Annotated in this window: 56 protein-coding genes and 1 pseudogene (1 of these 57 only partly in view); 23 read left to right on the forward strand and 34 right to left on the reverse strand. The window is 72.4% G+C overall.

Annotation, left to right across the window (positions count from 1 at the left end):
* The 3 genes in view from rbsK to ACIQUT_RS04950 are tightly spaced (each overlapping or abutting the next) and all read left to right on the forward strand, a layout consistent with a single transcriptional unit that may run on beyond the window.
* A protein-coding gene (gene rbsK, locus ACIQUT_RS04940; protein ID WP_403559478.1) for a ribokinase crosses the window boundary here: on the forward strand, positions 1-283 show its 3' portion. The gene continues 623 nt to the left of window position 1, outside the view; the window shows 283 of its 906 coding nt (coding positions 624-906); the start codon falls outside the window, past its left edge; the stop codon is at positions 281-283.
* Entirely contained in the window at positions 280-1500 is a 1221-nt protein-coding gene (locus ACIQUT_RS04945; RefSeq protein WP_403559481.1) for a CaiB/BaiF CoA transferase family protein, read from the forward strand. The genes rbsK and ACIQUT_RS04945 overlap by 4 nt, the downstream gene beginning before the upstream one ends.
* Positions 1497-2318, forward strand: coding sequence for an HpcH/HpaI aldolase/citrate lyase family protein (locus ACIQUT_RS04950; protein WP_403559484.1), 822 nt, complete (start codon positions 1497-1499; stop codon positions 2316-2318). Before ACIQUT_RS04945 ends, ACIQUT_RS04950 begins: the two co-directional genes overlap by 4 nt.
* 15 nt (positions 2319-2333) lie before the next feature.
* On the opposite strand, the gene ACIQUT_RS04955 is transcribed toward ACIQUT_RS04950, so the two are convergent.
* The 12 genes from ACIQUT_RS04955 to hisI all read right to left on the reverse strand — a co-directional run bounded on the left by ACIQUT_RS04955 (position 2334) and on the right by hisI (position 13095).
* The gene (locus tag ACIQUT_RS04955; RefSeq protein ID WP_403559487.1) at positions 2334-3683 is read right to left on the reverse strand and encodes a glycosyl hydrolase family 28-related protein; all 1350 of its coding nucleotides are present in this window, start codon (positions 3681-3683) and stop codon (positions 2334-2336) included.
* Between the two features lie 159 nt (positions 3684-3842).
* On the reverse strand, positions 3843-4832 hold the full coding sequence (gene lgt / locus ACIQUT_RS04960) for a prolipoprotein diacylglyceryl transferase (protein WP_403559490.1): 990 nt from the start codon (positions 4830-4832) through the stop codon (positions 3843-3845).
* 197 nt (positions 4833-5029) lie between these two features.
* Positions 5030-5950, reverse strand: coding sequence for a DsbA family protein (locus ACIQUT_RS04965; protein ID WP_403559493.1), 921 nt, complete (start codon positions 5948-5950; stop codon positions 5030-5032).
* Between the two features lie 104 nt (positions 5951-6054).
* Complete coding sequence (trpA, locus tag ACIQUT_RS04970) at positions 6055-6888, reverse strand: tryptophan synthase subunit alpha (protein WP_403559495.1); 834 nt, start codon at positions 6886-6888, stop codon at positions 6055-6057.
* Entirely contained in the window at positions 6885-8135 is a 1251-nt protein-coding gene (trpB, locus tag ACIQUT_RS04975) for a tryptophan synthase subunit beta (protein WP_403559498.1), read from the reverse strand. The genes trpA and trpB overlap by 4 nt, the downstream gene beginning before the upstream one ends.
* Before the next feature lie 215 nt (positions 8136-8350).
* Positions 8351-8563 carry a tryptophan biosynthesis modulator TrpM gene (trpM, locus tag ACIQUT_RS04980; RefSeq protein ID WP_256987859.1) on the reverse strand — a complete coding sequence of 71 codons (213 nt, stop codon included), beginning with the start codon at positions 8561-8563 and terminating at the stop codon, positions 8351-8353.
* A gap of 8 nt (positions 8564-8571) precedes the next feature.
* Complete coding sequence (gene trpC, locus ACIQUT_RS04985) at positions 8572-9381, reverse strand: indole-3-glycerol phosphate synthase TrpC (protein WP_361088113.1); 810 nt, start codon at positions 9379-9381, stop codon at positions 8572-8574.
* A gap of 161 nt (positions 9382-9542) precedes the next feature.
* On the reverse strand, positions 9543-10073 hold the full coding sequence (locus ACIQUT_RS04990) for a DUF2752 domain-containing protein (RefSeq protein WP_403559502.1): 531 nt from the start codon (positions 10071-10073) through the stop codon (positions 9543-9545).
* 129 nt (positions 10074-10202) lie between these two features.
* A complete protein-coding gene (locus ACIQUT_RS04995) occupies positions 10203-10442 on the reverse strand; it encodes an HGxxPAAW family protein (protein ID WP_403559505.1) in 240 nt (79 codons plus the stop codon).
* Between the two features lie 82 nt (positions 10443-10524).
* Positions 10525-11181 carry a TIGR02234 family membrane protein gene (locus ACIQUT_RS05000; protein WP_403559507.1) on the reverse strand — a complete coding sequence of 219 codons (657 nt, stop codon included), beginning with the start codon at positions 11179-11181 and terminating at the stop codon, positions 10525-10527.
* A 22-nt stretch (positions 11182-11203) separates the two neighbouring features.
* Positions 11204-12694: an anthranilate synthase component I gene (locus tag ACIQUT_RS05005; protein WP_403559509.1), complete on the reverse strand. Its 1491-nt coding sequence runs from the start codon at positions 12692-12694 to the stop codon at positions 11204-11206.
* An 8-nt stretch (positions 12695-12702) separates the two neighbouring features.
* Positions 12703-13095 (reverse strand): phosphoribosyl-AMP cyclohydrolase, encoded by a 393-nt coding sequence (gene hisI / locus ACIQUT_RS05010; RefSeq protein ID WP_403559512.1) that lies wholly within the window; start codon positions 13093-13095, stop codon positions 12703-12705.
* Positions 13096-13179: 84 nt separating this feature from the next.
* Here hisI and ACIQUT_RS05015 point away from each other — a divergent pair, with 84 nt between their 5' ends.
* The gene (locus tag ACIQUT_RS05015) at positions 13180-13812 is read left to right on the forward strand and encodes a TIGR03085 family metal-binding protein (protein ID WP_403559514.1); all 633 of its coding nucleotides are present in this window, start codon (positions 13180-13182) and stop codon (positions 13810-13812) included.
* A gap of 254 nt (positions 13813-14066) precedes the next feature.
* Here ACIQUT_RS05015 and ybaK read toward each other — a convergent pair whose 3' ends face one another.
* The 3 genes from ybaK to ACIQUT_RS05030 form a co-directional block, all read right to left on the reverse strand.
* The gene (ybaK, locus tag ACIQUT_RS05020) at positions 14067-14561 is read right to left on the reverse strand and encodes a Cys-tRNA(Pro) deacylase (RefSeq protein ID WP_403559517.1); all 495 of its coding nucleotides are present in this window, start codon (positions 14559-14561) and stop codon (positions 14067-14069) included.
* A gap of 32 nt (positions 14562-14593) precedes the next feature.
* Positions 14594-15334, reverse strand: a complete 741-nt coding sequence (locus ACIQUT_RS05025) for an LON peptidase substrate-binding domain-containing protein (protein WP_403559520.1) — start codon at positions 15332-15334, stop codon at positions 14594-14596.
* 102 nt (positions 15335-15436) lie between these two features.
* The gene (locus tag ACIQUT_RS05030) at positions 15437-17038 is read right to left on the reverse strand and encodes an oxidoreductase (RefSeq protein WP_403559523.1); all 1602 of its coding nucleotides are present in this window, start codon (positions 17036-17038) and stop codon (positions 15437-15439) included.
* 125 nt (positions 17039-17163) lie between these two features.
* Here ACIQUT_RS05030 and hisD point away from each other — a divergent pair, with 125 nt between their 5' ends.
* From hisD to hisF, 8 genes are read left to right on the forward strand one after another with little or no spacing between them, the layout of a single operon-like run.
* Complete coding sequence (gene hisD / locus ACIQUT_RS05035; RefSeq protein WP_403559526.1) at positions 17164-18486, forward strand: histidinol dehydrogenase; 1323 nt, start codon at positions 17164-17166, stop codon at positions 18484-18486.
* Positions 18483-19616 carry a histidinol-phosphate transaminase gene (locus ACIQUT_RS05040; protein WP_403559530.1) on the forward strand — a complete coding sequence of 378 codons (1134 nt, stop codon included), beginning with the start codon at positions 18483-18485 and terminating at the stop codon, positions 19614-19616. The genes hisD and ACIQUT_RS05040 overlap by 4 nt, the downstream gene beginning before the upstream one ends.
* On the forward strand, positions 19613-20212 hold the full coding sequence (gene hisB, locus ACIQUT_RS05045; RefSeq protein ID WP_403559533.1) for an imidazoleglycerol-phosphate dehydratase HisB: 600 nt from the start codon (positions 19613-19615) through the stop codon (positions 20210-20212). Before ACIQUT_RS05040 ends, hisB begins: the two co-directional genes overlap by 4 nt.
* Positions 20213-20214: 2 nt before the next feature.
* Complete coding sequence (locus ACIQUT_RS05050; RefSeq protein ID WP_403559536.1) at positions 20215-20382, forward strand: hypothetical protein; 168 nt, start codon at positions 20215-20217, stop codon at positions 20380-20382.
* Positions 20379-21029: an imidazole glycerol phosphate synthase subunit HisH gene (hisH, locus tag ACIQUT_RS05055; protein ID WP_403559539.1), complete on the forward strand. Its 651-nt coding sequence runs from the start codon at positions 20379-20381 to the stop codon at positions 21027-21029. The genes ACIQUT_RS05050 and hisH overlap by 4 nt, the downstream gene beginning before the upstream one ends.
* On the forward strand, positions 21029-21778 hold the full coding sequence (gene priA / locus ACIQUT_RS05060; RefSeq protein ID WP_403559541.1) for a bifunctional 1-(5-phosphoribosyl)-5-((5-phosphoribosylamino)methylideneamino)imidazole-4-carboxamide isomerase/phosphoribosylanthranilate isomerase PriA: 750 nt from the start codon (positions 21029-21031) through the stop codon (positions 21776-21778). Before hisH ends, priA begins: the two co-directional genes overlap by 1 nt.
* Positions 21775-22176 (forward strand): RidA family protein, encoded by a 402-nt coding sequence (locus tag ACIQUT_RS05065; RefSeq protein WP_403559544.1) that lies wholly within the window; start codon positions 21775-21777, stop codon positions 22174-22176. The genes priA and ACIQUT_RS05065 overlap by 4 nt, the downstream gene beginning before the upstream one ends.
* Positions 22176-22931, forward strand: a complete 756-nt coding sequence (hisF, locus tag ACIQUT_RS05070; RefSeq protein ID WP_403559547.1) for an imidazole glycerol phosphate synthase subunit HisF — start codon at positions 22176-22178, stop codon at positions 22929-22931. The genes ACIQUT_RS05065 and hisF overlap by 1 nt, the downstream gene beginning before the upstream one ends.
* A 68-nt stretch (positions 22932-22999) precedes the next feature.
* On the opposite strand, the gene ACIQUT_RS05075 is transcribed toward hisF, so the two are convergent.
* Both ACIQUT_RS05075 and ACIQUT_RS05080 read right to left on the reverse strand, forming a co-directional pair.
* Positions 23000-23209, reverse strand: coding sequence for a DUF397 domain-containing protein (locus tag ACIQUT_RS05075; protein WP_403559550.1), 210 nt, complete (start codon positions 23207-23209; stop codon positions 23000-23002).
* Between the two features lie 5 nt (positions 23210-23214).
* A complete protein-coding gene (locus tag ACIQUT_RS05080) occupies positions 23215-24081 on the reverse strand; it encodes a helix-turn-helix domain-containing protein (protein WP_403559553.1) in 867 nt (288 codons plus the stop codon).
* A 293-nt stretch (positions 24082-24374) separates the two neighbouring features.
* Between ACIQUT_RS05080 and ACIQUT_RS05085 the strand changes: the two genes are divergently transcribed.
* Genes ACIQUT_RS05085 through ACIQUT_RS05095 form a run of 3 tightly spaced genes read left to right on the forward strand, consistent with a single transcriptional unit; the run spans position 24375 to position 25711 of the window.
* Positions 24375-24842, forward strand: a complete 468-nt coding sequence (locus ACIQUT_RS05085; RefSeq protein ID WP_403559555.1) for a hypothetical protein — start codon at positions 24375-24377, stop codon at positions 24840-24842.
* A 30-nt stretch (positions 24843-24872) separates the two neighbouring features.
* Positions 24873-25070, forward strand: coding sequence for a hypothetical protein (locus ACIQUT_RS05090; RefSeq protein ID WP_403559558.1), 198 nt, complete (start codon positions 24873-24875; stop codon positions 25068-25070).
* Positions 25071-25090: 20 nt separating this feature from the next.
* Positions 25091-25711, forward strand: a complete 621-nt coding sequence (locus ACIQUT_RS05095; protein ID WP_403559561.1) for a class I SAM-dependent methyltransferase — start codon at positions 25091-25093, stop codon at positions 25709-25711.
* 208 nt (positions 25712-25919) lie between these two features.
* Here ACIQUT_RS05095 and ACIQUT_RS05100 read toward each other — a convergent pair whose 3' ends face one another.
* From ACIQUT_RS05100 to dnaE, 6 genes are all read right to left on the reverse strand, one after another.
* Positions 25920-26582: a hypothetical protein gene (locus ACIQUT_RS05100; protein ID WP_403559564.1), complete on the reverse strand. Its 663-nt coding sequence runs from the start codon at positions 26580-26582 to the stop codon at positions 25920-25922.
* Positions 26583-26625: 43 nt separating this feature from the next.
* Positions 26626-27411 (reverse strand): ABC transporter permease, encoded by a 786-nt coding sequence (locus ACIQUT_RS05105; protein WP_403559566.1) that lies wholly within the window; start codon positions 27409-27411, stop codon positions 26626-26628.
* The gene (locus ACIQUT_RS05110) at positions 27408-28373 is read right to left on the reverse strand and encodes an ABC transporter ATP-binding protein (RefSeq protein ID WP_403560575.1); all 966 of its coding nucleotides are present in this window, start codon (positions 28371-28373) and stop codon (positions 27408-27410) included. The genes ACIQUT_RS05105 and ACIQUT_RS05110 overlap by 4 nt, the downstream gene beginning before the upstream one ends.
* A gap of 121 nt (positions 28374-28494) precedes the next feature.
* On the reverse strand, positions 28495-29802 hold the full coding sequence (locus tag ACIQUT_RS05115; RefSeq protein ID WP_403559569.1) for an NYN domain-containing protein: 1308 nt from the start codon (positions 29800-29802) through the stop codon (positions 28495-28497).
* Positions 29803-29995: 193 nt separating this feature from the next.
* The gene (locus tag ACIQUT_RS05120; protein ID WP_403559572.1) at positions 29996-30151 is read right to left on the reverse strand and encodes a hypothetical protein; all 156 of its coding nucleotides are present in this window, start codon (positions 30149-30151) and stop codon (positions 29996-29998) included.
* A 191-nt stretch (positions 30152-30342) separates the two neighbouring features.
* Positions 30343-33882: a DNA polymerase III subunit alpha gene (dnaE, locus tag ACIQUT_RS05125; protein WP_403559575.1), complete on the reverse strand. Its 3540-nt coding sequence runs from the start codon at positions 33880-33882 to the stop codon at positions 30343-30345.
* Between the two features lie 170 nt (positions 33883-34052).
* On the opposite strand from dnaE, the gene ACIQUT_RS05130 reads away from it, so the two are divergent.
* The 5 genes from ACIQUT_RS05130 to ACIQUT_RS05150 all read left to right on the forward strand — a co-directional run bounded on the left by ACIQUT_RS05130 (position 34053) and on the right by ACIQUT_RS05150 (position 39962).
* Positions 34053-35381: a DUF2252 domain-containing protein gene (locus tag ACIQUT_RS05130; protein WP_403559578.1), complete on the forward strand. Its 1329-nt coding sequence runs from the start codon at positions 34053-34055 to the stop codon at positions 35379-35381.
* Between the two features lie 61 nt (positions 35382-35442).
* Positions 35443-36132, forward strand: coding sequence for a hypothetical protein (locus ACIQUT_RS05135; RefSeq protein ID WP_403559581.1), 690 nt, complete (start codon positions 35443-35445; stop codon positions 36130-36132).
* A 49-nt stretch (positions 36133-36181) separates the two neighbouring features.
* Positions 36182-36976 carry a DsbA family protein gene (locus ACIQUT_RS05140; RefSeq protein ID WP_403559584.1) on the forward strand — a complete coding sequence of 265 codons (795 nt, stop codon included), beginning with the start codon at positions 36182-36184 and terminating at the stop codon, positions 36974-36976.
* A gap of 117 nt (positions 36977-37093) precedes the next feature.
* A complete protein-coding gene (locus tag ACIQUT_RS05145) occupies positions 37094-38758 on the forward strand; it encodes an alkaline phosphatase D family protein (protein WP_403559586.1) in 1665 nt (554 codons plus the stop codon).
* 259 nt (positions 38759-39017) lie between these two features.
* Positions 39018-39962 (forward strand): zinc metalloprotease, encoded by a 945-nt coding sequence (locus tag ACIQUT_RS05150; protein ID WP_403560577.1) that lies wholly within the window; start codon positions 39018-39020, stop codon positions 39960-39962.
* Positions 39963-40085: 123 nt separating this feature from the next.
* On the opposite strand, the gene ACIQUT_RS05155 is transcribed toward ACIQUT_RS05150, so the two are convergent.
* Positions 40086-40655, reverse strand: coding sequence for a dienelactone hydrolase family protein (locus tag ACIQUT_RS05155; RefSeq protein WP_403559589.1), 570 nt, complete (start codon positions 40653-40655; stop codon positions 40086-40088).
* Positions 40656-40706: 51 nt separating this feature from the next.
* On the opposite strand from ACIQUT_RS05155, the gene ACIQUT_RS05160 reads away from it, so the two are divergent.
* Together ACIQUT_RS05160 and ACIQUT_RS05165 are read left to right on the forward strand one after the other, a co-directional pair.
* Entirely contained in the window at positions 40707-41840 is a 1134-nt protein-coding gene (locus tag ACIQUT_RS05160; RefSeq protein ID WP_403559591.1) for a mechanosensitive ion channel family protein, read from the forward strand.
* Positions 41841-42150: 310 nt separating this feature from the next.
* Positions 42151-42816 (forward strand): annotated as a pseudogene (locus tag ACIQUT_RS05165) (IS200/IS605 family accessory protein TnpB-related protein); the annotation flags it as partial.
* 250 nt (positions 42817-43066) lie between these two features.
* On the opposite strand, the gene ACIQUT_RS05170 reads toward ACIQUT_RS05165, so the two are convergent.
* From ACIQUT_RS05170 to ACIQUT_RS05185, 4 genes are all read right to left on the reverse strand, one after another.
* Positions 43067-43543, reverse strand: a complete 477-nt coding sequence (locus ACIQUT_RS05170) for a GNAT family N-acetyltransferase (RefSeq protein WP_403559594.1) — start codon at positions 43541-43543, stop codon at positions 43067-43069.
* Between the two features lie 11 nt (positions 43544-43554).
* Entirely contained in the window at positions 43555-44496 is a 942-nt protein-coding gene (locus ACIQUT_RS05175; RefSeq protein ID WP_403559596.1) for an RluA family pseudouridine synthase, read from the reverse strand.
* Between the two features lie 52 nt (positions 44497-44548).
* Positions 44549-45109 (reverse strand): signal peptidase II, encoded by a 561-nt coding sequence (gene lspA, locus ACIQUT_RS05180; RefSeq protein ID WP_403559599.1) that lies wholly within the window; start codon positions 45107-45109, stop codon positions 44549-44551.
* Positions 45110-45221: 112 nt separating this feature from the next.
* The gene (locus ACIQUT_RS05185) at positions 45222-46253 is read right to left on the reverse strand and encodes a TraR/DksA family transcriptional regulator (RefSeq protein WP_403559602.1); all 1032 of its coding nucleotides are present in this window, start codon (positions 46251-46253) and stop codon (positions 45222-45224) included.
* 592 nt (positions 46254-46845) lie between these two features.
* Here ACIQUT_RS05185 and ileS point away from each other — a divergent pair.
* The gene (ileS, locus tag ACIQUT_RS05190; RefSeq protein ID WP_403559605.1) at positions 46846-49992 is read left to right on the forward strand and encodes an isoleucine--tRNA ligase; all 3147 of its coding nucleotides are present in this window, start codon (positions 46846-46848) and stop codon (positions 49990-49992) included.
* A 469-nt stretch (positions 49993-50461) separates the two neighbouring features.
* Here ileS and ACIQUT_RS05195 read toward each other — a convergent pair whose 3' ends face one another.
* From ACIQUT_RS05195 to ftsZ, 6 genes are all read right to left on the reverse strand, one after another.
* Positions 50462-51667 carry a DivIVA domain-containing protein gene (locus tag ACIQUT_RS05195; protein WP_403559607.1) on the reverse strand — a complete coding sequence of 402 codons (1206 nt, stop codon included), beginning with the start codon at positions 51665-51667 and terminating at the stop codon, positions 50462-50464.
* An 82-nt stretch (positions 51668-51749) separates the two neighbouring features.
* A complete protein-coding gene (locus ACIQUT_RS05200; protein WP_030155988.1) occupies positions 51750-52046 on the reverse strand; it encodes a YggT family protein in 297 nt (98 codons plus the stop codon).
* Between the two features lie 59 nt (positions 52047-52105).
* Positions 52106-52717, reverse strand: a complete 612-nt coding sequence (locus ACIQUT_RS05205; protein WP_179176300.1) for a cell division protein SepF — start codon at positions 52715-52717, stop codon at positions 52106-52108.
* Between the two features lie 151 nt (positions 52718-52868).
* Positions 52869-53588 (reverse strand): YggS family pyridoxal phosphate-dependent enzyme, encoded by a 720-nt coding sequence (locus ACIQUT_RS05210; protein ID WP_403559610.1) that lies wholly within the window; start codon positions 53586-53588, stop codon positions 52869-52871.
* A 3-nt stretch (positions 53589-53591) separates the two neighbouring features.
* Complete coding sequence (pgeF, locus tag ACIQUT_RS05215) at positions 53592-54323, reverse strand: peptidoglycan editing factor PgeF (RefSeq protein ID WP_403559612.1); 732 nt, start codon at positions 54321-54323, stop codon at positions 53592-53594.
* Positions 54320-55528, reverse strand: coding sequence for a cell division protein FtsZ (ftsZ, locus tag ACIQUT_RS05220; protein WP_403559615.1), 1209 nt, complete (start codon positions 55526-55528; stop codon positions 54320-54322). The genes pgeF and ftsZ overlap by 4 nt, the downstream gene beginning before the upstream one ends.
* Positions 55529-55686 lie beyond the last annotated feature (158 nt).

Here is a 55686-nt window from a genome sequence, read left to right on the forward strand (position 1 = left end):
GGTGGTGGTCACGCTGGGCGCGGCGGGCGCGCTGTACGCGGCGCGGGGGCGGGAGCCGTACACGGTGCCCGCGCCGCGGGTGCGGGCGGTGGACTCCACGGCGGCCGGGGACACGTTCGCCGGGGCGCTGGCGGTGGCGCTGGGCGAGGGCCGGCCGGTACGGGAGGCGCTGGCGTGGGCGGCGACGGCGGCGTCCCTGTCGGTGCAGCGGCCCGGGGCCCAGGACTCGATGCCGGCACGGGCGGAGACCGACGCGGCCTTCGCCGCCGGCGCCGCCTCATGACCCCGCCGCCGGACGGGACGGCGGCCCCCGGGGGCGGGCCGCTGGCCGGGCTGCGGGTGCTCGATCTCGCCACGTTGTTCGCCGGGCCGCTCGCCGCCACGCTGCTCGGCGACTTCGGGGCCGAGGTGGTCAAGGTCGAGCATCCGGGCCGCCCCGACCCCTCCCGCGGGCACGGCCCCGCCAAGGACGGGATCGGCCTGTGGTGGAAGCTGCTGGGCCGGAACAAGCGGACGATGACCCTCGACCTGTCCACCCCCGGCGGCCGGGACACCCTGCTGCGGCTGGCCGCCACCGCGGACGTGGTCGTCGAGAACTTCCGCCCCGGCACCCTGGAGCGGTGGGGCCTGGGCTGGGACGAGCTGTCCGCCGCCAACCCGCGGCTGGTCCTGGCCCGCGTCACGGCCTTCGGCCAGCAGGGCCCGTACGCCCGCCGGCCCGGCTTCGGCACCCTCGCCGAGGCGATGAGCGGCTTCGCCGCGATCACCGGGGAGCCGGACGGCCCGCCGACCCTGCCGCCGTTCGGACTCGCCGATTCGATCGCGGCGCTGACCTGTGCGTACGCCGTGATGACGGCCCTCGCCGGACGCGACCGCACCGGCCGCGGGCAGGTCGTGGACCTGGCGATCATCGAGCCGATCCTGACCGTGCTGGGCCCGCACCCGCTCTGGTACGACCAGCTCGGCTACGTCCAGCCGCGCACCGGCAACCGCTCCGTCAACAACGCCCCCCGCAACACCTACCGCAGCGCCGACGGCCGCTGGCTGGCGGTGTCGACGTCGGCGCAGTCCGTGGCGGAGCGGGTGCTGCGGCTCGTCGGCCGGCCCGAGCTGGCGGCCGAGCCGTGGTTCGCGACCGGCTCGGGCCGGGCCGCGCACGCGCCCGTGCTCGACGAGGCCGTCGGCGACTGGATCGCCCGCCACAAGGCCGACGACGTCGTCACCGCCTTCGAGGAGGCCGAGGCGGCGATCGCCCGGGTGTACGACGTACGGGACGTCCTCGCCGATCCGCAGTTCGCGGCCCTGGACACGGTCACCGAGGTCGAGGATCCGGAGCTCGGCCCGCTCCGGATGCAGAACATCCTGTTCCGGCTGTCCGAGACCCCGGGCGCGATCCGCTGGGCGGGCCGCCCGCACGGCGCGGACACCGACGCCGTCCTCACCGAACTCGGCCTGACCGAGGCCGAGATCAGCGCACTCCGGCTGGAGGGGGCACTGTGATCCTGACCTGGCTCTACGTACCCGGTGACCGCCCGGAGGTGGTCGCCAAGGCCCTGCGCTCGGGGGCCGACGCCGTCATCGTCGACCTGGAGGACGCCGTGTCGGCGTCCCGCAAGGAGTACGCGCGGGCGGCCACCGCCGAGCTGCTCGCCGAGCGGCCCCCGGTCGCCGTCCACGTCCGCGTCAACGCCCTCGCCTCCCCCTGGGGCGGCGCCGACCTCGCCGCGCTGACGGGGAAGCGGGGGCTGGCCGGGCTGCGGCTGCCGAAGATCACCGCCCCGGAGCAGATCGTCCAGGCCGCCGACCGCACCGGCGGGGTGGCCCTGCACGCCCTGCTGGAGTCGGCGCTGGCCGTGGAGCGGGCGTACGAGATCGCCCGCGCGCACCCCGCCCTGCGCGGGCTGTCCCTCGGGGAGGCCGACCTCCGCGCCGACCTGGGCATCAGCGCGGAGGCGGGGCTGGACTGGCCGCGCTCGCGGGTGGTGGTCGCCGCCCGGGCCGCCGGGCTGCCCCCGCCCGCCCAGTCGGTGTTCCCCGACATCCGGGACATGGAGGCGCTCGCCGCCTCCTGCGCCCGGGGCCGGGCGCTGGGCTTCCTGGGCCGGGCGGCGATCCACCCGCGGCAGCTGCCGGTGATCGAGCGGGCCTACCTGCCGGCCCCGGAGGAGGTCAGCGCCGCCGAGGAGATCGTCGCCGCGGCGCGGCGCAGCCCGGGGGCGGTGGCCCTGCCCGACGGCCGGTTCGTCGACCCGGCGGTCCTGGCCGGCGCGGAGCGGGTCGTCGCCCTGTCCCGCCGGGAGTCGCCGGCCTTCTCCTGACGGCCCCGCCCGCGGTCAGGTGTTGAGGGGCGACCAGAGCCACTGGCCGCCGACGCGGACGTACAGCCGTTTGTTCGCCGAGTCGACGGCCATCGTGCCGTCCACCGGCTGCCGGGTGAAGGAGGCGTCGGTGACCGGGCCGGGGACCAGGCGCAGCGGCGGGTTGGCGGCGTTCCTGACGGGGACGGTGCCGCCGGACTGGCCGCCCTTGGTTCCGTAGCTGTTCTCGACCCGGAAGTCGCCGCTGCTCGACTGCTCGTAGTAAATGTGCGGGCCGGCGGGTGCGGTCTCGTAGTGGCCGACGACGTTGCGGAGCACGGCGGTGGAGCCGGGACCGGAGTAGAGGGCGACACCGGCGTTGACGGTGGGCTTGCCGCCGTTGGCGATGACCACGTTCTCCAGGGCGCTCGCGGCGGCCGCCCAGGCGATGATGTTCTGCGCGGTGGCGGGGGCTCCGGCCGCGAAGTCGCCGGCGTAGCAGTAGATGTTCGTGGCGTAGACGTGCCGGCAGCCGGCATCGGTCTTCAGGTGGGGGCCGCCCTGCATGCGGGAGGTCTCGAACTTGCAGTCCGTGAGGTAGATCCCGTTGGGGTTGTTGGTGGTGACGGCGCCCTGGCCGATCCACAGCGCGCCGGTGCCGAAGGCCTCCAGGCGGCAGCCGATGAAGTGGATCTGGTTGACGTTGTCCTCGCTGTGGCCCCAGGAGCCCTGGGTGGCGGAGGAGGCGTTGCGCAGCCAGATGTTGGGCTGCTTGGTGCTGCCGGCCGGGCCGGTGCACTCCTCGATGACGAGGTTGTAGAAGCGGGAGTCCCAGAATTCCACGGCGTCGATGCACATGTCGTTGTTGGCCGACATGAAGACGTCGCGGAAGTACGAGTTGTTGTTGTAGTAGAGCTCCAGCAGCAGGCCGGTCTTGCGGTTGCCGTTGAAGCCGAGGTTCTCGATCGAGCAGTAGCGGCGGTGGGTGGCGCCCGTGGAGTAGGCGGGGCCGGTGCCGGACATCTTCAGCAGGGTGCAGTCGGCGCCCTTGACCAGGGTGGAGGTCTTGGCGCCGGAGCCGGTCAGGCGGATCCCGTCGCCGTCGACGCTGAGGGCCGCGGTCTTCCCGGCGGCGGGCCGGACGAGATAGCTGCCGGCCGGGAAGTGGACCGTACCGCCGCCGGCGGCGCGGGCGGCGTCCAGGGCCCGCTGGACGGCGGGCGCGTCGTCGGTGGCGCCGTCGCCGACGGCGCCGTACGCCTTGACGTCGAACCAGTCCGGAACCGATGCCGCGGCGGCCGGTGCGGCGGCGGATATGGAGGCCGCCCCGGCCAGTCCGGCGACGGCTGCGGCCCCGGTCAGCAGCACCTTGCGGCGCTCGGTCATGTCGTCCCGCCCCTCACGATGTGGATCTTCGGGGGTGATCATGCCAAACGGGGGAACGGCGAGAGGGGCGCCACGCTGCGGCGTGGCGCCCCTCTCGGCGGTGTGCTGCCCGGCGGGGTCCGGTGGCGGGCAGGGCCCGGACCGGACCGGCCGACCGGGTCAGAGCTTCTTGGCCTCCGCGTCGGCGGGCTTCGCGTCCGCCCCCTTCGCCTGGGCGGGCTTCGCGCCGCCCGCCTTGGCCTCGGCGGCCTTGGCCTCGGCGGCCTTCGCATCCCCGGCCTTGAGGACCCCGGCCTTGGTGTCCCCGGCCTTCGCCGCGGCGTCCCCGGAGGGGCCGCGGTCGGGCTCGACGACCGCCTCGCGACCCGGGCGCAGCTTCGCGGAGAACACGAAGTAGATCACGGCCAGCAGGAAGACGACGATCGAGGTCCAGACGTTGAGGCGCAGGCCGAGGACGAGGTGGGCCTCGTCGACCCGCAGGTACTCGGTCCAGACGCGGCCCAGGCAGTACGCGGCCACGTACAGAGCGAAGGCGCGGCCGTGGCCGAGCTTGAACCGCTTGTCGGCCCACAGCACCAGCCCGGCGACGCCGAGGCACCACAGCGACTCGTACAGGAAGGTCGGGTGGTAGGTGCCGGCGACGCGGTTGGCGCCGTCGCTGATCTTCAGCGCCCACGGGAGGTCGGTGGCGCGCCCGTAGAGCTCCTGGTTGAACCAGTTGCCCCACCGGCCGATGGCCTGGGCCAGGGCGATGCCGGGGGCCAGGGCGTCGGCCCAGGCGGGCAGCGGGATGCCGCGGAGGCGGCAGCCGATCCAGGCGCCGAGCGCGCCCAGCGCGATCGCGCCCCAGATGCCGAGGCCGCCCTCCCAGATCTTGAAGGCGTCGACCCAGTTGCGGCCTTCGCCGAAGTACAGCTGGTAGTCGGTGATCACGTGGTAGAGGCGGCCGCCGACCAGGCCGAACGGGACCGCCCACACGGCGATGTCCGCGACCGTGCCCGGCTTTCCGCCGCGTGCGATCCAGCGCTTGTTGCCGAGCCAGACGGCGACGAAGACACCGATGATGATGCAGAACGCGTAGCCGCGCAGCGGGATCGGTCCGAGGTGGACCACGCCGGTCGACGGGCTGGGGATGTAGGCAAGTTCCATGGCAGGACCGACGCTACCCTGCCGGGCGGTGCGGATCGCAACCCGCCCGGCAAGCTGCCATCAAATCGACACCTGGCGTGCACGGCGCTCCCGGACCGGACCGTCTCGTTCCGCCGGGCCGTGCGCCGGCCGCGCCCGGCCGGGCGTCAGCCCTGCCCGGCCGCCCCTGTCGCCTCCGCGGACGAGCCCCCGGTCCGCTAGCCGCCGGTACCGGAGCCGGAGCCGGTGCCGGAGCCGGAGCCCTTCGCCCGCGACCCCGGCGAGGCCGAAGCGGAAGCCCCGGAGGAGGCCGATGCCGACGGGGACGCCGAGGCCTTTCCGCCGCCGGTGGTGGCGGTGCCCTTCGCCGCGGCCTCCACCTGCTCCTTCAGCTTCTGCGGGGTGATCGGGTTGGCCTGGTCGGCGAAGAGGTCCTTGCCGTTCAGCTGGATGGTCGGGGTGCCGCGGAAGTCCCCGGCCCGGAACGCCTCGTGCGACTTGGCCACCCAGCTGTTGTGCGTCCCCTTCTCGACGCACTCGCGGAAGGCGGGGGTGTCCAGCCCCTCCACCTTGCCGGCCAGCTCGATCAGCTTCGCGTTGCTGCCGTAGGCGTCGTCGGTCTCCTCCGGCTGGTTCTGGAACAGCACGTCGTGGTACTCGGTGAACTTCCCGGCGTCCTGCGCGCACGCGGCGGCGTTGGCGGCCTTGAGGGAGCCGCTGCCGCCCATGTTCCCGTCGATCAGGGTGACCAGGTGGTACTCGCCCTTGAGCAGGCCCTTGGCCTCCAGCTCGTGGATCGTGTCCTTGTAGTTGACCTCGAAGGACTTGCAGGCAGGGCAGCGGAAGTCCTCCCACACGGTCAGGGTGGACTTGGCCTCGCTGCTGCCGGTCGGGATGGCGAGGGCGTCCTTGCCGGCGGCCCCGGAGGGGACGGCCACCGGGCCCGCCGTGTCCTTGCCGCCCTTGCCGGCGTTGGCCGCGATCAGGCCGACGACGGCCGCCAGGGCCAGTACGCCGACGACCGCCGTCGCCACGACGAGCGTCCGCCGGCGCTTGTCCTTCTTCCTCTCCCGCTCGCGCTCCGCTTGGAGCCGCTCCCGGGCCGATCGCTTCGCTTGGCGGTTCGCACCGTCGTTCATCTCGCTCACGGTCGGCCAAACGAAGCAGGGAGGCACTCCCGTGCCTCCCTGCCCCCAGATCCACCCGATCGGGCTACAGAACCTCCGCGGGGCCCGCGCCCGGGTCAGCTCCTGCGTACGCCTTCCGCAAGTTCGCCCGCCAGCGCCCGTACGGCCGCCAGCCCGGCCGGCAGGTCCGGCGCGTCCAGCAGCAGCTTCACGAACGCCGAGCCGACGATCACCCCGTCGGCGAAGCCGGCGACCTCCTTGGCCTGGACGGCGTTGGAGACGCCGAGGCCCACGCACACCGGGAGCCCACGGCCACCGGCGGTGGTGCGGGTGCGGCGGACCAGCTCCTGGGCCTCGTGGCCGACCGACTCGCGGGTGCCGGTGACGCCCATCAGGGAGGCGGCGTAGACGAAACCGGAACCGGCTGCCGTGATGGTCGCCAGGCGCTCGTCCTTGCTGCTGGGGGCGACGACGAAGACGGTGGCCAGACCGAGCCTGTCGGCGTGCTCGCGCCACAGCGCGGACTCCTGGACCGGCAGGTCCGGCAGGATGCAGCCGGCGCCGCCGGCCGCGGCGAGCTCGGTGGCGAACCGCTCCACGCCGTACCGGTCGATCGGGTTCCAGTACGTCATCACCAGGACCGGGGCCCCGGTCGCCTCGTGGGCCTCGCGGACGGTGCGCAGCACGTCGGCGATCTTGACGCCGCCGCGGAGGGCGATGTCGTCGGCGGTCTGGATGACGGCGCCGTCGAGGACGGGGTCGCTGTGCGGGAGGCCGACCTCGACGATGTCGGCGCCGCCCGCGATGACGGCCTTGACGGCCTCGATGCCGCCGTCGACGGTCGGGAAGCCCGCCGGGAGGTAGGCGACGAGGGCGGCGCGGTCCTCGGCCTTCGCCTTGGCGAGGGTGTCGCTCAGCAGCTGGATGCGGCCGGTCTTCTCGTTGCTCACTTCGACTCCCCCTCGGCGTTGTCGTACAGCCCGAAGTAGCGGGCGGCCGTGTCCATGTCCTTGTCCCCGCGGCCGGAGAGGTTGACCACGATCAGGCCGTCCTCGCCCAGCTCGCGGCCGAGGTCCAGGGCGCCGGCGAGGGCGTGGGCCGACTCGATGGCCGGGATGATGCCCTCGGTGCGCGAGAGCAGGCGCAGGGCCTGCATGGCGGCGTCGTCGGTGACCGCGCGGTACTCGCCGCGGCCGGTGTCCTTGAGGTAGGAGTGCTCCGGGCCGATGCCGGGGTAGTCCAGGCCGGCCGAGATGGAGTACGGCTCGGTGATCTGGCCCTCCTCGTCCTGGAGGACGTACGAGCGGGAGCCGTGCAGGATGCCGGGCTCGCCGGCGGTGAGGGTGGCCGCGTGCTCGCCGGTCTCGACGCCGTGCCCGGCGGGCTCGAAGCCGACGAGGCGGACCTCGGTGTCGGGGATGAAGGCGTGGAAGAGGCCGATGGCGTTGGAGCCGCCGCCGACGCAGGCGGCGACGGCGTCGGGCAGGCGGCCGGTGCGCTCCAGGATCTGGCGGCGGGCCTCGACGCCGATGACGCGGTGGAAGTCGCGGACCATGGCCGGGAAGGGGTGCGGGCCGGCGACGGTGCCGAAGAGGTAGTGGGTGCGGTCGACGTTGGCGACCCAGTCGCGGAAGGCCTCGTTGATGGCGTCCTTGAGGGTGCGCGAGCCGGACTTCACGGCGATGACCTCGGCGCCGAGCATGCGCATGCGGGCCACGTTCAGGGCCTGGCGCTGGGTGTCGACCTCGCCCATGTAGATGGTGCAGTCGAGGCCGAAGAGGGCGCAGGCGGTGGCGGTGGCCACGCCGTGCTGGCCGGCGCCGGTCTCGGCGATGACGCGGGTCTTGCCCATGCGCTTGGTGAGCAGCGCCTGCCCCAGCACGTTGTTGATCTTGTGCGAGCCGGTGTGGTTGAGGTCCTCGCGCTTGAGGAAGATCCGGGCGCCGCCGGCCTGCTCGGCGAAGCGCGGCACCTCGGTCAGGGCGCTGGGGCGGCCGGTGTAGTTGACCATGAGGTCGTTCAGTTCGGCCGCGAAGGCCGGGTCGTCCTTGGCCTTGCGGTACTCGACGGCCACTTCGTCCACGGCGGCGACGAGCGCCTCCGGGATGAACTTGCCGCCGAAGTCGCCGAAGTAGCCCTCGGCGTCGGGGACGTGACCCTCCGGGTCCGGGATGAAGAACTCGCTGGCGCTGGACATGCCCAGTCACTCCTACGGGATGCGTGGTGCGGCGGGTGGTGGTCACCGTAGTGCGCCGCCCGCCCGTGACACGCACACCACACCCCGCGCGGGGGTGTGGGTGGGTACGGTGCGGGGGCCCGCGCCCCGGGGCGGCCGGACGGGCCGGCCTGCACGGGGCTGGGGGCGTGCGGAGGGGCCCGCGGCAGGGTGTGCCTGCCGGGCGGGGCGGTCCGCTACAGCGCGTCTCCGCGACGCCATCGCATGCCGTTGACCTGGCCGGGTTCGGAGCCGATCACGTACCGCACCCGCCGCCCGTGGACGCGCCGGGCCGGGGCGCGGCAGCCGCGGGGGCGGCAGCCGCGCGCCAGGGGCGCGTGGGCCGTCGGCACGCCGGCGGCCGGGCCGTGGCCCGGGCGGGTGCGGACGGAGGGGCGGCGGGTGGGCATGGGTCGGGTCAGCTCCGGCCGTGGCGCAGGGCGGGGTGGGCGCCGGCGGCGACGAGGTCGGCCACGGCCGCCTTCGGGTCGCGTCCGGTCACCAGGGACTCGCCGACGAGGACAGCGTCCGCGCCCTCGTTGGCGTAGGCGATCAGGTCGTGCGGGCCGCGGATGCCGGACTCGGCGACCTTGACGATGTGGGCCGGGATCTCGCCGACGACGCGCTCGAAGGTGGAGCGGTCGACGGTGAGGTCCTTGAGGTTGCGGGCGTTCACGCCGATGATCTTCGCGCCGGCGGCGACCGCGCGCTCGATCTCCTCCTCGTCGTGGACCTCGACGAGCGGGGTGAGGCCGATGGACTCCGCCCGCTCGATGAGGGAGACGAGGGCCTCCTGCTCCAGGGCCGCGACGATCAGCAGCACGAGGTCGGCGCCGTAGGCGCGGGCCTCCCACAGCTGGTACGCCGTGACGATGAAGTCCTTGCGGAGGATCGGGATGTCCACGCGTGCGCGGACGGCCTCCAGGTCGGCCAGCGAGCCGCCGAACCGGCGCTGCTCGGTGAGGACGGAGATGACCGCCGCACCGCCCGCCTCGTAGTCGGCGGCAAGTCCGGCAGGGTCGGCGATCGCGGCCAGCGCACCCTTGGAGGGGCTGGAGCGCTTGACCTCGCAGATCACCTTGACGCCGTCACCGCGCAGGGCTGCGACGCCGTCCTTGGCCTGGGGCGCCTTGGCGGCACGCTCCTTGAGCTCGTCGAGGCTCACGCGGGCCTGCCGTTCGGCAAGGTCTTCGCGGACCCCTTCGATGATCTCGTCGAGCACACTCACGCGAGCGGCCCCCTTCCGGGTCGATGACGGTCGGCCGCCTTGCAGACACGTACAACTGCAAGGTCAGCAATCAAATGGTATCCGCCCTGGGCGTTGCTCTCCGCACGTGGTTGACGGCGTCCCATTAAATGGACATTCGGAATCTCGGCTTCATATAGGACTCAGGGGGCCAGTGCGGAACCGAACGGCAGGTTCCGGACGACCGAGAAGACCAGCGCCACCCCGCCCAGGGCCCACCAATACGGTGCGGGCAGGGCGAAACGCCGGGTGGGCGTGCCACGCCAGGCCCCAAACAGCCAGACGGCCATGACACCGGCGAAGGCGAAGTAGCCGATCACGGCCACGGCATTCGCCCCGAAAGCCGTGATCAGATCGCCGTGGGCGAACGCATGGGCGCTGCGCAGTCCGCCACATCCGGGGCACAGGATTCCGGTGACGCGGAAAAGCGGGCAGACCGGATAGTGGCCGGGTTCATTGGGATCCACGGCGCCTACGTACGCAAATGCCGCGGCGGCGGAGAACAGCCAGAGCGCCGGCCCGGCCAGCCTGCGGACCCGGGAGACGGGCACGGCCGGTGCCGGGGCCACGGGACCGTCCGGGGGTTCGGGACCGGCCGGGGCCACGGGACCGGCCGGGGCCGGCGGCACGGGCCCGGTGAAGGCCGGCGCGGGGGAGGTGCGGGGGGCTTCCACGCGCTGATTCTCCTCGGTGACGGCGAAAGGCGCAGCCCGACCGGGCCGCGCCTTTGCGTGTCCGCTGCGGGACTCGGGCCTGGGGAGGCCGGGCCCGGCGGGTCAGGCCCGGGAGGTCAGGCCCGGAGATCAGGCCTTGGAGGCGGCGATGACCTTGGCGAGGTCGTCGTGGGCGGGCTTCGGAGCACCCATGCCCGCGGCCCGCATGGCCATGCCCACGACACCGCCCAGCACGACGACGGCCATACCGGCCCAGAACCCGACCGGGTTCGCCAGCACCATGAAGGCGCCGGCGACGCAGAAACCGATGAAGGCGATGACGACACCGGTCCAGGCGGCCGGGGTGTGTCCGTGGTTGCTGCCCGCCATGAGTTGCTCCTCGTTTTGCTCTGTCGCACGTGCTGTGTCGCACGCTCGGTGCTCATTGTCCCGCACCGGGTGCGGTGGGTGGTCAGCGGGTGGGGTCCTCGCCGCGGTCCAGGGCCTTCCACAGGTCCTCGGGCCGGTCCGGGTCCACCGCCGCGGGCCGGCGGCCGCGGGCGCCGCCGTCGCGCTCGTACCGGCCGCCCATCGCGGGCCAGGCGCGGCCGTGGCGCAGGGCCAGCAGCCCGGCGGCCAGGATCAGGACGCCGCCGGCGGCGGTGACGTACGGCCACACGGTGTGCGCGAGCATGCCCACCTGGGCCGCGGTGTCGGCGGTGGCCTTGGCGGCCTGCGCGTCCAGCGCCTGCCGGTCGTCGGCGGCCAGGACGGCGGCGAGGGCCGCGCCGAGGCCGCTCAGCGCCAGCAGGGCGGAGACCAGCAGCCGGCCCGTGCCGCGTACGGCGAACACCGCGACCAGGGCGGCGAGGCCCACGATGGCCAGGGCGGCGGGCAGACCGGTGACGGCCTGCCCGTCGGCGCTCACCGGGAGCGAGCCGCCGCCGACGGCGGCGGCGCCCCGGGCCCACACCCGGCCGGAGCCGAGCAGGACGACGGTGGCGCCGAGCGCGCCGAGCAGCAGGGCGGCGGCCACGCTGCGGCGGCCGCCGCGGCCCGCGGGGGCCGCGGAGGGCCCGGAGGCCCCGGGCGCGCCGGTGTCGTTTCGGGGTGGGGGTACGGCACTCACGTACCCACTATCCCCTACCGGCTCAGGAGCCGTGGAGGCGGTTCGCCGCAGCCACCGCGCGCAGCACGGCGGACGCCTTGTTGCGGCACTCGTCGTCCTCCAGCTCCGGCACCGAGTCGGCGACGACCCCCGCGCCGGCCTGCACGTACGCGGTGCCGTCGCGCAGCAGGGCGGTGCGGATGGCGATGGCGGTGTCGGAGTCCCCGGCGAAGTCGAGGTAGCCGACGCAGCCGCCGTACAGGCCGCGCCGCGAGGGCTCCAGCTCCTCGATGATCTGCATGGCGCGCGGCTTGGGCGCGCCGGACAGGGTGCCGGCCGGGAAGCAGGCGGTGAGCACGTCGAAGGCGGTCCGGCCCTCGGCGACGCGCCCGGTGACCGTGGACACGATGTGCATGACGTGCGAGTACCGCTCGATGCCCATGAAGTCGACGACCTCGACGGAGCCCGGCTCGCAGACCCGGCCGAGGTCGTTGCGGCCCAGGTCGACGAGCATCAGGTGCTCGGCCCGCTCCTTGGGGTCGGCCAGCAGCTCCTCGGCGAGGGCCTGGTCCTCCTGCGGGGTCGCCCCGCGGTGGCGGGTGCCCGCGATCGGGTGCACCATGGCCCGGCCGTCCACGACCTTGACCAGGGCCTCGGGGCTGGAGCCGACGACGTCGAAGCCGTTCTCGAAGCGGAACAGGTACATGTACGGGGACGGGTTGGTGGCCCGCAGGATCCGGTACACGTCGAGCGCGGAGGCGTGGCAGGGGGTCTCGAACCGCTGCGAGGGCACCACCTGGAAGGCCTCGCCGGCCCGGATCCGCTCCTTGATGTCCTCGACGGCGGCCTGGTACTTCGCACCGCCCCACAGGGCGGAGAACTCGGGCAGCTCGGAGGCCGGCAGCGGGGCGGGCGTGTACGGGGCGGGCCGGGCGAGATCGGCCTCCATGGCGTCGAGGCGGGCGACGGCGTCCGCGTACGCCTCGTCCACACCCGTGTCGAGGTCGTTGTGGTTGATCGCGTTGGCGATGAGCAGGACGGTGCCGTCCCAGTGGTCGAGGACCGCCAGGTCGGAGGTGAGCAGCATGGTCAGCTCGGGCAGCTTCAGGTCGTCGGCCCCGTGGTCGCCGATGCGCTCCAGGCGGCGCACGACGTCGTAGCCGAGGTAGCCGACCATGCCTCCGGTGAACGGCGGCATCCCGGCGGCCAGGTCACGCGGGGTGTGCAGCGCCTGGACGGTGGCGCGCAGGGCCTCCAGCGGATCCCCGCCGGTCGGGACGCCGACGGGCGGGGTGCCGATCCAGTGGGCCTGCCCGTCGCGGACGGTGAGCGTGGCGTCGCTGCGGACGCCGACGAAGGAGTAGCGCGACCAGGAGCGGCCGTTCTCGGCGGACTCCAGCAGGAAGGTGCCCGGGCGTTCGGCGGCCAGCTTGCGGTACAGGCCGACCGGGGTGTCGCCGTCGGCCAGCAGCTTCCGGCTCACGGGGATGACCCGGCGGTCGGCGGCGAGCTTGCGGAACTGTTCGAGATCCATGGGATGCGTTACCTGTCTGCCTGGCCGGCGTCTGCCTGGTCGGCGGCCAGCGGAAGGACATCGGCGTCGAAGCACGTGCGGGCGCCGGTGTGGCAGGCGGCACCGACCTGGTCGACCTTGACGAGCACGGTGTCGGCGTCGCAGTCGAGGGCGACGGACTTCACGTGCTGGACATGGCCGGATGTGTCCCCCTTGACCCAGTACTCCTGCCGGCTGCGCGACCAGTAGGTGCAGCGGCCCGTCGTCAGGGTGCGGTGCAGCGCCTCGTCGTCCATCCACCCGAGCATCAGCACCTCACCGGTGTCGTACTGCTGGGCGATGGCCGGAACCAGGCCGTCGGCGGAACGCTTGAGCCGGGCGGCGATGGCAGGGTCGAGGGAGGAGGTACTCATGCGGGCCATTGTGCCGCGCCGGACGGGCGGTCATGGATCACCGTCCGCCTGATGGGCGGGCAAACGGCGCGCTCCGGCCGTAGGCTTGCCCGCATGTCTACCCATGCGAAGCGTGAACGCCTGCTGCTGGCGGACCTGTTGGAGGCGGCGGGGCCGACGGCGCCCACGCTGTGCGAGGGCTGGCTGACCCGGGACCTCGCGGCGCACGTGGTGGTACGGGAACGGCGCCCGGACGCGGCGGGCGGACTGCTGCTGGACGTGCTGAAGGACCGGCTGGACAAGGCGATGGCCGAGTACACGGCCAAGCCGTACGAGGAGCTGATCCAGCTGATCCGCACCGGCCCGCCGAAACTCTCCGTGTACGCGCTGAAGCAGATCGACGAGGCGGCGAACGCGGTGGAGTTCTACGTGCACGCCGAGGACGTCCGGCGGGCCCAGCCCGACTGGACACCGCGCGAGCTGGACCCCGTCTTCTCGGACGCGCTGTGGTCCCGGCTGGAGAAGCTGGCCCGGCTGACCGGACGCCGGTCGCCGGTGGGGCTGGTGCTGCGCCGGCCGAACGGCCAGACGGCCGTGGCGCACAAGGGCACCCCGGTGGTGACGGTGACGGGCGAGCCGGGGGAGCTGACGCTGTTCTGCTTCGGCCGGCAGTCCGCCGCCGCGGTGGAACTGGACGGCGAGAAGGAGGCCGTCGCCCGCCTGACCACCGCCAAGCTGGGCATCTAGCCCTGCCCGGCCGCCGCCGTCTGCCGCTGCGCGGAGCCGTATCCCCACCCCGCCCCTTCCCGCCGTACCGGATATGCGGCTCCGCCGCGTGGTGTGGGCTCCGCCCCCAGACCCCAGCGCCTCAAACGCCGGCGAGGCTGGAACATCCAGCCCGCGCGGCGTTTGAGCGCAACGGGTCCGGGCAGCGCCCGGTTTCGGGAAGGGGCGGGGTGGGGAATCGGCTCCGCGCAGCGGAAGGGGCCGCGGCCGGAGCGCTACGCGCGGGCGATCGGTGCCAGGACGGCCGTCGTCAGCGCGGCCAGGGTGTCGGGCGCCAGCTCGACCTCCAGCCCGCGCCGGCCCGCCGACACGCAGATGGTCGGGTGCCCCTGCGCGGAGGAGTCCACGACGGTCCGCAGCCGCTTGCGCTGCCCCAGCGGCGAGATGCCGCCCACCACGTAGCCGGTGGTGCGCTCGGCCAGCGACGGGTCCGCCATCACGGCCTTCTTCGCGCCGACGGCGGAGGCCAGGGCCTTCAGGTCGAGGCTGCCGGAGACGGGGACGACCGCCACGGTGAGCACCCCGTCCGCGTCCGTCACGAGCGTCTTGAAGACCTGGTCCGGGCTCACGCCCATGGCCTCGGCCGCCTCCTGCCCGTACGAGGGGTGTGCGGGGTCGTGTTCGTAGGAGTGCGTGGTGAAATCCGCTCCGGCCGCGGTGAGTGCGGCGATCGCCGGGGTCGCCGCGGACGCGGCCTTCTTCTTCGCCATCAGGCAGGGCTCCCGATCGGTGGGTCCGGTGGTCAGTTCGGGCTGGTCGGCATCCGGGTCAGGTCGACCGCGGGCAGCGACGGCAGGTGCCGGATCAGCGCCGTCTCCGCGCGCAGCAGTTTCAGCTCTTCCGCCAGCCGCGTCGCCGTGTCCGGGGCCTGCAGCAGCCGCTGCTTGGCGGGGGTGTCCAGCACCGCGGCCGCCGCCACCAGGTACGACACCACCGACGGCTCGTCCGGCAGTTCCGACGCCGAGGCGAGGGACCGCTCCCGGGCCCCGGCGAGCCGCTTCTGGTAGGTACGGAACGCCCGCAGCACCCCCTCGGCCAGCGCGCCCGCGCCCTCGCCCGCCTCCTCCGGCAGCTCCTCCAGCTCCGCCACGAGGAACGGGCCCGAGGCGTCCACCGACAGCAGGCGCACCCGCGTCGTGCCCGTCGTCAGGACCTCGAAGCTGCCGTCCTGCCGCTCCCGGATCGTGGCCGCGTCGGCGATGCAGCCCACCCGGTGGAACGCCTGGACCGGGTCCGGGCCGAAGCCCGCGGCCGGGCCCCGCTCGGGCAGGGCCGTCGGGTCCGGCATGCCGGGGGCGGTCTGCGCGACCTCCCGGCCGTCGCGGATCGCGACGACCGCGAAGCGGCGCGGCTCGTCCTCGCCCGTCTTCAGCAGCTCCCGCATCATGGCGCGATAACGCTCCTCGAAGACGTTCAGGGGCAGCACCAGTCCGGGGAAAAGCACCGAGTTCAGCGGGAAGAGAGGCAGGCGAACGGTGGTCACGAGGCACAGGGTAGTAGCCGTGGGGAGGGCCCTGTCACCTCGGTTCTTCCTGGTCCGTCCGGTTCTTCCCGGTCCGTCGGCCCGGTCCGGCGGCCCGGTCCGTCAGCCGCGGCGCAGCAGGCGGGAGGCCCCCGCCGCCACGGTCGTCGCCAGGATCCAGCCCAGCAGGACCAGCACCGCGGTGCCCCACTGCCAGTAGCCCTTCATCATCCACTGGCCCTGCTGGCCGAGGTCGATGACCGGAAGCAGCAGGTCCAGGGCGTAGAGCAGCGGATTCCACTCCGGGTGCTCGTCCGGCTTGATGGCCGCCGGGGTGATCTGCGCGAACAGCAGTGCGCCCGCCGCCCACAGCAGCACCATCCACAGCGCCGCCCGCCCCGGCCGGTACCCGTACGCCACCGTCCAGTCCTGCAGGTACCCCCACGCCTTCGCCGCCGGCGGCAGCGTCGCCCGCCGCCGCCGCTGCTTGGCCAGCAGCACCTGCCGCGCGTCGGCGTCCTCGCCGCTGGCGCGCAGCACGGACGCCAGCCGCTCGTACGGCTCCGGCGAGAACTCCGGGGTGGCCGCGGCCACCCACTCCAGCCTTCGCACCAGCGGGAAATGGCCGCGGGGCGCGATGTTCTCGTACACGAAGCCCTCGATCGACACGCCGCCCGGCCCGGGCCAGCTCGTGGAGGTGTCGACCAGCTTGACCACCTTGGCCCCCGACAGCACCACGCGGCCCCGCTCCGGCTGCTCGCCCACGAACCGCAGCTCCGGGGTCTGGATCCGGCGCAGCGACACCTCCTGCTCGTCGGCGAGGGCGAACCGGGACCCGTACAGGTCGACCGCGTCGCCGAAGCGGCCGTCGTCCAGGCGCAGCCCGCCCCGGCACTCGAAGCGCCGGGCCCGCTGCCCGCGCACCGGGGTCTGGCCCAGGCCGTAGGGGGGAGTGGCGGAACCGGAGTCGCCGGGCACGTAGCCGAGCGCGATCGACGTCAGGTACAGGGTCCGCTCCACGGTCAGCTGCGGGGCGTTCAGCGCCCGCCGCCCGTGCGGGTTGCGCAGCCGGGCCCCGCGCAGGTTCATCGACCCGCCGACCTTCGCGCCGCGCAGGCTCACCTCCCCGTACGCCTCCAGCAGGTCGCCCTGGAAGTCCTGCGCGACCGCCATGCCGTCCGCGGCGATGGCCCGGCCCCGGCTGTCGCGCTGCACCACGGCCTGGCTGATCAGCAGGTCCGTGCCGATCTGCGCGTCGGTCAGCCGTATGCCCCGCGCCACCCGGCAGCGCGGCAGGTGCAGGTCGCCCTCGGTGTGCAGGCGGGACGCGTCCAGCCGGGGTAGCGCGCAGTTGACCAGCCGCAGCGTGCCGAACCGGGTCTCGGACAGCTGGACCTCGCTGTCGAAGCGGCAGGACTGGAGTTCGACGTACGGCTCCACGGTGCCGCCCGACAGGTCCAGCCGGCCGGTGATCCGCACCCCGCGCAGCTTCAGCGACGCCACCCGCCCCGGCACCGGCGGCGGCCCGTGGAGCAGCAGCAGCGACACCACGTCGGCGCGGACGCTGCGCCCGGCGTCCCAGGCCCGGTCGCCGTGCGGGTCGTCCACCTCGGCCGCCCGCGCGCTCAGGTCGCACACGCTGCCCGTGCGGAACGCCCGCCACATCAGCCGCTCGGCCTCGCCGAGGTCCGCCGGCTCCTCGTCCGCGCGCGGCGCCTCGGCCATGCGGTCCCCCCTCCGCCGTACATCCGTGTAGCAGGAACGTTAAGGGGAGGCGGTGACGGCCGGGGCGTGTATCAGCCAGTGATACGGGCGGACGGTGGTGGGAGCCGGTCTGAGAGAATTGGGAGGTGATCTCTCGTATCGATCTGCGCGGCAACGCCCTCCCCGAGGGTGCGGCCCTGCGCCACCTGCTTCCCCGTGCCGAGTTCGACGTGGAAGCCGCCCTGGAAAAGGTGCGGCCCATCTGCGAGGACGTCCATCATCGTGGCACGGCGGCGCTGATCGAGTACGCGCAGAAGTTCGACGGTGTGGAGCTGGAGCAGGTCAGGGTGCCCGTCGAGGCCCTCGCCAAGGCCCTCGACGAGCTCGACCCGGCCGTCCGCGCCGCCCTGGAGGAGTCGATCCGCCGCGCCCGGACCGTGCACCGGGAGCAGCGCCGCACCGCGCACACCACCCAGGTGGTCCCCGGCGGCACCGTGACCGAGAAGTGGGTTCCGGTCGAGCGCGTCGGCCTGTACGCGCCCGGCGGCCGCTCCGTGTACCCGTCCTCCGTCGTCATGAACGTCGTGCCGGCCCAGGAGGCGGGGGTCGAGTCCATCGCGCTGGCCTCCCCGCCGCAGGCCGACTTCGGCGGCCTGCCGCACCCGACGATCCTCGCCGCCTGCGCCCTGCTCGGCGTGGACGAGGTGTACGCGGTGGGCGGCGCCGTCGCCGTCGCGATGTTCGCGTACGGCACCGAGGACTGCCTGCCGGTCAACATGGTCACCGGCCCCGGCAACATCTGGGTCGCCGCCGCCAAGCGCTACTTCACCGGGAGGATCGGCATCGACACCGAGGCCGGCCCGACCGAGATCGCCGTCCTCGCGGACTCCACCGCCGACCCGGTGCACGTCGCCGCCGACCTGATCAGCCAGGCCGAGCACGACCCGCTGGCCGCCGCCGTCCTCGTCACCGACTCCGAGGACCTCGCGGCCGCCGTCGAGAGGGAGCTCGAACCGCAGGTCGCCGCCACCAAGCACGTCGAGGACCGGATCCGCCCGGCGCTCGCCGGCAAGCAGTCCGCGATCGTGCTGGTCGACTCCCTGGAGGACGGCCTGAAGGTCGTCGACGCGTACGGCGCCGAGCACCTGGAGATCCAGACCGCCGACGCCGCGGCCTGGGCCGCCCGCGTCCGCAACGCCGGCGCGATCTTCGTCGGCCCCTGGGCCCCCGTCTCGCTCGGCGACTACTGCGCCGGGTCGAACCACGTCCTGCCCACCGGCGGCTGCGCCTGCCACTCCTCCGGACTGTCCGTGCAGTCCTTCCTGCGCGGCATCCACATCGTCGACTACACGCGCGACGCGCTCGCCGAGGTCACCCACCACGTGGTGACGCTGGCCGAGGCCGAGGACCTGCCCGCGCACGGCGCCGCCCTGAAGGCGCGCTTCGGCTGGAAGGTCCCCGGGCAGTGACCGCGTACGACAGCGCCGACAGAACCATCGGCATCGACGACCTCCCGATCCGCGACGAGCTGCGCGGCAAGAGCCCGTACGGCGCCCCGCAGCTCGACGTGCCCGTCCAGCTGAACACCAACGAGAACCCGTACGAGCTCCCCGAGGAGCTGGTGCGGCGGATCGCCGAGCGCGTCGCCGACGCGGCCCGCACCCTCAACCGCTACCCCGACCGGGACGCCGTCGAGCTGCGGACCGCGCTGGCCGCCTACCTCACGCGCACCGGCAAGCACCCGGTCGCCCGGGAGAACGTGTGGGCCGCCAACGGCTCCAACGAGGTCATCCAGCAGCTGCTGCAGACCTTCGGCGGGCCCGGCCGCACCGCGATCGGCTTCGAGCCCTCGTACTCGATGCACGCGCTGATCGCCCGCGGCACCGGGACGGGCTGGATCTCCGGCCCGCGCCGGGACGACTTCACCATCGACATGGCGGCTGCCGAGCAGGCCATCTCCGAGAACGCGCCCGACGTCGTCTTCATCACCTCGCCCAACAACCCCACGGGCACCGCGGTCGAGGCGGAGACCGTCCTCGCCCTCTACGAGGCCGCGCAGGCGGCGAAGCCGTCCCTGGTGATCGTGGACGAGGCGTACGTCGAGTTCAGCCACCGGGACTCCCTGCTGCCCCTCATCGAGGGCCGCCCGAACCTGGTGGTCTCCCGGACCATGTCCAAGGCCTTCGGCGCCGCCGGACTGCGCCTGGGCTACCTCGCCGCACACCCGGCCGTCGTCGACGCCGTCCAGCTGGTGCGCCTGCCGTACCACCTGTCGGCCGTCACCCAGGCGACCGCCCTCGCGGCCCTGGAGCACACCGACACCCTGCTCGGCTACGTCGAGCAGCTCAAGGCCGAGCGGGACCGCCTCGTCGCCGAACTCCGGGCGATCGGCTACGAGGTCACCGAGTCCGACGCGAACTTCATCCAGTTCGGCCGGTTCGGGGACTCCCACACCGCCTGGCAGCAGATCCTCGACCGGGGCGTCCTGGTCCGGGACAACGGCGTACCGGGATGGCTGCGGGTCACCGCGGGCACCCCGGCCGAGAACGACGCGTTCCTGGAAGCGGTTCGCGCACTGAAGAAGGAGCAGCAGGCATGAGCCGCATCGGACGGGTCGAACGGACCACGAAGGAGACGTCCGTCCTCGTCGAGATAAACCTCGACGGCACCGGGCAGGTCGACGTCTCCACCGGCGTCGGCTTCTACGACCACATGCTCGACCAGCTCGGCCGCCACGGCCTGTTCGACCTCACGGTCAAGACCGACGGCGACCTGCACATCGACAGCCACCACACCATCGAGGACACCGCCCTCGCGCTCGGCGCCGCCTTCAAGCAGGCCCTCGGCGACAAGGTGGGCATCTACCGCTTCGGCAACTGCACCGTCCCCCTGGACGAGTCCCTCGCCCAGGTGACCGTGGACCTGTCGGGCCGCCCCTACCTCGTGCACACCGAGCCCGAGAACATGGCCCCGATGATCGGCGCGTACGACACGACGATGACCCGGCACATCCTGGAGTCCTTCGTCGCCCAGGCCCAGATCGCCCTCCACGTCCACGTCCCGTACGGCCGCAACGCCCACCACATCGTGGAGTGCCAGTTCAAGGCGCTGGCCCGGGCCCTGCGCTACGCCGCCGAGCTGGACCCGCGCGCGGCAGCGGCAGGCATCCTTCCCTCCACGAAGGGCGCTCTCTGACCGTGAACGGCCTCAACACCATCCTCATCGTCGTCGGCCTGTTCCTGGCCGGCGGCGTCTACTCCTTCCAGAAGCAGCAGATGCCCAAGTCGGTCGTCCTGCTGCTCGCCATCGGCTCCGCGATGTGTCTCGCCGCCGGAGTCCTGCGGATCCAAGGAATCTGGGCATGAGCGCATCCCGCCCCACCAAAACGGTCGTTGTCCTCGACTACGGCTTCGGCAACGTCCGGTCCGCCGAGCGCGCCCTCGCGCGGGTCGGCGCGGACGTCGAGATCACCCGCGACTACGACAAGGCCATGGACGCCGACGGCCTCCTCGTGCCCGGCGTCGGCGCCTTCTCCGCCTGCATGGAGGGCCTGAAGTCGGTCCGCGGCGACTGGATCATCGGCCGCCGCCTGTCCGGCGGCCGGCCCGTCATGGGCATCTGCGTCGGCATGCAGATCCTCTTCGAGCGCGGCATCGAGCACGGCGTCGAGACCGAGGGCCTCGACGAGTGGCCCGGCACCGTCGGCCCGCTCAAGGCCCCCGTCGTCCCGCACATGGGCTGGAACACCGTCGACGCCCCCGCCGACAGCCAGGCCTTCGCCGGCCTGGACGCCGACGCCCGGTTCTACTTCGTGCACTCCTACGCGGCGCACGACTGGAGCCTGGAGGTCACCAACCCGGCGATCCGCGCCCCCAAGGTCACCTGGGCCACCCACGGCGAGCGCTTCGTCGCGGCGGTGGAGAACGGGGCCCTGTGGGGCACCCAGTTCCACCCCGAGAAGTCCGGCGACGCCGGAGCCCAGCTCCTCACCAACTGGATCGAGACCCTGTGATGACCGAGCCCGAGCCCGCAGCGAAGCAGCTGGAACTCCTCCCCGCGGTCGACGTCCGCGACGGCCAGGCCGTCCGCCTCGTCCACGGCGTGTCCGGCAGCGAGACCTCGTACGGCTCCCCGCTGGAGGCGGCCCTCGCCTGGCAGCGCGCCGGCGCCGAGTGGCTGCACCTGGTCGACCTCGACGCCGCCTTCGGCACCGGCGACAACCGGGCCCTGGTCTCCGAGATCACCCGCGCCATGGACATCAAGGTCGAGCTCTCCGGCGGCATCCGCGACGACGCCACCCTGGAGGCGGCCCTCGCCACCGGCTGCACCCGCGTCAACCTCGGCACCGCCGCCCTGGAGACCCCCGAGTGGGCCGCCAAGGCCATCGCCGAGCACGGCGACCGGATCGCGATCGGCCTCGACGTCCGCGGCACCACCCTCAAGGGCCGCGGCTGGACCAGCGAAGGCGGCGACCTGTACGAGACGCTCGCCCGCCTCGACTCCGAGGGCTGCGCCCGCTACGTCCTCACCGACATCGGCCGCGACGGCACCCTCACCGGCCCCAACCTGGAACTCCTGCGCAACGTGTGCGCCGCCACCGACCGGCCCGTCGTGGCCTCCGGCGGGATCTCCTCGCTGGACGACCTGCGGGCGCTGGCCGGGCTGGTGCCGCTGGGCGTCGAGGGCGCCATCGTCGGCAAGGCCCTGTACGCGAAGGCCTTCACCCTCCAGGAGGCGCTGCAGGCGGTGGCCGGCGCATGAGCGGAGCCGACGCAGTCCGCCGGTACTCCTCCGGCGGCCCCTGGGAGGACGCCGTGGGCTACTCCCGTGCGGTCGAACTGCCGAACGGGCTGGTGCTCGTCTCCGGCTGCACCTCCGTCGTCGACGGCAAGATCGTCGCCGGCGGGCCGTACGAGCAGGCGGTCAACGCCTTCCGCGTCGCGATCGACGCGCTGGAGCAGGCGGGCCTGGGCGCCGGGCACGTCGTCCGCACCCGCATGTACCTCACCCACGCGCGGGACGTCGACGAGGTCGGCCGGGCCCACAAGGAGCTCTTCGGCGAGGTCCGCCCCGCCGCATCCATGATCATCGTGTCCGGCTTCATCGACCCCAGCCTGGTCGTCGAAGTCGAGGTCGAAGCCTTCCGAGGGGAGTCCTGATGTCACTCGCCGTACGGGTGATCCCCTGCCTTGACGTGGACAACGGCCGCGTCGTCAAGGGCGTCAACTTCCAGAACCTGCGCGACGCCGGCGACCCGGTGGAGATGGCCCGCCTCTACGACGCCGAAGGCGCCGACGAGCTGACCTTCCTCGACATCACCGCCTCGTCCGGGAACCGCGAGACCACCTACGACGTGGTGCGGCGCACCGCCGAGCAGGTCTTCATCCCGCTGACCGTGGGCGGCGGCGTCCGCACCGCCGACGACGTGGACAAGCTGCTGCGGGCCGGCGCCGACAAGGTCGGCGTCAACACCGCCGCCATCGCACGGCCCGAGCTGATCCGGGAGATCGCCGAACGCTTCGGCCGACAGGTCCTCGTCCTGTCCGTCGACGCCCGGCGCACCGAGTCCGGCTCCTTCGAGGTCACCACGCACGGCGGCCGCCGGGGCACCGGCCTCGACGCCGTCGAGTGGGCCCACCGGGCCGCCGAACTCGGCGCCGGCGAGATCCTGCTCAACTCCATGGACGCCGACGGCACCAAGGACGGCTACGACACCGAGATGATCGCCGCCGTCCGCAAGCACGTCACCGTCCCGGTGATCGCCTCGGGCGGCGCCGGCCGACTGGAGCACTTCCCGCCCGCCGTCGACGCCGGAGCCGACGCGGTCCTCGCCGCCTCGGTGTTCCACTTCGGCGACCTCCGCATCAGCGAGGTCAAGGCCACCCTCCGAGCCGCCGGCCACCCGGTCCGCTGAGATCCTGCCGCGGGGGCACCCGGGCCTCGGCCACGGGTGCCCCCGCCGATCGCCGTACGGCGAGCCGGTCAGCGGTCGAGGCCGACATGCACGGCGAACGCCGACCACGCCGCCGCGGTGAACCCGAGAACCGGCGCCCCGGGCTCCTCGTTGCGCTTCGAGTCCCGGACGAAGACCACGCCCGGCTGCGGGCACGCCTCCAGGCAGTTGCCGTCGGGGTCGCCGCTGTAGGAAGACTTGAACCACTCGCCGTACGGGCGCCCGGTGCTGGTGCTCATGGTGATCAAACCTCTCGTGCCAGTCGTGCCAGGAAGTCGGGCGTCTCGTGGATGGGCAGAGCGCCCTGTGCGAGGTGCTCGAAGCGCCGCTCGTATTGCTTGACGATGCGCTCCTTGGACATGAACTGAACGGTGCCGGTCATGCTGTTGCAGACGACCGGGAGAGGAAGCTCCTTCCGATCGAAGTGGAGGATGTGGAAGCTGCCGCCCAGCACCCGGTACGCCGGCACCCGGGCCGGAATGATCCGCACCGCCACGTTGGGCAGTTCGGTGAGCTCCGCCAACTCCAGGTACTGGGCTCGCATCACTTCTCGGTTTCCGACCCAGTTGGTGAGGGCGGACTCGTCCATGATGCAGACGAGTTCCATGCCTTCCTCGGTGATCCGCTTCTTCCGCTCCATGCGGACCGCCACGGCGTTCTCCACGAACTCCGTGGTGCGCTCGTCGGCGGCCTGCGCTGACCGCATCAGATGGAGGACGTAGTCCTCGGTCTGGAGCAGGCCGAGCACGACTCCGAGGCACCATGCCCGCACGCGTTTCGCGCCGGACTCATGCGCGAGGTACAGGTTCATACCGGACGGCAAGGTGGAGGACTTGGGACTCCACCAGTCATGGCCCTTCGCGTTCCGGTACCAGTCGGTGAGCATCTCCGTGCCGTCGAGATCCACTCCGTAGGCTTCGAGGAGCTTGTTGAGCTGCTCTATGCGCTCGAACCCGCTCTGCCCGGACTCGACCTTGCTGATCATCGATGCCGAACGGAGCCCGATCGCCTTTGCGGCCTGGTCTCCCGTCAACCCGGCTTGGTCACGTAGGCGGGTGAGTTCGGCTCCAAGCATGATGCGTAAGAACGTCGACCCTACGTGTGCCGCCATGGGTGTCCTCCCCTCCGATTCGGGCCGCCTCCTCTGATGGTGACAGCCGCTGCGCGATTTCTCACGGGCCCTACTCGTCTCACCGCGCCTGCTGTTGACCTCATGCGGGCCCCTGTGCGTCTCCCGTCATATACCAATTCACTTCCCTGAGCAATCGACTCGTCACAGTCGGTTGCACATGAACTCCAGTTGGTAGGACGGTAGTCGGGCCGCCCGGGAAGCCGGTGTCCATCCGCCGTATGCATCCCGGTTCCTGGCGGCTGCCATCTCCCCTGCCTGCTGAGGAGCGCGCCGTGACGGCCATGACCGAGCTGCAGCCCGACGACTGGACGGAGCCCGGGCAGGAACCGGTCCGGCAGGCCGATCCGCTGTCGCGGCTGTGGGGAGTTCGCACGGACGGGGTACGGGCCGCCGCCGCCCTCGCCCGGCAGAACGGGCGGGTGCTGCGCGTCGTCCGCTACGTGCAGGCACCGCAGCACGAGGCGGACGCCCGGTTCGAGGCGCTGGAGCTCGTCGCCCGCTCCCGGCACTACCTGGTGCGGGACGAGACGTGCCTGGACGTGGGCGGGCCCGCGCTCCTGGAGTACCGGCCGGGTCTGTCGGCGGCGCGGCGGCTGCTGCGCTCCGGCTTCGCGGACGGGCTGTTGGCGCCGGCGTACGAGCACATCAGCCCGCATCTCGCCGAGTACGAGCGACTCCTGAAGGACATGGCCGCCCGCGGCCACTTCCTTGCGCTGGCGCTGTCGGAGACCGGCCGGTGAACGGATCGACCGAAGGGGATGGGGACGAACGTGGAGCACACCAGAGCGGCGGAGCCGACCGCCCTCCCGGTACGCACGCCGCAGCAGGAGCTGCGGCACCGAAGGCTCTTGGAGGAGCTGGAACCGGTGACCGAGAACGTGTTCGCCGCTGCGGCCCGCGAGTACCTCGCGGCGATCGCCTCGGGCCGCAACCGGATCCGGAACACGGGCCAGGGCGGCGAACGGTGATGCCGGCCGCGGAGCCGGACATGGCCCACCGGGTGCCGGCCGACCCGCTTGATGCGCTGGCCAAGCGCATGGCCTGGGACCGCTTCTACAGCAACCCGGACCCGCACGAGAACCTGCCGTTCACGAAGGTGGAGCTGGCGGGCATCCGGCGGCACGTCCTGGGCGCGGGGATGAACACGGCCGTGGACGTGGGCAGCGGCTGGGGGGTGCTGACGACGGCGCTGGCCCGCGAAGGCCTGCACACGACCGGCTACGACTGGTCGCCGGTCGCGGTGGAGCGGGCCCGCGCGGCCTGGGCCGGCGAGGAGCGGCTGGGCTTCGAGGTCCACGACTTCCTCACCGACACCCCGCCGCGGGCTCTGGTGCCGGGCAGCGTGGACGTGCTGGCGTGCCGGCTGGTGCTGCCGTACCTGGACCTGCGCCGCTTCATGACCGGCGCCCGCCGCTGGGTGAAGCCGCGCACCGGCGTGGTGTACGTGGTGGTGCAGGTGTGGGAGCGGCAGCCGGACGGCTGCCACCGCGGCTATCCCGACGAGGTCGTCGAGGGCCTGCGGGACGGTTGGCGGCACACGCGGCGCTGGGACCTGGACTGGTCGCCCGAGTTCACGGCGCTGGCACTGACCGGCCCGGAGGACCGCTGACCGGCACCCGCCCCGGCCGTCTTGGCCCCCGGCGGCGTACCGCAGAGCCGGCCGCCTGTTGAGAAGGGGAGCTTCGTCAGTGCCGCGATGGGCGAGCGAAGCGAGGTGGGGGTCCCCCCGGCCGGAGGCTGGGGGAGACCGTCTGCGGGCCGGTGGTGGCTGGTCGCGCGGTTCCCCGCGCCCCTGACGGGGCGCCGTACCGCGGCCTTCAGGTCCGCGGGGGCTGCTCCTGGGGCGCCGGGTCGGCGTGGACGTGCGGCGGCGGGTAGACGGCGGCGGGGCCCGGCGTCCCGGCGGCCGGGTCGTGGCCGGGCTCCGGGTCGTACGGGGTCCACAGGGCCGTCAGACCGAGGTGGACGAGGAGCGCGGTCATCGGCAGGGCCAGCAGCACCCCGTACGCGAGGAGCTCCAGCGGCGCGTCGAAGGGGACGCCCTTGCCCACGGCGGCCGCGGCGGCGGCCACGTCGCCGGAGCCGCCCAGCCACTCGCCGGTGCGCCATGCCAGCCCGGCGGCGGCACAGGAGCCGATGCCCAGCCCGATCACCTGGGGGACGCCGCCGCGGCGGCGCCACAGGAAGACGGCGGCGGCGGCGAGCAGGCCCATCCCGATCGAGAGCAGCAGGAACATGCCGTCGGCCCCTATCCGGGCCTCGCTCTCGGTGTTGCGCAGGAAGACGGCCTGCCCGTTGGACACGTACTGGGCCCGCGGTGCCAGCCACGCCCACAGCAGGCCGAGGAGTGCCCCGGACGCCCCGACGGCGAGGGTGACGGCGGCCCCGTCACGGACGTCCCCGGCGGTGACGCCGGGTGCGGCCGGTCTGCCGGGCGGCGGCGGTTCGACGGGGGGCGGCGGGGTAACGGGTTCGGTCACCCCCACATCGTGCCAGGTGTGCCGGACCGGGGCGGAACCGGAGTCAGCGGACGGCGGCCCGCCGGTACGCCCAGGTGGCGACGGACAGCGACAGCACGCCGACGGCCCCGCAGACGGCGAGGTCGGCGGCGACGACCGCCCAGTCGGGGTGGGGTGCGAAGGTCCGGGCGAAGGCCTCGACCCCGTACGTGGACGGCAGCAGGTCCCGCGCCCAGACGATCGGGGCGGGCATCCGCTCGGGCGGCAGCACGCCCAGCAGCAGCGCCGCCGACATGCCCAGCTGCCCGGCCAGGGTGGCCAGCTCCTGCCGTGGCGCGAGCAGGCCGAGGGTGGCGCCCAGCCCGGCCAGCGCCGCCCCGGCGAGCGGCACGACGGCGGCCAGGATCCACAGCCCGGTCATCGGCAGCCCGAACAGCAGGCAGCCGAAGACGGCGGTGACGAAGGTGCCCGGCAGGGTGAAGGAGGCGTACGCGGCGGCGGCGCCGAGCACCACCGAGGCGGGCGGGACGGGCAGCGTGGCGTAGTGGTCCAGGCCTCCGCCGGCCCGCAGCTGGCCGAAGTACTGGGCGAGCAGGTTCAGCGCGACGAACGCGACGACCAGCACCGAGGAGCCGGCCACGACGGCCTGCGCCTCCGTGCCGCCGTCCACCACGCCCCGCATCAGGACCATGATCCCGACGGACTGGAAGGTGGCGACGAACAGCAGCGGGATCCGCGCCACCCGGGCCCGGGACAGCTGGGCCCGGTACACGGCGGCCAGCGAGGGCAGGAAGCGGGCCCGGGGGGCCAGTGCCCCCACCTCGGCGGCAGGAGTGGTAGCGGTGCTCACGACTTCACCAGGCCCTTCGTGATGCGCCCGCCCAGCGCGAGGTAGACGTCCTCCAGGCTCGGGGTCGCCAGTGTGAAGTCGTCGAGGGCGGCGAAGGCCGGCCCGCCGGTCACGGCGGCCACCGCGGCCCGTGCCTCGTCCGGCGGCAGCCGCAGCACCCACCGGCGGCCGGACTCGGCGGCCGCCGCGGCGAGCGCGGCGACCTCGGGCACGTCCAGCGGCGGCGCGGTCCGCCACACGAGTTCGAGGCGGACCTCGTCGGAGACGCGGGCCTTCAGCGCGGCGGGCGTGTCGCAGGCGATGACCCTGCCCTGGTCGATGACGGCGACCCGGTCGAGGACGGTCTCGGCCTCGATGACGTTGTGGGTGACGAGCAGGACGGTGGTGCCGTGCCGGGCGCGCCGCCGGTCCACGGCCGACCACACCGCCCGCCGGGCGACGGGGTCCATGCCGGTGGTGGGCTCGTCGAGGACCAGTACCTGCCGCTCCCCCACCAGGGCGGCGGCAAAGCAGGCCAGCCGCCGCTGTCCGCCGGACAGCTTCTTCAGGGGCCGCCCGGCGATCGCGGTGAGCCCGAGCTCCTCCAGGACGGCGTCCCGGGTGTCGCGGGCGTCGCGGGCGGTGAGGCCGCGCAGCCGCCCGGTGGTCTCGGCGGCGAGGGCGACGGTGAGCTCGTCGAGGGCGGTGGACTCCTGGCCGAGGTAGGCGAGGAGCCGGGCCGCCCGCTCGGGGTGGCGTACGAGGTCGTGGCCGAGCAGGGTCACGGAGCCGGAGTCGGGCCGCAGCAGCCCGGTCAGCTGCCGGACGAGGGTGGATTTGCCGGCGCCGTTGGGGCCGAGGAGACCGAAGACCTCGCCGCGCCGGACGTCCAGGGAGATCCCGTCGTTGGCGCGGGTCGCGGGCAGGGCGGGGGCGCCGCGCCGGCCGCGGACGGCGGGGTAGGTCTTGACCAGGTCACGCACCGCGCAGACGACGCCGTCGGCCGCGGGCGGCGCCGCGGCCGCCGTCGTGCTGCGGCTGCCCTGCGGTCTCGCTGGTGCTGTGCCCGTACTCACGAGGGAGCAGCCTACGCGGCCCCGGGCCCTACTCGGGCGTCGGGGTCGCCGGGACGCCCGGCGCGGCGGCCGGTGCGCCGGGCACGCGCTCGGCCGCGGCGCGGACGTCGATCTCCCGCCAGAACCCGGCGCGGATGGCGTAGCGGTCGTGTTCGTCGATCTGGTCGTCCTTGTGGGCGAGCAGGCCGAACCGGGCCGCGTAGCGCAGCAGCTCGCCGTCGATGCGGTGCGGGATCCGCGGGTACATGGTGGCGAGTTTCTGCAGGTGGACGGCTTCCGGGAGGCGTTCCATCCAGCGCCGGGCGAAGACCTGGCCGACCTCGAACGGGTCGCCGCCGACGGTGGTGATGTCCTCCTCGCGGTCGGCCCAGCGCTGCTCGGCGCTGGTGAGCTGGGCGAGGGTGGGCAGGGAGGCGGTCTCGGCGGGTTCGCCGAGCGGGCCGGGCCGGTCGATCCAGCCCCGGTCGGAGGACCAGCGCAGGGCGCTGGCCGGGGAGGGGGTGACGCCGTTGCCGGAGTGCGGGCCGGGCTGGTGGCCGGGGGCGCGCAGGGAGCCGGCGAGGTCCTTGGGGGTGGGTACGGTCCTGCCGCCGACGGCGGGGGCGGGCACGGGGGCCGCGCCGGTCTCGGGGACGGGCGGGTCGGCGGCCGGGGCCGGGGCGCCGGCGGCGGCGCTGCGGGCGGCCGCCTCGGCGAGGGCCGCCTCGGGCAGGGGTGCGGAGAGGATGGCGGCGATCTCGGGGCGGGGCGCGGGCGGGGGCGAGTAGAGGCCGGTGAGGTCCTTGGCGCGGACGGCGCGGGTGATCCAGGCCCGGTCCAGGACGCGGCGCTCGTCGGCCTCGGCGACGAGGTCCTCGGACTGGTTGTAGTCGCCGTCGGCGGCCTGGACGGCCCACAGGTGGACGGCGACGCCGTGCTCCTTGGCGGACATCAGGCCGGGCAGGAGGTCCCCGTCGCCCGTGACGAGGACGACGTCGGAGCAGGCGCGGTTGCGGGCCAGCTCGGTGAGCTCGGCGTGCATGGCGGCGTCGACGCCCTTCTGCGCCCAGCGGCCGTCGCTGCGGGTCAGGGCGCCGAGCCGGACGGTGACCCGGGGCATGACGCGCAGCCGGCGGTGTTCGGGCTGGGGCACCCGGTCGGGTGCACCGTCGAACCAGTAGATGCGCAGCAGGGGCTGCTGGGTGTCGGCCTCGGCCCGTTCGCGCAGGCCGTGGATGAGGGCGGCGTGGTCGACGGTGATGCGGGAGCGGGAGGGTTCACCCGCGAGAAGGCTTGCGGCGGCGCCCAGCAGATAGCCGGCGTCCACCAGGACGACGCAGCGGTCCACGCGTTCCACCTCTTCCGTGGGGGTCCTCTGGTTTTCCCCGAGTCTGCCCGACCATGCGGGTGTTGACGGCCGGAACTGGATCATCGGCGTGGCGTATCTCACTGTTTTCGGGGCGCGCGCGGGCCGCGACACCCGGGAAAGATCCACAATGCGCGGTTTGTGGTGCTGTGTGAGTGTGAAGGCGGTCCTGGCCCCTAGACCCTCACGGAGGCTCCACCATGGCCAAGAACAAGAACCAGAAGCAGCCGAAGCAGCAGGCCCGCTCCTCGTCGCAGGAGCCGTCGAAGAGCTCGCAGGAGACCTCGTCCGAGTCGTCGTCCTCGTCGTCGTCCCCGAGTCCGATGGATATGGCGCGCAAGGGCAAGCAGAAGCGCTTCGGCCACAACTGACGCCGCCGCCGGCGCCGCGGGCGCCGGGGGCAGACGCGCGAGGGCGCGCCCGGAGGAGTTCCGGGCGCGCCCTCTGTGCTGCGGTGCGCCGGTGGGCGCGGGGCCGGGCCGGCGGCCGACGGCCGACGGCCGTCAATCGGCGGCCGTCAATCGGCGGCCGTCAGCCGGCCAGGCAGGACGGTCCGAGGAGCACCTTGAGGTCGCCGAAGAGGGCCGGGTCGGGCTGGACCCGGTGCCGGTCGAGGCGCAGCACGGTGGTGGACCGGGGGCCCTGGAGCTTGATCCGGACCTCGGTGTTGCCCTTGTGGTGGCGGAGGATCTCGCCCAGACGGGTGACCATCGGAGGGGTGACCTTGACGGTGGGGATGGTGAGGACGACCGGGGCGTTGGTCCCGGCCGAGGACAGGTCGGGGACCATCAGCTCCATGGCGACCAGCCGCGGCACGTCCTCGCGCTTGTCGAGGCGGCCCTTGACGAAGACGACGGCGTCCTCGACCAGCTGGGTGGAGACGAGCTGGTAGGTGGCCGGGAAGAACATGCACTCGATGGAGCCGGCGAGGTCCTCGACGGTGGCGATGGCCCAGGCGTTGCCCTGCTTGGTCATCTTCCGCTGGAGGCCCGAGATGATGCCGCCGATGGTGACGACGGCGCCGTCGGCGTGCTCGCCGCCGGTGAGCTGGGAGATGCCCGCGTCCGTCTTGTCGGACAGGACGTGCTCCAGGCCGAAGAGCGGGTGGTCGGAGACGTACAGGCCGAGCATCTCGCGCTCCTGGGCGAGCAGGTAGGACTTCTCCCACTCGACGTCGGAGAACTCGACGTCGAGGCCGAAGCCGGGCTCGTCGCCGCCCTCGTCGCCCATGGCGCCGAAGAGGTCGAACTGGCCCTCGGCCTCCTTGCGCTTGACCGCGACCACGGTGTCGATCATCGGCTCGTGCTGGGCGACGAGGCCCTTGCGGGTGTGGCCCATCTCGTCGAAGGCGCCGGCCTTGATCAGCGATTCGACGGTGCGCTTGTTGCAGACCACGGCCTCGACCTTGTCGAGGAAGTCCGGGAAGGAGGAGTACTTCCCCTTGGCCTTGCGGGTCTTGATGATCGAGTCCACGACGTTCTGGCCGACGTTGCGGACGGCGGTGAGGCCGAAGAGGATCACGTCGTCGCCCTGGGCGGCGAAGTTCGACTCGGACTCGTTCACGTTCGGCGGGAGCACCTTGATGCCCATGCGGCGGCACTCGTTCAGGTAGATCGCGGACTTGTCCTTGTCGTCCTTGACCGAGGTGAGCAGGCCGGCCATGTACTCGGCCGGGTGGTTGGCCTTGAGGTAGGCGGTCCAGTAGGAGACCAGGCCGTACGCGGCGGAGTGGGCCTTGTTGAAGGCGTAGCCGGCGAAGGGGACCAGCACGTCCCACAGGGCCTGGATGGCGGTGTCGGTGTAGCCGTTCTTCCGGGCGCCTTCCTGGAAGATCGTGAAGTTCTTCGCGAGCTCCTCGGGCTTCTTCTTGCCCATGACGCGGCGGAGGATGTCGGCCTCGCCGAGCGAGTAGCCGGCGATGATCTGGGCGGCCTTCTGCACCTGCTCCTGGTAGACGATCAGGCCGTAGGTGACCGCGAGCACCTCTTCGAGCGGCTTCTCCAGCTCGGGGTGGATCGGGGTGATCTCCTGCTGCTTGTTCTTGCGCAGGGCGTAGTTCGTGTGCGAGTTCATGCCCATCGGGCCCGGCCGGTAGAGCGCGGACACGGCGGAGATGTCTTCGAAGTTGTCGGGCTTCATCAGGCGCAGCAGCGAGCGCATGGGGCCGCCGTCGAACTGGAAGACGCCGAGGGTGTCGCCGCGCTGGAGCAGCTCGAAGGTCTTGGGGTCGTCGAGCGGCAGGGCCAGGAGGTCGATGTCGATCCCCTTGTTGGCCTTCACCATCTTGACGGCGTCGTCCATGATCGTGAGGTTGCGCAGGCCGAGGAAGTCCATCTTCAGCAGGCCGAGCGACTCGCAGCTCGGGTAGTCCCACTGGGTGATGGTGACGCCGTCGGTGTGCCGCACCCAGACGGGCACGTGGTCGGTGATCCGCTCGCTGGACATGATCACGCCGGCGGCGTGCACGCCCATCTGGCGGACCAGGCCCTCCACGCCGCGCGCGGTGTCGATGACCTTCTTCACGTCCGGCTCGTTCTCGTACATCCCGCGGATCTCGCCGGCCTCGCCGTAGCGGGGGTGCGAGGGGTCGAGGATGCCGGAGAGCGGGATGCCCTTGCCGAGGACGTCGGCGGGCATGGCCTTGGTGAGCCGGTCGCCCATGGCGTACGGGTAGCCCAGCACGCGCGCGGAGTCCTTGATCGCGTTCTTGGCCTTGATGGTGCCGTACGTGCCGATCATGGCGACCTTGTCGGCGCCGTACTTCTCGGTCACGTACCGGATCACCTCGACGCGCCGACGCTCGTCGAAGTCGATGTCGACATCGGGCATGGAGATGCGCTCGGGGTTCAGGAACCGCTCGAAGATCAGGCCGTGCGGGATCGGGTCGAGGTCGGTGATGCCCATGGCGTACGCGACGATCGAGCCTGCCGCGGAGCCTCGGCCGGGGCCCACGGCGATGCCCTGGTTCTTGGCCCACATGATGAAGTCGGCGACCACGAGGAAGTAGCCGGGGAAGCCCATCGAGATGATCGTGTCCATCTCGTACTCGACCTGCTTCATGCGGTCCTCGGGGATGCCGCCCGGGAAGCGGCGGTGCATCCCCTTCATGGTCTCCTCGCGGAACCAGGTGACCTCGGTGTAGCCCTCCGGGATGTCGAACTTCGGCATCAGGTTCCGGAACGTGAACATGCCCTCGGTGTCGACCTGCTCGGCGACGAGGCGGGTGTTGGCGCAGCCCTCCTGCCAGGCGTCCGAGGAGTCGATGGCGTACATCTCCTCCGTCGACTTCAGGTAGTAGCCGGAGCCGTCGAACCGGAAGCGGTCCGGGTCGGAGAGGTTCTTGCCGGTCTGGATGCAGAGCAGGGCGTCGTGCGCGCCGGCCTCGTGCGCGTACGTGTAGTGCGAGTCGTTGGTGACCAGCGGCGGGATGCCGAGCTTCTTGCCGATCTCCAGCAGGCCGTCGCGGACCCGGCGCTCGATCTCGATGCCGTGGTCCATCAGCTCCAGGAAGTAGCGCCCCTCGCCGAAGATGTCCTTGTAGTCGGAGGCCGCCTTGAGCGCCTCGTCGAACTGTCCGAGGCGCAGTCGGGTCTGCACCTCGCCGGAGGGGCAGCCGGTGGAGGCGATCAGGCCCTCCGACCACTGGGCGATGGTCTCCTTGTCCATGCGGGGCCACTTCGTGAGCCAGCCCTCGGCGTAGGCGTCGGAGGACAGCCGGAAGAGGTTGTGCAGGCCGGTGGCGTTCGCCGCCCAGATCGTCTTGTGGGTGTAGCCGCCGGAGCCGGAGACGTCGTCCCGCTTCTGGTGCGGCTGGCCCCACTGGATCCTCCGCTTGTTGCGGCGGGACTCGGGTGCGACGTACGCCTCGATGCCGATGATCGGGGTGATCCCGGCCTTCTGCGCAGAGTGAAAGAAGTCATACGCGCCGTGCAGGTTTCCGTGGTCGGACATGGCGATGTGCGACATGCCCATCTCGTTGCACGCCGCGAACATGTCCTTCAGCCGCGCGGCACCGTCCAGCAGCGAGTACTGGGTGTGGACGTGCAGGTGCGTGAACGGCGTCTTGGCCACGGCGCGGGACCTCCGGGGGCGGGGGTAGGGGGCAGCTTTGAATCCTACGTCCCACGGGTGACAGATTCCGGGCACCTGACGGTACGGTCAGGCGTTGCAGAACCAGGTGGTCCCGCACGGCGTCCAGTCGATCGGAACCAGTCCAGCCCGTGCACCAGGAGGAACCCGCCATGGCGGTCCCCGAAATGGCGAACGAACAGCGCGCCGAACAGATACTGGATGTCTTCGACACCGCCTTCGGTGAGCTGCTCGCCGCCGACCCCGCCGCCTTCCAGGTGAAATTCCGGAAGATGGCCGCTTCCGCTTTCGCCTTCTACCGGGGCACCGCCTGCCTCTTCTACGCCGACCTGGAGCGCGAGCGCCACGGCGGCCCCTACCTGGACGACCGGACCGGCCGGGTGTGGATCCACGGCGATCTGCACGCCGAGAACTTCGGCACCTACATGGACTCCACCGGCCGCCTCGTCTTCAACGTCAACGACTTCGACGAGGCCTACGTCGGCCCCTTCACCTGGGACCTCAAGCGCTTCGCGGCCTCCGTGGCCCTGATCGGCTACACCAAGGCGCTCAGCGACGAGCAGATCAGCGAGCTGGTGCGGATCTACGCCGCCGCCTACCGCGAGCAGATCCACGTCCTGGCCGCCGGGGACGCCAAACACGAGGAGGTCCCCTCCTTCACCCTGGACACCTCCCACGGCCCGCTGCTGTCCGCCCTGCGCTCGGCCCGCTCCCGCACCCGCTTCGCCCTCCTGGACTCCATGACCGAGATCCGGGACTACGAGCGCCGCTTCACCTCCGGCGGCGGCTCCATCGAGCTCGACGCGGCGACCCGGTACAAGGTCCTGGCCGCCTTCGACGCGTACCTGGAGACCCTGCCCGACGAATCCCTGGTGCGCCCGGACTCCTACCGGGTCAAGGACGTGGTGGGCCGCCGGGGCGTCGGCATCGGCTCGGCGGGGCTGCCCTCGTACAACATCCTGCTGGAGGGCCACAGCGACGCCCTGGAGAACGACGTCGTGATCTACCTCAAGCAGGCGCAGACCCCGGCGGTGTCCCGGCACATCACCGACCGGGCGGTGCGGGAGTACTTCCGGCACGAGGGGCACCGCACGGTGATCTCCCAGCGCGCCCTCCAGGCGCACGCCGACCCCTGGCTGGGCTGGACCGAGCTGGACGGGGCCGGCCAGCTGGTGGCCGAGGTCTCCCCGTACGCGGTGGACCTGGACTGGTCGGACCTGGACGACCCGGAGGAGATCGCGGCCGTGGTCGCGGACCTGGGCCGGGCCACGGCGACCATGCACGCCTCGGCCGACGAGGCGGAGAGCGGCCACAGCCTCGTCCCGTTCTCCACGGAGCGGGCCATCGACGCGGCGATCGCCGCCGACGAGGAGGGCTTCGCCGAGCTCCTGGTGGACTTCGCGCACGCCTACGGGGCCCGCGCCCGCGCCGACCACCTGCTCTTCGTGGACCTGTTCCGCAACGGCCGGATCCGGCCGTAGCGGGGCCCGCCCCCGCCCCCGGAGCCCTGCGTTCACAGAAAGTCATGGCAGACTCGCGGCGATGGGCATATCAGGAGCAGGACTGAGAGGGCTGCGGGCCGCGCTGTTCAGCGCGTTCGTCGTGCTGCTGTCGGCCGGCTCGCACGTCCTCATCGCGGGGGTGCCGCTGCCGCCGGCGCCGGCCGCCGGGGCCTTCGCCTCCGTGTTCCTCATCGCCTGGACGCTGGCGGGCCGCGAGCGGGGCTTCGGCCCGATCGCCGGGCTGCTGGTCCCGCTGGAGCTGGCCGCCGACACCGTCTTCACCGCCGGCCAGCACGTCTGCTACGGGCCCTCCGGCGGGCCGGTCTCCGGCCCGCTGCGGGCGCTGGGCCTGCACGAGCTGTGCGGCGGGACACCGCTGGGCGGCCCGCTGGCCGAGATGTCCGGCCCCGTCGGCTCCGCGGCCCTGCCCGCCGCGGCCGGCGCGTGGACGCCGTGGCTGCTGCTCGCCGCGCACGTCTCCGTCGGGCTGCTGGCCGCGGTCTGGCTGCGGTACGGCGAGCGGGCGCTGTGCCAGCTGCTGGGCGCGGTGGCCGGCCTCGCGTTCCGGCCGCTGCGGCTGGCGGCGGCCTCGGCGGGAGTGGGCGCCGGCCGGCCGCCCCGGCGGGAACCGCGCCCGGCCGACACGGGCCCGGCCGCCCGGACCCGCTTCCCCGCCCACTCCGTGGGGCTCCGGGGGCCTCCCGTACGCGGCGCGCTCGTGCGCGCCTGACGTCCGTACGGCACCCCTCATCCACATGTCACACCCCACGGAGATCACCATGAGTTCACGCAACAGCCAGGCCAACAAGGCGGCGGCTCGCGAGCGGCTGCGCATCGAGCGCGAGAAGCAGGCGAAGCGGGACAAGGCCCGCCGCCAGTTCGTCGTGGCCGGCGCGGTCGTCGCCGCCCTCGCCCTGGCCGGCGGCATCGGCTACGCCGTCGTCCAGGCCAACCAGCCCGACGAGTGGGAGAAGGCCGCGACGGCCGCCCTGGTCGCCCCGAAGAACACCACGGGCGAGAACGGCACGACCGTCGTCGTGGGCAAGCCCGACGCGAAGAAGACGCTGGAGCTGTACGAGGACGCCCGCTGCCCGATCTGCTCCCAGTTCGAGCAGAAGATCGGCCCGCAGATCAAGAAGGACGTCGAGGCGGGCAAGTACAAGCTGCAGTTCGTCGGCGCCACCTTCCTCGACAAGGGCTTCGGCGGCAGCGGCTCGAAGAACGCCCTGAGCGCGCTGGGTGCGGCGCTGAACGTCAGCCCCGAGGCGTTCTCGGAGTACAAGGCGGCGCTGTACTCGCAGGAGAACCACCCCGAAGAGCGGGACGACAAGTTCGGCAAGGACGAGTACCTGCTGAAGATCGCCGACCAGGTCCCGGCGCTGAAGGGCAACGCCGAGTTCAAGAAGGCCGTCGAGGACGGCACGTACAACCGGTGGGCGATCGAGATGTCGAAGGTCTTCGACAAGGCGGGCCTGGAGGGCACCCCGTCGCTGAAGATGGACGGCAAGAAGGTCGAAATCAAGATGAACCCGGACGAGTTCACGGCGGCGGTGGACAAGGCCATCGCGGGCTGAGCGCGGACCGCCGGTAACACCCGGCACGCAACGAGCGGGCGGACTCCCAGAGTTCGCCCGCTTGTTGCATTCCCAGGGCTGTACCTGCGGTTATACCGGTCAGTAATATGACCGGCCGTGACCAGTCAACTCACCTCCCCCACCGCGGCAACTCCCCGCCGCCGTACGGTCGTCAAGGCCGCTGCCGCCACCGCGGCGCTCACCCCCTTCGCGACGGCCGCCCTGGGCATATCCCCCGCTTCCGCAGCCGCGGGCGGACCCGCCTTCCTGCACGGCATCGCCTCCGGCGACCCGCTCCCGGACGGGATCCTGCTGTGGACCCGCGTCACCCCCGTCCCCGAGGCCGTACCCGGCTCCGGCGTCGGCCCGGCCACCCGGGTGGGCTGGGAAGTGGCCGAGGACCGGGCGTTCTCCCGGGTCGTCGCGAGCGGCACGGTCACCGCGACCGCCGCCTCCGACCACACGGTCAAGGCGGACGTCCGCGGACTGCAGCCGCAGACCCCGTACTTCTACCGGTTCACCGCCGGCGCCGCCGTCTCCCCGGTCGGGCGCACCCTGACCGCCCCCCGCCACGACGCGGCGACCCCGTCCGTCCGCTTCGGCGTGGTCTCCTGCGCGAACTGGGAGTCCGGCTGGTTCTCCGCGTACCGCCACCTGGCCGCCCGCAGCGACCTGCACGCGATCCTGCACCTCGGCGACTACATCTACGAGTACCAGAGCGGGGGCTACCCCGAGGCGAAGTACGTCGTGCGCCGGCACGAGCCGCTGCACGAGATCACCACCCTCGCCGACTACCGGGCCCGGCACGGCAAGTACAAGACGGACACCGACCTCCAGGCCCTGCACGCCGCACACGCCATCGTCGCGATCTGGGACGACCACGAGATCGCCAACGACGCCTGGTCGGGCGGCGCGGAGAACCACACCCCGGGGACCGAGGGCGACTGGGCGGCGCGCGCGGCCGCCGCCAAGCAGGCCTACTTCGAGTGGATGCCGGTGCGCACCTCGACCGCCGGCACGGTCTACCGCCGCCTGCGCTTCGGCTCCCTCGCCGACCTGCACCTGCTCGACCTGCGCAGCTTCCGCTCCCAGCAGGTCAAGGTGGGCAACGGCGGGGTGGACGACCCGGAGCGCACCATCACCGGGCGCGCCCAGCTGGACTGGCTCAAGTCGGGCCTGGCGGGCTCGAACGCCACCTGGAAGCTGGTCGGGACCTCGGTGATGATCTCGCCGGTCGCGTTCGGGTCGCTGCCGGCGCACCTGCTGGCGCCGCTGACGAAGCTCCTCGGCCTGCCCGAGGGCGGGATCGCCATCAGCACGGACCAGTGGGACGGGTACACCGACGACCGCAAGGAGCTGCTGGGCCACCTGAAGGACCGGAACATCAAGAACACGGTGTTCCTGACCGGCGACATCCACATGGCCTGGGCCAACGAGGTCCCGGTGAACATGGCGACGTACCCGGGGTCGGGGACGGCCGCGACGGAGTTCGTGGTGACGTCGGTGACCTCCGACAACATCGACGACATCCTGCACGTGCCCGCGAACACCGCCTCGCTGGCGGCCGAGGCCGCCATCAGGGCCGCGAACTGGCACGTGAAGTGGCTCGACATGGACGCGCACGGGTACGGCGTACTGGACGTGACGTCCGAAAGGTCCCAGATGGACTACTACGTCGTGTCCGACAAGCGGAGGCAGGACGCCACGTCGGCGTGGTCCCGTTCGTACCGCACGCTGAACGGCACGCAGAAGGTGGAACGCGTCTGGTCGCCGGTCGGCTGACCGCAGCCTGACGGGGCTGACCGACCGGACTGACTGACAGTTCCTCAAAATTGTTGCAACAAGGGGCACTTGGTACACGCCAGGTGCCCCTCCAACCCCAGAAGCAACAAATCTTTTACATTCAGGTCTTGCTGGATGCATGACATGGACACATAAGCTTCGCGCCAGCGTGAGGAAATCCCTCACCCCCCACCACGCTTGCGAGGAGTTCAACGTGCGCGCTTCCGCCCGCATATCCCCCATGCTCCGCCGCCGCCTCATGGCCCCCGCCGTTCTGGCCGGCGCCCTGGCGTTCGCCCCCTTCTCCGCCCCCACCACCCTTGCGGCCGCCGCCCCGACCGGTGCCGAGCAGTGCGCCGAGGACGCCTCGGCCCCGGCCGACGCCCGCGTCGCCCGCCCGAAGGAGCAGCACGCCGCCGAGCCCAACGAGGTGACGGAGGCCCAGGTCAAGGCCATGGACGCCGACCTGGCCAAGAAGCTCGCCCAGCTCGGCCCGCAGCGCCAGATGCGCGCCGCCGAGGCGACCACCGCGACGACCATCCCGGTGTACTTCCACGTCATCCACAACGGCACCCAGGGCAAGCTGTCCGCCACGGACATCAACAACCAGCTCGCCGTCCTCAACTCCGCCTACAGCGGCCAGGGCACCGGGAACGTCAACGCCGGCTACCAGTTCCAGCTGGTCTCCACGGACTACACCGACAACGCCTCCTGGTACGGCGTGTCCCACGGCTCCCAGGCCGAGAAGGACATGAAGAACACCCTGCGCAAGGGCGGCTCCGACGCGCTGAACGTCTACACGGCCAGCCTCGGCGGCGGCCTGCTCGGCTGGGCGACCTTCCCGAGCTCCTACGCCTCCCAGCCGAAGATGGACGGCGTGGTCCTGCTCAACTCCTCGCTGCCGGGCGGCTCCTCCGCCAACTACAACGAGGGCGACACCGCCACGCACGAGGTCGGCCACTGGATGGGCCTGTACCACACCTTCCAGGGCGGCTGCAACGGAAGCGGCGACTCCGTCGCCGACACCCCGGCCGAGAAGAGCGCTGCGTACGAGTGCCCGACCGGCCGCGACTCGTGCGCCAGCAAGGCCGGCGCCGACCCGATCCACAACTTCATGGACTACACGTACGACGCGTGCATGTACCAGTTCAGCGCCGGCCAGGTGGCCCGCATGCAGAGCATGTGGAACGCCTACCGCGGCTGACCGCCCTCACCGGGCCTCACCACGGGGCCTGACCGGGCCTGAGCGCGGCTGACGCACGAGGGGCAGGGCACGTCATGTGCCCTGCCCCTCGTGGCGTGTTCCGGCTCCTGCCGCCCGCCGCGGCTACAGGCTGTCGAGGAAGGCGAGCGCCGCCTTCCAGGTCTGCTCCGCGGCCTCCTCGTCGTAGTCGTCGAGGTCCGGGTCGGTGAACAGGTGCCCGGCCCCCGGGTAGCGGTGGACCTCGACGTCCGCGCCCGCCCGCCGCATCCGCAGGTACCAGGCCGTCAGCCAGTCGTGCGGCTCGAACGGGTCCGGATCGGCGATGTGCAGCTGCACCGGCAGGTCGTCGACCGCGGCGTCCTCCTCCAGGTCGGCCGTGCCGTGCAGGAGCAGCAGCCCGCGCGCCTTCTCGTCGGCCAGCGCCAGGTGCTGGGCGAGGGAGCCGCCGAAGGAGAAGCCCGCGTACACGAGCCCCTGGTCGGAGTGGGGGGCGGCGGCCAGCACCGCGCGCCGGAGCAGCTCGTCGCGGCCGGTCTCGTCCCGGTACGCCATGCCCTCCTCGACGGTCTCGAAGGTGCGCCCCTCGAAGAGATCGGGCACCTGGACCTGGTGCCCGGCAGCGCGCAGCCGGTCGGCCGCCGCGTGCACCGCGGGCCGCAGCCCGTACGCCGAATGGAAAAGCACGATGTTCATGCACACCATCGTGCCAGTTTCCGCACGCCCGCTGCGGTTAGGTTCAACTCCATGGACACGGACACCGTTCTGCGCCCGGCCCTGGTCGTCGGCGGCGTGCTGGCCGTCACCCTCGTCGCCGGCTGGCTGCTGGACCTGCTGCTGCGCCGCGCCGACGCCCGCCACGGGGAGACCCCGCTGTGGGGGCTGCTGCGCCGCTGCCGCACCCCGTTCCGGCTCACCCTGGCCACCGCCCTGCTGTACGGCTCCTACCGCGAGGCCCGGATCCTGCCCGCGCACACCGCGGCCGTGGGCCGCGCCCTCACCCTCGTACTGATCGGCGCGGCGGCCTGGCTGCTGGTGCGCATCGCGACGGCGGTCGTGGACTCCGTGTACGCCCGGTACGCCGACCGGACCGCGGACGAGGCACGGGTGCGCCGGGTCCGCACCCAGGTCACGCTGATCCAGCGGGTGGTCACGGCGGCGGTCGCGGTGATCGCGGTCGCGGCCATGCTGCTGACCTTCCCGGCGATGCGGACGGTCGGCGCCTCCCTGCTGGCCTCGGCGGGCATCATCGGCATCGTCGCCGGCATCGCCGCCCAGTCCACGCTCGGCAACCTCTTCGCCGGACTGCAGATCGCCTTCGGCGACACCGTGCGCATCGGCGACACCGTCGTCGTGGACAAGGAGTGGGGCACCGTCGAGGAGATCACCCTCACCTTCCTGGTGGTCCGCACCTGGGACGAGCGGCGGATCACCATGCCTGTGTCGTATTTCACGAGCAAGCCGTACGAGAACTGGTCGCGCGGCGGCGCCGAGATGACCGGCACCGTCTTCTGGCACCTCGACCACAGCGCCCCGCTGGAGCCGATGCGCGAACAGCTCCGGCAGATCCTGAAGGAGGTGCCGGAATGGGACGGCCGGACCGGCAGCCTGGCCGTGACGGACACCACACCGCACACGATCCAGGTCCGCGCGGTGGTGACCGCCAAGGACGCCTCCGACATCTGGACCGTCCGCTGCGCGGTCCGCGAGCGGATGATCGCCTGGCTGGCAGCCCGACACCCGTACGCCCTCCCCCGCATCACCACCGCCCCGGCCCCGCCCGCACCCGGCACCGCCGAAGACACCGGAGCCGCCGGGGCCGACGGTGACGCCAGCGCTCCGGGCCCGGCGGACGGCCGCGGGCCGGCCGGGTCCGGCTGAGCGGACGCCGGCCGGCTGCCGGGGACCCGCCGCCGGGTGCCGGCTACGGGGTTGGGGACTGCTGGCGAGTGACTGCGCATGGGCGTGTTCTGGCGCATGCACATGGGTGTCTGGGCTGCTCGACGCCTGAACCTGGAAGGGAACGGAGGTTTCCGTGCCGAACGGGTGACCTTCACCGGTGGTGGTCGTTGAGTGCATGCAGGGGTTCTTCGGCCGGCGTGGGGCGGGGGTGCGGGAATGGGCGGGCTGCGGGAAGTGACGGCGCCGTTCGTCGCCCCGGGACCGTCCGGTGTGGCGGTCCGTGGCCGGCCTCGACGCCCACGGCAACCCTGTCGGCGATCCCCGGCGTTTCTTCTACGACCTCAGCGGGTCGGCCGACCACCGCGACGCCCAGGTCCGCCACGCGATCACCCGCCTGCAGCACTGGGTACGCCGGTGTGGGGTGACGGCGATCGCCATCGAGGACCTGGACTTCGCCGCCGAGAAGACCCGCGAGAAGCACGGCCGCAAGAAGAAGTTCCGGCAGCTGATCTCCGGCCTGCCCACCGGCAGGCTCAAGGCCCGCCTCGTCTCCATGGCCGCCGAACAGGGCCTGGCCATTGTGGCCGTGGACCCGGCCTACACGTCCGTGTGGGGCGACGAGCACTGGCGCAAGCCCCTCACCAGCAAGACACGCAAGATGTCCCGTCACGATGCCGCGAGCATCGCGATCGGGCGACGCGCCCTCGGGCACCCGATCCGGCGACGGACGGCACCGCCCCGTGACGACCAGAGCGATCGTCACGGGCATCGGACCGTCCAGGCCGGACCGGGCACCCCAGAGCGTGAGGAAACCCGCCCCCGCATCCCCGGACCACGGACACGATCCGTGCAGCCGGACGCGGAGAGAACGCGGGCGACCAGGACACCCAAAACCGTTCGGGATGTCCGCAGTGCACAGGAACGAGTCCAAGACTCACTCCTGCTCACTGACTAGGAACGGTCATCAGGACGGGCGCGGGAAGTCCGAGCCGGTCCCCGAGCGGCACGGTGACGACCGCGCCGAGCAGCAGCACGAAGAGCAGGGCGAGCTGTTCCACCCGCCCACCCTGCCGCATCCGGCGCCCCGGGCCCGTCAGGCGCGGGGCGACCGGGTTCGCCCCGCAGGGGCGCGGGGAACTGCGCGACCGGCCCCCACAGACCCGCGGACGAGCGCCGGCCCGTGTTGCGGCACTTCCCGTGGAGCGCTACGGCAGGGTGCGGCGCATCGAGCGGTGCGGGATGCCCGCCTCCTCGAACTCGGGCCCGTAGGCCTCGTATCCGAGCCGCTCGTAGAAGCGGAGGGCGTGCGTCTGCGCCCCCAGGACGACCGCGCGGAGCCCGAGCTCCGCCGCCTCCGCCTCGATCGCCCGGACCAGCGCGGCCCCGACGCCGAGCCCGCGGGCGGCGGCGGTCACCGCGAGCCGGCCGAGCGCACCGGCCTCCGGGTCGCCGGTCTTGCCGAGGGCGGCCGGCCCGTGGAGCAGCCGGCCGGTGCCGAGCGGGCTCCCGTCCGGCGCCACGGCCAGCACGTGGACCGCGTCGGCGTCGTAGGCGTCGTACTCGATCGACTCGGGCACGGACTGCTCGACGACGAACACCTCGGTCCGCACGGCGAAGCAGGCCTTCAGGTCCTCCGGCGAGACGGCCCGCCGGACGGTGAAGGCCGTGCCCTCCCCGCTCATGCGCTCTCGGCTCATTCGCTCTCGGCGCGGATGACGTCCAGCGCGTGCCGGAGGTCGTCGGGGTACTTGCTCTCGAACTCCACCCACTGCCCGTCCGCCGGGTGCTCGAAGCCGAGGCGCACCGCGTGCAGCCACTGGCGGGTCAGCTTCAGGCGCTTGGCGATGGTCGGGTCGGCGCCGTAGGTGAGGTCGCCGACGCACGGGTGCCGGTGGGCGGACATGTGGACGCGGATCTGGTGCGTGCGGCCCGTCTCCAGCTTGATGTCCAGCAGCGAGGCGGCGCGGAAGGCCTCGATCAGGTCGTAGTGGGTGACCGACGGCTTGCCGTCCCGGGTCACGGCCCACTTGTAGTCCGCGCTGGGGTGGCGGCCGATGGGCGCGTCGATGGTGCCGCTCATCGGGTCCGGGTGGCCCTGGACGAGCGCGTGGTAGCGCTTGTCCACGACGCGCTCGCGGAACTGGTTCTTCAGCGAGGTGTAGGCGCGCTCCGACTTGGCGACGGCCATCAGGCCGGACGTGCCGACGTCGAGGCGGTGCACGATGCCCTGGCGCTCGGCGGCGCCGGAGGTGGAGATCCGGTAGCCGGCGGCGGCGAGGCCGCCGATGACGGTGGTGCCGGTCCAGCCGGGGCTCGGGTGGGCGGCGACGCCGACGGGCTTCATGATGACCACGACGTCGTCGTCTTCGTGGATGATCTCCATGCCGGGTACCGGTTCGGCGACGACCTCGACCGCGCGCGGGGGGGCGGGCATCTCCACTTCGAGCCAGGCGCCGCCGTGCACGCGCTCGGACTTCCCGACGACGCTGCCGTCGACCGAGACCTTCCCCGCGGCGGCGAGCTCGGCGGCCTTGGTCCGGGAAAACCCGAACATGCGGGAGATGGCGGCGTCGACGCGCTCGCCTTCGAGGCCATCGGGAACGGGCAGGGTGCGGATCTCGGGAATCGTGCTCACCCGTCGAGTATGCCGGACGCGGCGCGGAGCCGGGTCCGGCCGCCGGCGGTCCTCAGTCCTTGTGGACCGTGCCGTCCGGGTCCAGGCCCTTGAAGGAGAGCAGCACGATCAGGATGCCGCCGCACACGATGGCGGTGTCGGCGAGGTTGAACACGGCGAAGTGCGCCGGCGCGATGAAATCGACCACAGCGCCGCGGAACACGCCCGGCGAGCGGAAGATCCGGTCGGTCAGGTTGCCCAGCGCGCCGCCGAGCAGCAGGCCCAGCGCGATCGCCCAGGGCAGGCTGTACAGCTTGCGGGCGAGGCGGACGATCACGACGATCACGGTGGCCGCGATCAGGGTGAAGATGATCGTGAAGGCCTCGCCGAAGCCGAAGGCCGCTCCGGGGTTGCGGATCGCCTCGAACTTCAGCAGGTCGCCGATGATCCGGATCGGCGGCTGGTGCTCCAGCTTCGCCACGACGACCATCTTGGTGCCGAGGTCCACCAGGTACGCGAGGATCGCCACCACCAGCAGGGCCGCGATCCGCCGGCGCCCCTTGGGCGCCGCGGGCTCGGGCTGGGTGTCGTCCCCGACCTCCGGCGTACCGATGATGCGCTCCGCCTCTGCCACGTGAGTCCCTCGAACTAGCGCGAACCGGGTTGCGATGACACAGCCCTGTCAGGTTCCTGGACCCTGACCAGACACGAGGGTACGTCAGGGCCCCCCGGCCGCGCCCGCCGGTCTAGTGCCGCCGCTCCTGCTTCTGCTTGCAGTCCACGCAGAGCGTGGCCCGCGGGAAGGCCTGCATGCGGGCCTTTCCGATGGGCTGCCCGCAGCTCTCGCAGAGCCCGTACGTGCCCGCGTCCAGCCGCTCCAGGGCCCGCTCGGTCTGCTCCAGCATCTCGCGGGCGTTGGCCGCGAGGGCCATCTCGGACTCGCGGGTGATGTTCTTGGTCCCGGTGTCGGCCTGGTCGTCGCCCGCGCCGTCGCCGGAGTCCCGCATCAGGCCCGTGATCGCCTCCTCCGAGGCCAGCAGCTCGTCGCGCAGCCGCTCCGCCTCGGTCTCCAGCTCGGTCCGCGCCTCGGCGACCTCCGCCGGGGTCCACGGATCCTCGCCGGGCCGTACGGCGAGCTCGCCGGGGGCGGCCGGGGCCCCGGTGGCCCTCGCCTTCGGCAGCCCGCCGGTGGCGGCCTCAGCCGTCTTCCCGGCCGTGCCGGTGCTCTTCCTGGCAACCACTTTCCGGGCTCCCGTCTGTTGCGCGGCCTGTGCCGCCCCCTCGGCCGCGGCCGGCTCGGCCGTGGCTTTCCCCGCGGTCGTCGCGGTCGTCTTCGCGGTCGTCTTCGCGGCCTTCTTCGCGACCGCCGGGGACTTCCGGGCGGCGGCCTTCCCGGCGGCGGTCTTCCCGGCCGCGGCCTTCCCAGCGGCGGCCCTGGTGGCGGCCTTGGCGGCGGTCTCAGCGGTGCTCTTGGCCGTGGTCCCGGCAGTGGTCCTCGCGGCGGCCTCGGCGGCCCCTTTCGCGGCCGGCTTCGCCTCCGCCGCCGCCTTCGCGGCCGTCCTCGCCGCGGGCGCCCGCCCCGCCGCGGTCTTCGCGGCGGCCGTCTTCACGGCGGTCTTCACCGGCGCCTTGCCGGCCGCCTTCGCGGTCGCCCCGTCGGCCTTCCTCACCGCGGCCGGCTTCCGGGCCGACGCCGCGTCCTCGGCCGCCGAGGCCCGTGCGGCGGCCTTTCCGACAGCCTTCTCGGGAGTACTCCCGGCGGTCTTTTTCGCCACCATGGCCGCGGCCCCTTCACATACTGTGACCTTGCTCGCGAATCGTGCCGGAACGATAAATCGCCTCCCGTCCTTCGGCAACGGGGCACGCGTCCGCCCCGGTCAACCTGCATCCGTTGTGCCCAGCCCACGGCCCGGTAATCCGCCCCCGGCGCGCCGCCGCGTCCCGCACCGCGGCATCGGACCGTTCGGGTCACTCCGCCGCCCCGCCCGGCGCCCGGCCCGCACCCCCGCCGCACCCCGCGGAAAACCGGTCTGCCGCGGCCGCCCCCGCCCCGTACACTGGGCCCAGCGAAAGGCATGGACGGGGACGAGTAGCGTCGGACGCAGCCGTGAGCGACCCGGGGACGGTGAGAGCCCGGGGGCGAGCGCGACGTGAAGGATCACCCCTGAGCCGCCGGAAGAAAGCCGCCACGGGCCCACACGGAGCCCGTACGGCAAGTAGAACCGGCTTCGCACCCCAATGAGGGGGCCGCCGGACCCGTCCGGTGGCCAAGGAGGGTGGTACCGCGGGAGCGCGTCCTCGACGAAGGAGGCGGCGCATCTCGTCCCTCCGGACGGAAGCGCCACACCGCCGGAGGAAGAGTTCAGCCTCATGACCACACCGCCGCAGTACCGCCCGGTACCCGCCCAGGTCGACCTGCCCGACCTCGAACACGCCGTTCTCGAGTTCTGGCGCGAGAACAAGACCTTCGCCAAGACCCTGGAGCAGTCCGAGGGCCGCCCCGAGTGGGTCTTCTACGAGGGCCCGCCCACCGCGAACGGCATGCCCGGCGCGCACCACATCGAGGCCCGCGTCTTCAAGGACGTCTTCCCCCGCTTCCGCACCATGCGCGGCTACCACGTGGCCCGCAAGGCCGGCTGGGACTGCCACGGCCTGCCCGTCGAGCTCGCCGTCGAGAAGGAGCTCGGCTTCAACGGCAAGCAGGACATCGAGGCCTACGGCATCGCCGAGTTCAACGCCAAGTGCCGCGAGTCCGTGACCCGCCACACCGACGCGTTCGCCGAGCTCACCACCCGCATGGGCTACTGGGTCGACCTGGACGACGCGTACCGGACCATGGACCCCGAGTACGTCGAGTCGGTCTGGTGGTCGCTGAAGGAGATCTTCAACAAGGGCCTGCTCGTCCAGGACCACCGCGTCGCCCCCTGGTGCCCGCGCTGCGGCACCGGCCTCTCCGACCACGAGCTGGCCCAGGGCTACGAGACCGTCGTCGACCCCTCGGTCTACGTGCGCTTCCCCCTGACCTCCGGCCCGCTCGCCGGCGAGGCCGCCCTCGTCGTGTGGACCACCACCCCGTGGACCCTGGTCTCCAACACCGCGGTGGCCGCCCACCCGGAGGTCACGTACGTCGTCGCCACCAATGGCGAGGAGAAGCTGGTCGTCGCCCGGCCGCTGCTGGAGAAGGCCCTCGGCGAGGGCTGGGAGGCCACCGGCCAGACCTTCACCGGCAAGGAGATGGAGCGCTGGACCTACCGGCGCCCCTTCGAGCTGGTGCCCTTCGACGCGCCCGCCCACTTCGTGGTCAACGCGGACTACGTCACCACCGAGGACGGCACCGGCCTCGTCCACCAGGCCCCCGCCTTCGGCGCCGACGACCTCGCGGTCTGCCGCGCGTACGGCCTGCCCGTCGTGAACCCCGTCCGCCCCGACGGCACCTTCGCCGAGGAGGTCCCGCTCGTCGGCGGCATCTTCTTCAAGAAGGCCGACGAGCGGCTCACCGCCGACCTCGACGCCCGCGGCCTGCTCTTCCGGCACATCGCCTACGAGCACAGCTACCCGCACTGCTGGCGCTGCCACACCGCGCTGCTCTACTACGCGCAGCCGTCCTGGTACATCCGCACCACCGCCGTCAAGGACGCGATGCTGCGGGAGAACGACAAGACCAACTGGTTCCCGGAGTCGGTCAAGCAGGGCCGCTTCGGCGACTGGCTCAACAACAACATCGACTGGGCGCTGTCCCGCAACCGCTACTGGGGCACCCCGCTGCCCATCTGGCGCTGCGAGGAGGGGCACCTCACCTGCGTCGGCTCCCGCGCCGAGCTGTCGGAGCTGTCCGGCCAGGACCACTCGGCCCTGGACCCGCACCGCCCGTACATCGACGACGTGACCTTCTCCTGCACGGCGGAGGGCTGCTCGCACACGGCGGTCCGCGTCCCCGAGGTCATCGACGCCTGGTACGACTCGGGCTCCATGCCGTTCGCGCAGTGGGGCTACCCGTACAAGAACAAGGAGCTGTTCGAGAAGCGCTACCCGGCGCAGTTCATCTCCGAGGCGATCGACCAGACCCGCGGCTGGTTCTACACGCTGATGGCCGTCGGCACGCTCGTCTTCGACAAGTCCTCGTACGAGAACGTCGTCTGCCTGGGCCACATCCTGGCCGAGGACGGCCGCAAGATGTCCAAGCACCTGGGCAACATCCTGCAGCCGATCCCGCTCATGGACCAGCACGGCGCCGACGCGGTGCGCTGGTTCATGGCGGCCGGCGGCTCGCCGTGGGCGGCCCGCCGCGTCGGCCACGGCACCATCCAGGAGGTCGTCCGCAAGACGCTCCTCACCTACTGGAACACGGTCGCCTTCCAGGCCCTGTACGCCCGCACCTCGAACTGGGCGCCGACCGCCGCCGACCCGGCGCCGGCCGACCGCACGGTCCTGGACCGCTGGCTGCTCTCGGAGCTGCACACGCTGGTCGGCGAGGTCACGGACGCCATGGAGGCGTACGACACCCAGCGCGCCGGCAAGCTGCTGTCCGCCTTCGTGGACGACCTGTCCAACTGGTACGTGCGCCGGTCGCGCCGCCGGTTCTGGCAGGGCGACAAGGCGGCCCTGCGCACCCTGCACGATGTGGTCGAGACGGTCACCCGCCTGATGGCCCCGCTCACCCCCTTCATCGCGGAGCGGGTCTGGCAGGACATGGTCGTCCCGGTCACCCCGGACGCGCCCGAGTCCGTGCACCTCACCTCGTGGCCCGAGGCGGACGCCGCGCTCGTGGACCCGGTCCTGTCCCGGCAGATGCTGCTGGTGCGCCGCCTGGTCGAGCTGGGCCGCGCCACGCGTGCCGAGTCCGGGGTCAAGACCCGCCAGCCGCTGTCGCGGGCGCTGGTCGCGGCCGCCGGCTTCGAGGCGCTCTCGGCCGAGCTGCACGCCCAGATCACCGAGGAGCTGAACGTCAGCTCGTTGGCGTCGCTGTCCGAGGTCGGCGGCTCGCTCGTCGACACCACGGCGAAGGCGAACTTCCGTGCGCTCGGCAAGCGGTTCGGCAAGGGCGTCCAGGACGTCGCGAAGGCCGTGGCCGCGGCGGACGCGGCGGCGCTGTCGCTCGCGCTGCGCTCCGGCGAGGCCACGGTGGAGGTGAACGGCGAGCCCGTCGCCCTCACCCCGGAGGAGGTCATCATCACGGAGACCCCGCGCGAGGGCTGGTCGGTGGCGTCCGACTCCGGCGCCACGGTCGCCCTGGACCTGGAGATCACCCCCGAGCTGCGGCTCGCCGGCCTGGCGCGGGACGCGATCCGCCTCATCCAGGAGGCCCGCAAGAACTCGGGCCTGGACGTCGCGGACCGGATCGCCCTGCGGTGGTCCGCCGCGGACCCGGAGGTGGTCACCGCCCTGACCGACCACGCCGGGCTGATCGCGGACGAGGTCCTGGCCACGGACTTCGCGCAGGGCGAGGCCGATGCGGCGTACGGTGACCCGTTCACGGACGACCCGCTGACCCTCACGTTCCGCCTCCGCAAGGCGTAACCGGCCACCGAAACGGCGCCCCCCTCGATCCCGGGGGGCGCCGTTTCTCCACCCACTCGCCAACACGCAGCGCAGCGCCCCGGTCACCCGGCGGCGCCGCCGCCAGACGTTTCGACTTCCCCACCCCACCCCTTCCCGAAAGCCCTCAATCGCCGGGCAGGCTCAAAACCACCCCCGCCCGCGGGCGCCGACCGGGCTCGCCCGGCCGGCACCACCCAGCCCGCCCGGCACCGTCCAGCCCGCCCGGCACCGTCCAAGCCCGGCCGGCACCACCCAGCCCGCCCGGCACCTTCCAGCCCGCCCGGCGATTGAGGGCAGAAGTGGTGAAGGGGCGGGGAGGGGGATCAGCCCCGCAGGGGAGCGGCACCCGCGGCGGCGGACGGGCGGCATCGGACCGGGGTACGGAAACGGGCCGGGCCCGGGTTCCTCGGAACCCGGGCCCGGCCCGTGAGTGCTGCCGACGGCAACGTCAGTTGTCGTCCTCGTCGATGAGGAAGCCGCGCATCGGCGACGGCGCCTGCATCGGCTGCGGCGCAGCAGGCCGCACCGGAGCCATCGGCTGCGTCATGGCCGGAGACATCTGCTGCTGCCCGCCGTACGACGGCCCGCCCATCGGCGAGGGGCCGCCCATCGGCGAGGGGCCGCCCATCGGCGAGGGGCTGCTCATCGGGGACGGGCCGCCCATGCCCATGGAGCCGGCGGGGGCCATCGACGGGGACGGCGACGGCGGCAGCGCCGGACCGGCCGGGTTCCGCGGCGGGGCCAGGGAGTCGTCGGCCTGGGTTTCGAGCTGGCGCAGCTGCGACTCCAGGTAGGACTTCAGGCGCGTACGGTACTCGCGCTCGAAGCCCCGCAGGTCCTCGACCTTGCGCTCCAGCGTGGCGCGTGCGGATTCCAGCGAGCCCATCGCGACGCGGTGCTTCTCCTGAGCGTCCCGCTCCAGCGCGTCGGCCTTGGCGCGGGCGTCCCGCTCCAGGCCCTCGGCGCGGCTGCGCGCCTCGCCGACGATCTTGTTGGCCTCGGAGCGGGCCTCCGCGATCGCCTGGTCGGCGGTCTGCTGGGCCAGGGACAGGACGCGGGCGGCGCTGTCGCCGCCGGGGCCCTGCTGCGGGAGCTGCGGCTGCTGCATGGGCTGCATCTGCTGCCCCATCGGCTGCATCTGCTGCCCCATCGGCTGCATCTGCTGCCCCATGGGCTGCATCTGCTGGCCGAGCGGGTTCTGGCCGCCCATGGACTGCTGACCACCCATGGTGCCGCCCATGGTGTGCATGGGGCCGCCCATCGGGCCGGGGCCACCGGGGCCCTGCGGGCCGCCCGGGCCGCCCATCGGGCCGGGGCCGGCCGGGAGCTGCGGCGCGCCGCCCGGCAGCTGCGGCGGGCCCATCTGCGGCGGACCCTGCTGGGCCGGCGGGCCGGATATGGCGGCGGGCACGGGACCGCCGGGGCGCTGGTCCTGCGGTTCCGGCTTGCGCATGCCCTGCTGCTGCTGGTTCTGCGCGGCGGCGCGCGTGGCTGCGGCCAGCTTGGCGCGCAGGTCCTCGTTCTCGCGCAGCAGGCGCGTCAGCTCGGCTTCGACCTCGTCGAGGAAGGCATCGACCTCGTCCTCGTCATAGCCTTCTCGGAGGCGGACGGTCGTGAACTGCTTGTTCCGCACGTCCTCGGGAGTCAGCGGCATGTCTTCTTCACCTCTACGTAGTCGTCGGCAGTCGGCAAGACCGGATCGGGACTGTCCCCGCGTGTGCGGGAAAGCTCATCGTTCACACGCTTCTCGCAGCTGTGCTCACGAAGCTGATGAGGATGTAAACGATGATCATCAGAACGAAGAAGGAGAGGTCGAGTGCCACGCCCCCGAGACGCAACGGCGGAATGAACCGCCTGAGAAGCTTGAGCGGCGGATCGGTGACAGTGTAGGTCGCCTCCAGGACGACCACCATCGCCTTGCCGGGTGTCCATGAACGTGCGAACTGGAAGACGTAGTCCATCACCAGTCGGAAGATCAGCACGATAAGGAAGCACATCAGCGCGATGTAGACCACCTGTAGTGCGACGCCCATCCCGCGCTTCCCTCTCCCCTGCTCTCACTCTCGTTCCGCCCCGTGTCTGACGGATCGGTCTAGCTTTGGTTGAAGAACCCGCCCTCCGCGATGCGGGCCTTGTCCTCCGCCGTGACATCGACGTTAGCAGGCGAGAGCAGGAACACCTTCTGTGTCACGCGTTCAATGCTGCCGTGCAATCCGAACACGAGACCGGCCGCAAAGTCGACAAGTCGCTTTGCGTCCGTGTCGTCCATCTCTGTGAGGTTCATGATCACCGGAGTGCCCTCACGGAAGTGTTCCCCGATGGTACGGGCCTCGTTGTACGTCCGGGGGTGCAGCGTCGTGATGCGGTACGGCTCCCGCTCGGAGACGACCTTGGGCATGATCACGGGGGCGTTCTTCTCCACGTTCGAGCGTTCAGGTGTGATGGATGCCACGGGGGCAATTCGCGCAGGACGTCCACTTTCGACCGGCAAGGGCGTTGGTTCCCGTTGCGGCGGGGGCTGCACGGCTCGTACCGGTTCTTCCGGTACGGGCGCTTGGTGCACGGGCTGCTGCTGGCGCCGGCGGTCCCGTTCCGGTTCCGGCTCGGGTTCGAACTCGTCGTCGGGGTCGTATCCCGGGTTGTCGTACCGGTCGTCCTCCACGAGGCCGAGGTAGACCGCCATCTTGCGCATCGCGCCGGCCATTCTCTGAGTCCTCCGCTCTGTGGTGGATCGCCGTCTCGCAGGTGTGTCGCTGTGTCACCGAAGTCACCAACTGCCCGCGATCCACGTGGTCTGTCCGCCCTCCAGCGGGAATGACCATATTTTCTGCTGTGGTCCGACTTGCTTCGCGACGTTACCCGAGCCGGGGTCTCGCGCCGAGTACCGCAGTGCCGACGCGTACATGTGTCGCACCGGCCGCAACGGCCTCTTCCAGATCTGCACTCATCCCGGCCGACACCATCGTGGCAGCCGGATGGTCCGCGCGCAGGCGGGATGACAATTCCACCAGCCGCTCGAAAGCGGCCCGTTCGCGTCCCGCGTAGGGTCCGGCCAGCGGTGCCACGGTCATCACGCCGTCGATCCGCAGTCCCGGCGCCGCGGCCACGAGGTCCGCGAGTCCGGCGAGCTGCTCGGGGGCCGCGCCGCCGCGGCTGCCGCGCTCCCCCGACTCGGCGTCGAGGGCGATCTGCACGAGGCAGCCGAGCTCCCGCCCGCTCTGCTCCGCCGCCGCGGAGAGCGCGGTGACCAGCCGGGGCCGGTCGACCGACTGCACCACATGCGCATATCCGGCAACGGAACGGGCTTTGTTGGTCTGCAACTGGCCGACGAAGTGCCAGGTGAGCGGCAGATCCGCGCAGGCCGCCGCCTTGGGGGCGGCATCCTGGTCGCGATTCTCCGCCACATGACGGACGCCCAGCTCCGCCAGCAGTCGTACGTCGCTCGCGGGATGGGTCTTGGTGACGACGATGAGCGTCACCTCGTCCCGTGCACGCCCCGCGGCGGCGCAGGCGGAGGAGATGCGCTCCTCCACCCGCGCCAGGTTCTCCGCGAGTTCCGACTTACGATCCGTCATCAACTAGTCCAACCAGACATATCCGGCAAGCCGCCCGGTCACCCGGTCGCGGCGGTACGAGAAGTGGTCCCGCGACTCCAGTGTGCAGACCGTCGAGCGGTGCCTGTTCACCACCCCCGCCTCGGCGAGCTGGGCGTGCACCCCGGCGACCACGTCGACCGCGGGGGTCCCCCAACTCGTTTCGGACCGGGCCGCCGGAACCGCCTCGGCGACCTCGTCGCGCAGGGCGGCGGGCACCTCGTAGCAGCGCCCGCAGACCGCGGGGCCGGTGCGGGCGATGATCCGCCCGGGCTCGGCCCCGAGCGCGACCATCGCCTCGACGGCGGCGGGCACCACTCCGGCGACCAGTCCGGGCCGGCCCGCGTGGGCGGCACCGGCGACCCCGGCGACGGGGTCGGCCAGCAGCACCGGAGTGCAGTCCGCGGTGAGCACCGCCAGGGCCAGGCCCCGACGGGTGGTCACCACCGCGTCCACCTCGGGTACGGCCCGGCCGGGCTCCCAGGGTCCGGGGACCACCGCGACGTCCTTGCCGTGCACCTGGTTCATCCAGACCACCAGGTCCGGTTCGATGCCCAGGGCCTTCGCCGCGATCGCCCGGTTCGCCAGAACGGCGGCCGGGTCGTCTCCGACCGCGCCGCCGAGATTGAGCTCCTCGTACGGAACGGCGCTCACCCCGCCCCACCGGTCGGTGAAGGCGAAGTGGGCGCCGCTCTCGCTGTGCTGCCCCAGGGTCACTTCAGGAAGTCCGGTACGTCCAGTTCCTCGGCCGGGCTGTCCTGGTAGGGACGGGCCGTGGGGACCTGCGGTGCGGGGGGCGCGACCTCGACCGGGGCGACCGGTTCGGCCGGGGCCGGGGGCTCCTCGCGCGGGGTCACGGTGCCGAGGCCGCCGAAGGCCGGGCGGACCGGCTCGGGGGCGCGGACCGGGGCCGGGGCCGGCTCCTCGCGCTTGGTGGAGGCGGCGCCGATGACGTTGTCGCGGCGGGCCGGGGGCTGCCCGCCGTCGAAGCCGGCGGCGATGACGGTGACCCGCACCTCGTCGCCGAGGGCGTCGTCGATGACGGCGCCGAAGATGATGTTCGCCTCGGGGTGCGCGGCCTCGCTCACCAGCTGGGCGGCCTCGTTGATCTCGAACAGGCCGAGGTCCGAGCCGCCGGAGATGGACAGCAGGACGCCGCGGGCGCCGTCGATGGAGGCCTCCAGGAGCGGCGAGGAGATCGCCATCTCGGCGGCGGCCACCGCGCGGTCGTCGCCGCGGGCCGAGCCGATGCCCATGAGGGCCGAGCCGGCTTCGGACATCACGGACTTGACGTCGGCGAAGTCGAGGTTGATCAGACCCGGGGTGGTGATGAGGTCGGTGATGCCCTGGACACCGGAGAGCAGGACCTGGTCGGCCGACTTGAAGGCGTCGAGCACGCTGACCTGGCGGTCCGAGATGGACAGCAGCCGGTCGTTGGGGATGACGATGAGGGTGTCGACCTCTTCGCGGAGCTCGGCGATGCCGTCCTCCGCCTGGTTCGCCCGGCGCCGCCCCTCGAAGGTGAACGGCCGGGTGACCACACCGATGGTCAGGGCGCCGAGCGAGCGCGCGATGTTCGCGACGACCGGGGCGCCGCCGGTTCCGGTGCCGCCGCCCTCGCCTGCGGTGACGAAGACCATGTCGGCCCCCTTGAGGACCTCCTCGATCTCCTCGCGGTGGTCCTCGGCCGCCTTGCGGCCGACTGCCGGGTTGGCTCCGGCGCCGAGACCCCGGGTGAGTTCGCGGCCGACGTCGAGCTTGACGTCGGCGTCGCTCATCAACAGGGCCTGAGCGTCCGTGTTGATGGCGATGAACTCGACGCCTTTGAGACCGACCTCGATCATCCGGTTGATGGCATTGACACCACCGCCGCCGACACCGATGACCTTGATGACTGCGAGGTAGTTCTGCGGTGCTGCCACGTCGAAGGCCTCTCGCCTCGAGTTACGTGTCGTCGCTTCGCGGGCCTGCGCTGCGACGACTGATGCCGAAATGTGGGACGGTCCGAACACGCCGACCCGAACCCTAACCCTGAAGCTTAGGGTTAAGTATGTGCCTGCTCCCTGGACTCTTCCGAACA

Source organism: Streptomyces sp. NPDC090445 (genome assembly GCF_044769385.1).
Classification (GTDB): Bacteria; Actinomycetota; Actinomycetes; order Streptomycetales; family Streptomycetaceae; genus Streptomyces.

Coding starts and splice junctions, on each gene's coding strand:
- hisH (WP_403559539.1), top strand. CDS start 20,379: ATGAGCGCATCCCGCCCCACCAAAACGGTCGTTGTCCTCGACTACGGC.
- ybaK (WP_403559517.1), bottom strand. CDS start 14,561: ATGGCGAAGAAGAAGGCCGCGTCCGCGGCGACCCCGGCGATCGCCGCA.
- ACIQUT_RS05005 (WP_403559509.1), bottom strand. CDS start 12,694: ATGGATCTCGAACAGTTCCGCAAGCTCGCCGCCGACCGCCGGGTCATC.
- ACIQUT_RS05155 (WP_403559589.1), bottom strand. CDS start 40,655: ATGAACATCGTGCTTTTCCATTCGGCGTACGGGCTGCGGCCCGCGGTG.
- trpM (WP_256987859.1), bottom strand. CDS start 8,563: ATGCCCACCCGCCGCCCCTCCGTCCGCACCCGCCCGGGCCACGGCCCG.
- ileS (WP_403559605.1), top strand. CDS start 46,846: ATGACCACACCGCCGCAGTACCGCCCGGTACCCGCCCAGGTCGACCTG.
- ACIQUT_RS04955 (WP_403559487.1), bottom strand. CDS start 3,683: ATGACCGAGCGCCGCAAGGTGCTGCTGACCGGGGCCGCAGCCGTCGCC.
- ACIQUT_RS04995 (WP_403559505.1), bottom strand. CDS start 10,442: ATGGCGGGCAGCAACCACGGACACACCCCGGCCGCCTGGACCGGTGTC.
- hisI (WP_403559512.1), bottom strand. CDS start 13,095: ATGGCCCGCATGAGTACCTCCTCCCTCGACCCTGCCATCGCCGCCCGG.
- ACIQUT_RS05205 (WP_179176300.1), bottom strand. CDS start 52,717: ATGGCCGGCGCGATGCGCAAGATGGCGGTCTACCTCGGCCTCGTGGAG.
- ACIQUT_RS05185 (WP_403559602.1), bottom strand. CDS start 46,253: ATGGTGGCGAAAAAGACCGCCGGGAGTACTCCCGAGAAGGCTGTCGGA.
- ACIQUT_RS05065 (WP_403559544.1), top strand. CDS start 21,775: ATGAGCGGAGCCGACGCAGTCCGCCGGTACTCCTCCGGCGGCCCCTGG.
- ACIQUT_RS05195 (WP_403559607.1), bottom strand. CDS start 51,667: ATGCCGCTGACTCCCGAGGACGTGCGGAACAAGCAGTTCACGACCGTC.
- ACIQUT_RS05170 (WP_403559594.1), bottom strand. CDS start 43,543: ATGAGCGGGGAGGGCACGGCCTTCACCGTCCGGCGGGCCGTCTCGCCG.
- priA (WP_403559541.1), top strand. CDS start 21,029: ATGACCGAGCCCGAGCCCGCAGCGAAGCAGCTGGAACTCCTCCCCGCG.
- trpB (WP_403559498.1), bottom strand. CDS start 8,135: ATGTCCAGCGCCAGCGAGTTCTTCATCCCGGACCCGGAGGGTCACGTC.
- hisB (WP_403559533.1), top strand. CDS start 19,613: ATGAGCCGCATCGGACGGGTCGAACGGACCACGAAGGAGACGTCCGTC.
- ACIQUT_RS05075 (WP_403559550.1), bottom strand. CDS start 23,209: ATGAGCACCAGCACCGGGCGCCCGTACGGCGAGTGGTTCAAGTCTTCC.
- hisF (WP_403559547.1), top strand. CDS start 22,176: ATGTCACTCGCCGTACGGGTGATCCCCTGCCTTGACGTGGACAACGGC.
- ACIQUT_RS05140 (WP_403559584.1), top strand. CDS start 36,182: ATGAGTTCACGCAACAGCCAGGCCAACAAGGCGGCGGCTCGCGAGCGG.
- ACIQUT_RS05150 (WP_403560577.1), top strand. CDS start 39,018: ATGGCCCCCGCCGTTCTGGCCGGCGCCCTGGCGTTCGCCCCCTTCTCC.
- ACIQUT_RS05210 (WP_403559610.1), bottom strand. CDS start 53,588: ATGACGGATCGTAAGTCGGAACTCGCGGAGAACCTGGCGCGGGTGGAG.
- lgt (WP_403559490.1), bottom strand. CDS start 4,832: ATGGAACTTGCCTACATCCCCAGCCCGTCGACCGGCGTGGTCCACCTC.
- ACIQUT_RS05015 (WP_403559514.1), top strand. CDS start 13,180: ATGTCTACCCATGCGAAGCGTGAACGCCTGCTGCTGGCGGACCTGTTG.
- ACIQUT_RS05030 (WP_403559523.1), bottom strand. CDS start 17,038: ATGGCCGAGGCGCCGCGCGCGGACGAGGAGCCGGCGGACCTCGGCGAG.
- ACIQUT_RS04965 (WP_403559493.1), bottom strand. CDS start 5,950: ATGAACGACGGTGCGAACCGCCAAGCGAAGCGATCGGCCCGGGAGCGG.
- ACIQUT_RS05095 (WP_403559561.1), top strand. CDS start 25,091: ATGGCCCACCGGGTGCCGGCCGACCCGCTTGATGCGCTGGCCAAGCGC.
- ACIQUT_RS05135 (WP_403559581.1), top strand. CDS start 35,443: ATGGGCATATCAGGAGCAGGACTGAGAGGGCTGCGGGCCGCGCTGTTC.
- ACIQUT_RS05130 (WP_403559578.1), top strand. CDS start 34,053: ATGGCGGTCCCCGAAATGGCGAACGAACAGCGCGCCGAACAGATACTG.
- ACIQUT_RS05080 (WP_403559553.1), bottom strand. CDS start 24,081: ATGGCGGCACACGTAGGGTCGACGTTCTTACGCATCATGCTTGGAGCC.
- ACIQUT_RS05160 (WP_403559591.1), top strand. CDS start 40,707: ATGGACACGGACACCGTTCTGCGCCCGGCCCTGGTCGTCGGCGGCGTG.
- ACIQUT_RS05200 (WP_030155988.1), bottom strand. CDS start 52,046: ATGGGCGTCGCACTACAGGTGGTCTACATCGCGCTGATGTGCTTCCTT.
- ACIQUT_RS04945 (WP_403559481.1), top strand. CDS start 280: ATGACCCCGCCGCCGGACGGGACGGCGGCCCCCGGGGGCGGGCCGCTG.